We start from the raw sequence: 57,671 nt of genomic DNA, 5'->3' as shown, positions 1-57,671 counted from the left end.
CCCGGGGTGACACCCTTCCAGGCACCATCCTGCAGCTGGTACAGGGTAACGGTGCCGTTCTTCACATCGCCATTGTTTTCAAAGGCGATCGGGCCGGTAACGCCTTGCAGCGAGGTCTTGCCGATTTCCGGCAGAAACTTCTTCGGGTCGGCAGAGCCGGCGCGCTTCATTGCGTCGATCAGCACCTTGGTGGCGTCGTAGGTATACGGTGCGTATGCCTGGATTTCACCGCCGAACTTGGCCTTGTACTTGGTGTTGAAGTCGGCAAAGCCCGGCATCAGCTCCTTGGATGCGCCGGCGCTAGAAGCGTAGGCACCTTCGGCGGCCTTACCTGCCAGTTTGGCAAACTCGGCGGTGTTTACACCGTCTGCACCCATAAAGCGGGTTTCCATGCCCAGCTTGCGCATCTGTTTTACCAGCGGGCCGGCCTGTGCATCCATGCCGCCGTAGAACAGCAGTTCCGGCTTGCTGCCCTTGAGCGAGGTCAGGATGGCCATGAAGTCGGTGGCGGTATTGTTGGTGTATTCGCGCTTCACCACCTTGCCGCCGGCGGCTTCCACTGCCTTGGCAAAGTCGTCGGCCAGGCCCTGGCCGTAGGTGGTGCGGTCATCGATGATGGCGATGTTCTTCAGCTTCAACTCGCCCACGGCAAACTTGGCCAGCGCCTGACCCTGCTGCAGGTCGTTGGCGATGATGCGGAAGGTGTTGTTATAGCCTTGCTGGGTGAATTTCGGGCTGGTTACCGAGCCGGCCACCATCGGGATGCCGGCTTCGTTGTAGATGCGCGAAGCGGGGATGGCCGCGCCGGAAGTGAGGTGACCCACTACGGCAGCCACGCCGCCATCGACAAAGCGTTGGGCAACCTGGGTGGCGACTTTCGGGTCGGCCTGGTCATCTTCCGACACCACTTCAAAGCTGACTTTCTGACCATCCAGGGTCAGGCCTTCCGCGTTGGCTTCTTCCGCAGCCAGTTTCACGCCGTTGTCGGCGTCGCGCCCCCAGTGGGCGAACGGGCCGGTCAGCGGGTTGGCCGAGCCGATGCGCACTACCTTGCCTTCGGTGGTTGCAGTGCTGCCGGCACTGGCCTCCTGGCTGGCGGATTGTTCGGCGTTGCCGCAAGCGGCGAGGGCGGCAGCGGTTGCGGCTGCCAGCGCGATATTGGTGATTTTCATAGGTAAAGCCGGTCCCTGCTCCTCGATGGGAGCATTCATTTATAAGTTGTCGGTGATCTATATCAGTGGTCAGGCGCCCTGTTGGGGCGCTGCGCTACTACAGAAGCATGTGCCGGTCCATGGGTGTTGGGCGGCGCAGCTGGGGACGGTCGAAAGGATACAATCGACATCGCAGTGCAACATACTAACGATGGCAGCCTGGATGTGCAAGTCGATGGGGGAAAACAAAAAACGGCACCCGAAGGTGCCGTTTGCATGCAGCGGAAAAGACTTAGTTGGCAGCGGAGGCCGGAGCAGCGGCAGCAGCCGGGCCACCCACGGTGGAAACCACTTCCCACTTGCCACCCTTAACCTGGTACACGGTTACCGCGCCATCCTTGATGTCGCCCTTGTCGTCGAAGGCGATCTGGCCGGTTACGCCGGTGTAGTTGGTTTTGCCAACTTCAGCCAGGTAGGTTTTCGGGTCGGTGGAGCCGGCGCGCTTCATGGCGTCAACCAGTACGCGAACTGCATCGTACTCGTACGGAGCGTAGATCTGTACTTCGGTGTTGAACTTGGCCTTGAACTTGTCGTTGAAGGCAGCAAAGCCCGGCATCTTGTCGCGCGGTACGCCGCAGCTGGAAGCGTACTGGCCTTCGGAAGCTTCACCAGCCAGCTTCACGAATTCCGGAGTCTGCCAGCCGTCGCCACCCATCAGCTTAGCCTTGATGCCCAGACGCTGCATCTGCTTGGCCAGCGGGCCTGCCTGAGCGTCCATGCCGCCGTAGAAGATCACGTCCGGCTGGGAAGACTTGATGGAAGTCAGAATGGCGTTGAAGTCGGTGGCGGTGTTGGTGGTGAATTCACGCTTCACAACCGAAGAGCCCTTGGCTTTTACAGCCTTCTCGAACTCGTCAGCCAGACCCTGACCGTAGGCAGTGCGGTCATCGATGATGGCCACTTTCTTGGCTTTCAGGCCGTCAACAGCGAATTCGCCCAGAGCCTTGCCCTGCTGTACGTCGTTGGCGATAACGCGGAAGGTGGTCTTGTAACCCTGCTTGGTGTAGTCCGGGTTGGTTGCGGACGGGGAGATCTGCGGGATGCCGGCATCGGAGTAGATCTTGGAGGCCGGGATGGTGGTGCCGGAGTTCAGGTGGCCCACAACACCCACCACACCAGCGTCAACCAGACGCTGGGCAACCTGGGTGCCGATTTTCGGGTCGGCCTGGTCATCTTCGGAAACCAGTTCGAATTTGACTTTCTTGCCGCCGATCTCAACGCCTTCGGCGTTCAGGTCTTCGATGGCCAGCTTGGCACCAAATTCGTTGTCCTTGCCCAGGTGAGCGATCGGACCAGTCATCGGCGATACCTGACCGATTTTCACCACGGTTTCGGCGCCGGCGCTGGCCTCTGCAGCAGCGGATGCGTCGCCAGCCGGTTGTTCTTCTTTGTTACCGCAAGCGGTCAGTGCAATGGCGGCAGCTGCGAAAAGGCTCAGACGAGCAAATTTATTCATCTTATGTTTCCCCTGATCTTAAGTCTGTGACTTGATTAAAGCTGCTTGGCATCTTGTGGATGAGCAGTTGCGGCGATTATGCGGAGCGCTTTTTCCGGGTGTCAACGAACTTCGATATGCGCGGATTACAGCCCTTGCGACGACTTTTTAGTGCTGCATTGCCGCATGCACCAAGGAAAACCGGTATATACAGAAAATATGTTCACATACGAACAATGGCGCCCCGTTGTGGTGCGCCATTGCGAAAAAAACAGACACTTTTGTCACTGTTTTGCGCCATGCGAGCGAGCGCGCAACTGTCGCATATTTGCATCTGGAGGTGTTGTTATCCAGCCACCAAGATTGTTAAGGACCAAATCCGCCAGTGCCGCAATCCAGTCGTCGCGCTCATTCAGGCAAGAGATATAGCGATATTCCTTGCCGCCGGCAGCCAGGAACAGCGTCTTGCCCTCCATGGCGATTTCCTCCAGGGTTTCAAGGCAATCGCCGGCAAAGCCGGGACAAATGATGTCGAGCTTGCCAACACCTTGTTTCGCAAGCGAACTTAATGTGTCAAAGGTATAGGGCTTGAGCCATTCCGCCTTGCCGAAGCGACTCTGAAAGCAGACTGTGTAGTCGTTGCCGGACAAACCCAGGGCCTCCGCCAACAGGCGGCCGGTCTTCAGACATTCGCAGTGGTAGGGGTCGCCCTTGTCCAGGGTGTAGCGTGGCACGCCGTGAAAACTCATCACCAGCTTGTCGCCACGGCCGTTCTGTTGCCAGTGCTGGCGCACGCTGGCGGCCAGTGCGGCGATATAGCCCGGGTGATCATGGTAGTGGCGCACGGTGCGTACTTCCGGCATGTTGCGCAATTTCATCAACGTGCGGAACACCTCGTCCAGCGCGGTACCGCTGGAGGACGCCGCGTACTGCGGGTACAGCGGCACCACCAGCAGCCGCTCCACGCCCTGGGAGCGCATGTTCTGCAGCACGTCCGCCACCGCTGGCTGGCCATAGCGCATGGCGAATTCCACTACCAGCTGCTGCCCCTGGCTGCCGAGCAGGCCTTTCAGCAGGCTGGCCTGCTTGCGGGTGTGTACCAGTAGCGGCGAGCCATCCTTGCTCCAGATGCTGGCGTATTTCTCGGCGCTCTTTTTCGGGCGCAGATTGAGGATGACGCCGTTGAGGATCAGCCACCAGATGGCACGCGGTATCTCCACCACACGGCGGTCGGATAGGAACTGCTTGAGGTAAGGGCGCAGCGCCTTGGCGGTGGGCGCTTCCGGTGTGCCCAGGTTCAGCAGCAGCACGCCGGTTTTCGGGGTGTAGCCATGGTCGAAAGCGGGTTCGGTCAGGTAGTCGGGCATGGTGTTTCCGTAGCGATGCGGATACGGGCCGGGGTTGGCCGCAAACAGGGTAAACGGCAGCGCTCGGGGCGCGCTGCCGTGTGGGTCATTCTTCGCGTGCCGGCACCAGTACCGAGCGGTTGCCGTTGGTTTCCATCGCTGACACGATGCCGCTGGCTTCCATCTGTTCGATCAGGCGCGCGGCGCGGTTGTAGCCGATGCGCAGCTGGCGCTGCACCGAGGAAATCGATGCCTTGCGGGTCTTGAGCACGATGGCCACTGCCTCGTCGTACAGCGGGTCGGCCTCGCCATCCGCTGCGCCGCCAATGCTGGCTTCGCCGCCGGCATCGTCGCTGTCGGCAGCGCCACTGAGGATGCCCTCGATGTAATCCGGCTCGCCGGTGGTCTTGAGGAACTCCACCACCTGGTGCACTTCGTCATCGGCCACAAAGGCGCCGTGCACGCGTAGCGGGTAGCCGGTGCCGGGCGGCAGGTACAGCATGTCGCCCTGACCGAGCAGAGTCTCGGCGCCCATCTGGTCGAGAATGGTGCGGCTGTCGATCTTGCTGGATACCTGGAAGGCAATGCGGGTAGGGATGTTGGCCTTGATCAGGCCGGTGATCACGTCCACCGACGGTCGCTGCGTGGCCAGGATCAGGTGGATGCCGGCGGCGCGCGCCTTCTGCGCCAGGCGGGCAATCAGCTCCTCGATCTTCTTGCCTGCCACCATCATCAGGTCAGCCAGTTCGTCGATCACCACCACGATCAAGGGCATGGTTTCCAGCGGCTCCGGTGTTTCCGGGCTCAGGCTGAACGGGTTGGGGATCTTCTCGCCGCTCTTTTCGGCATCGCGGATCTTCTGGTTGAAGCCGGCCAGGTTGCGCACGCCCAGCTTGGACATCAAGCGGTAGCGACGCTCCATTTCGCCCACGCACCAGTTCAGCGCGTTGGCCGCCTGCTTCATGTCGGTAACCACTGGCGCCAGCAGGTGCGGAATGCCTTCGTATACCGACAGTTCCAGCATCTTCGGGTCCACCATGATCAGCCGCGCTTCCTTGGGCGTGGCCTTGTACAGCACCGACAGGATCATGGCGTTGATGGCCACCGATTTACCGGAGCCGGTGGTGCCGGCCACCAGCACGTGCGGCATCTTGGCCAGGTCAGCGGATACCGGCTGGCCGGCAATATCCTTGCCCAGTGCCATCGCCAGCCGCGAGCTCATGTTCTGGTAGCCTTCGGAGCCGACGATCTCGGACAGGCGCACGATCTGGCGCTTGGGGTTGGGTAGCTCCAGGCCCATATAGGTTTTGCCGGGGATGGTTTCCACCACCCGGATCGACACCAGGCTCAGCGCGCGCGCCAGATCCTTCATCAGGTTAACGATCTGCGCGCCCTTGACGCCGACCGCGGGCTCGATCTCGTAGCGGGTAATCACCGGGCCGGGGTAGGCGGCCACCACTTTCACGTCCACGCCGAAATCGGCCAGCTTGCGCTCGATCAGGCGCGAGGTGTACTCCACGGTTTCCGCCGATACCGGCTCGGCCTGTTCCTTGGCTGCGGCCAACAGTGCCAGCCCTGGCAGCGCCTCATCCTCCGGCGCGGCAAACAGCGATTGCTGCACCGGTTTCACCGCCTTGGGCGATACCGGTACTTCCAGCACCGGGGTCTCGATGCGCACCGGCGGCTTGTCTTCGATTTTCTTCTTCTCGGTGCTGACTTTTTCTTCGCGGCGCTGGGCGATTTCGCGGCCGATCTCGCGATCGCGGCGCGCCTGCCAGGCTTGCCAGGCGCGCATCACGCCATCTTCCAGCAGGCCGCCCACGCGCTCCATCAGGTTGAGCCAGGACAGACCGGTAAACAGCGAAATGCCGATGGCCGCCAGCACCAGCAGCAACAGGCTGGCGCCGCTGGCGCCGAAGGCGTGCGCACTGCTGCTGCCCAGCGCCTTGCCCAGCAGGCCGCCGGGGCCGGCCGGCAGGGCCAGTTGCTTGCCCAGCAGGATCAGGAATTCCAGGCTGCAAAAGCCGATCAGTGTCAGTTGGAAGCCGATCAGTGCCGGCCAGGTGAGCGGGCCGTCATCGAAATCGGTCTGGTCGATGCGCCGGTAGCCCCAGGCAATGGCGAATACGCAGAAGCCCACCAGCAGCCAGGCTGAGTAGCCGAACAGGTACAGCAGGATGTCCGCCATCCAGGCGCCGAACACGCCGCCATAGTTGCGGATGGTGGGGTCTGCGGAGCTGTGTGACCAGGACGGATCGTTGGGCGAATAACTGAACAGCGTCAGCACCAGGTAGATGGCGGATACGGCCAGCAGCAGCCACCAGGCTTCGCGCAGCAGGCCGGCGAGCTTGGGTGGCAGCGGTTGGGTATTGCGTACAACGGCTTTACGCTTGAACAGGCGCATTGAATTTGAATAAGAATGGTGTCAGCCGCGCATTATATCGACAAAAGTGCAGCTTTCTGTTGTCTGGCCGCGATTGCCCGTTATTCATTGCGCGGCCAACGCTGAAAAAGGCAAAAACCATGCCGGCGGGAACGGTTCAGCGCGGGTACAGCGCGCCCAGTACGCGCAGGCCACTGGCGCCGGTGACCTCCGGCAGGTTGCCCGCCTGACGCTGGCTGAAACGCCAGCCCAGCCAGGCAAAGGCAGCGGCTTCCACCTGCTGTGCCGGTAGCCCAAGTGCATCGGTGGCGGCGATGTGCACGCCAGGCAGCAGGCTGGCCAAGGACTGGCATAGCGCGCCATTGCGCACGCCACCACCACACAGGTACAGCTCGCGGGTGGCCGGCGCAAAGCGTGCAATGGCATTGGCGATGCTGTGGGCGCTGAGCTGCAGCAAGGTGGCCTGTACCCCGGCCGCATCGATGTCGCCATGCTGCAGCCGGTGGCGCTCCAGGCGTTCGGCCAGCCACTCCATGCCGAACAGGTCGCGGCCGGTGCTCTTGGGTAGATCGGCGGCAAAGTAGGGCTCGGCAAGCAGGATCTGCAGCAGGCTGTCGCAGCATTGTCCGCTGGCGGCCCAGGCGCCGTCGGCATCGTAGGCCACCCCGCGGTGGTGGCGAATCCAGGCATCCAGCAGCATATTGCCAGGGCCGGTATCGAAGCCGACCACCGGCAGGCCGGGTTGCAGGCGGGTGAGGTTGGCGATGCCGCCGATATTGAGAATGGCGCGCGGCGTGTCCGGGCTGGCGAACATGGCCTGGTGAAACGCCGGCACCAGTGGTGCGCCCTGGCCGCCGGCGGCCACATCGCGGCTGCGCAGGTCGCCGATGACGTCGATGCCGCAGCGCTCGGCCAGCAGTGCATGGTTGCCGATCTGCAGCGTGTAGCCCGCCTGTGGTGCGTGGCGGATGGTCTGGCCATGGCAGACCACGGCCTTGACCTGGTCGCTATGCAGCCCGCTGTTCTGCAGCACGGCCTGTACCGCGGCGGCGTACAGCTGCGCCAGCTCGTTGCCCAGCCGCGCACTGCGGTCCAGTTCGTTGTCGGCAATCAGTTGCAGTGCCAGCACCTGCTCGCGCACGCTGGCCGGGTAGGCGACAAAAGCCTCGCCCAGCAGCTGCATGCCAGCTTCGCCAATGCGCACGGCCACGGCATCGACACCGTCCAGGCTGGTGCCGGACATCAAACCAATAAAGACTTCAGACATGAAAAACCCTGGCAGGAAAGTGCTGCCAGGGTGGTTGGGCGATGGGCGGCGGGCTTAGTCCAGCTGCGCCACGCTGACCGGAATGTCCCTGAGCAGCTTGAGGTTGGCCGCAAGCTTAACGCTCTGCCTGGAGAAGGCCAAGCGCTCGCTGTCGCTCAGCACCCGGGTAGGCAGCGCAGTGGTGGCCGGGTCCACGGCCTGGCCATTGATGCGCACTTCCATGTGCAGGTGCGGGCCGGTGGAGCGACCGGTGCTGCCGACATAGCCGATCACCTGGCCGGCCTTTACCTTGCTGCCGGCCTTGAGGCCAGCCTCAAAGCGGCTCATGTGCGCATACAGCGTGGTGAGCTTGTCGTTGTGCCGCAGGATCACCACATTGCCGTAGCCGCTTTGCTGCGCCACGGTATCCACGGTAGCGTCGGATGGCGCCAGGATCGGGGTGCCGGTGCCGGCAGCGTAGTCGATGCCCTGGTGCATGCGCAGCGCGTGCAGTACCGGGTGGAAGCGCATGCCGAAGCCGGAGCTGATGCGGGCGCCGCTAACCGGCTGCAGGTTGAAGCCTTTTTTCAGCGGCTTGCCGTCAGCGCCGTAGTAGGCGCCGGACTCGCTATCGTGGGCAAAGTAATAGGCCTGGTAGTTGCTGCCGCTACGCTCTATCTCCACCGCCAGGATATTGCCGGTAGTCAGCGGCGTGCCGTTGTACAGCAGGGTCTCGTACACCAGGCTGATCTTGTCGCCACGCTTGAGGCTGGACAATTCGAACTGGTCGGAGAAGATCTCGCCCAACTGGGTGCGCACCTCCACCGGCACATCCGCCTGCGCCAGCGCGCCGCTGGCACTGGTGCGCACCTCTACCGAACGCACGGTCTGCATGGCTTCGGTCTGCGGCGCATCGGCGCTGGCCTGCCAGCTGTCGCCAACTTTCTCGATGGCTACCAGCACGCTTTCGCCGTTTTCGTCATCATTCAGGAAGCGCAGGCCGAACAGCTCGCCCTGGTCATTCAGCTCGACCGACAGTGTGGCGCCGGTTTTCAGCTTGAGCAGATTCTTGGACAGCGGGCTGGAATAAATGAAACCGGTGGCGTCGCTGTCGCGCACGCCCAGGCGGTTGAGCAGGCGGGCGATGGTGTCGCCGCGCTGTACTGCTTCATCGCGCCAGTAACGTACATTGTTGCCGGCGGTCTGCTGCAGCGGAGGCAGGCTCAGCGCCTCCACCACATGCTGCTGCACCGGAGGCTTGATGTCCGGGCTGTTGCCCTGGGTCACGGCCACGGCGGTAAGCACGCCCATGAAAGGCAGGCTGGCGGCAGCGCCCAGCCAGGCGGCGTGGCTGTTCACCACGCGGTGAGTCCATTTTTGCGGTAGATGCAGCAGTTTGCGATAATCCATAGTCTTCATTATCCGGTTGGCATGCATGTGCCGATTGGCACGTTCTGTCGCCGGTTTCTGTCATAAAGCGGTTGGCTTACAGGCAGAAAATTGCAAAGTGGGGGATGCTAACAAAACCCCATGCCTGCGTAAATAGAAATTGCTGACAAATCAATGGACTACCTGTCCACATGGGCAGCAGTGTTCACAGACCGCCATCGCCACGGCAGAGTTCTGCGGTGGTAGAAATATTTTGCGCAAAATTAAAATCGCATCGACGTTTAAACGGAAGCAATGAAACTGACACTGATCATTCCCGGCCTGTGCTGGCTGGATGCCGACGACGGCCGCGAAATCTGCAAGGGCCTGCAGTTGCCCGCGCTGGAGCAGCTGCTGGGACGCGGCCAGCTGCAAGCGCAGCCCGCCACTGCAAGCCAGTTGCTGCAACAGCTGTTCGGGCTGGAGAAGCTGGCGCTGGCTGCCGATCTGGCTGCCGCCAGCGGCCTGGACACTGCCGGCCGCCACTGGTTGCTGGCCGACCCGGTAAACCTGCGGGTGGATCGCGACCGCGCGCTGCTGGGCGACGTGGGCATCATGCAGCTGTCACAGCAGGAGGCAGACGCGCTGGTGGCCAGCCTGAACCAGCTATTCGCCGAGGATGGCTTCCTATTCCATGCCCCCACGCCGCAGCGCTGGTTCCTGTCGCTGCCGGCGGCAACCGGCGCCGAGTTTTCCGCGTTGCCGGACGTGATCGGCAACGATATCAACCACCATCTGCCGCGCGGCAGTAACGGCATGCTGTGGAGCCGCTACCTCAACGAGCTGCAGATGCTGCTATATACCCACCCGGTAAACGATGCGCGCGAGATGCGTGGCGAAGTGCCGGTGAACAGCCTGTGGCTGTGGGGCGAACAGGCCGGCGGCAGCGTGCGGCCAAGCTTGCCGCACGATCAGCTGCTGGCAGCCGACCCGCTGTGGCAGCACCTGGCCGCCGCCGCCGGCAAACCGGCAGAACTGGCGCCGTTCGCCTTCAGCGGCCTGGATGCCGCAGGCGATGTGCTGCTGCAGCTGGATACCGTGGAAGCCGCCGCGCAGTTCCGCGATGCCTGGGGCTGGCGCGAAGGCCTGCAGCAGCTGGAGCGCGACTGGTTCGCGCCGCTGCTGGCTGCCATGCAGCAACGTCGGGTGCAGCAGCTGACCATCCGCTGCCACGGCGATGCCGGCTTTACCCTCAACCTGCGCCCGGGCGACCTGTGGCGCTTCTGGAAGCGTCCACGCCAGCTGGCGGCGCTGTACCCGCAATGAGCCAGATCCAGATTCGACCCTGCCCGCAGCCGCTGCAGGCGCAACTGCACAGCCAGGGCGTGCCGCCGCTATTGGCGCGGCTGTATGCTTCCCGCGGCGTGGCTGACGCCGGAGAAGTGGACTACGCACTGAAAGGCCTGCTGCCGTTCCAGGGGCTGAAAAACGCCGAAGCCATGGCCCGCCGCCTGGCCGATGCCATTGCCGCCGGCCAGCGCCTGCTGGTGGTGGCCGACTACGACGCCGACGGCGCCACAGCCTGCGCGGTAGCCGTACGGGGTCTGTCGTTGCTGGGTGCGCGCATCGATTTCATCGTGCCCAACCGCTTCGAATACGGTTATGGCCTGACGCCGGAAATCGTCGAGTTGGCCGCACAGCAGCAGCCGGACATCATCATCACCGTCGACAATGGCATTGCCAGCGTGGCCGGGGTGGATGCGGCGCGCGCGCGCGGCATCGAGGTGCTGGTCACCGACCACCACCTGCCGGGCGATACGCTGCCGCAGGCGCTGATCGTCAACCCCAACCAGCCGGGCTGCGAGTTTGCTTCCAAAAACCTGGCCGGCGTGGGTGTGATGTTCTACGTGCTGCTGGCACTGCGAGCCGAAATGCGCCAGCGCGGCGTGTTCGCCAGCGGCAAGGAGCCGAACCTGGGCGAGCTGCTGGACATCGTGGCGCTGGGCACCGTGGCCGACGTAGTAAAGCTGGACCGCAACAACCGCATCCTGGTGGATGCCGGCCTGCGCCGCATGCGTGCCGGCAAGCTGTGCGCCGGCATTGCCGCGCTGTTTCGCGTGGCCGGCCGTGCCGCTTACAAGGCCACCGCCTTCGACCTCGGCTTCACCATCGGCCCGCGCCTGAATGCCGCCGGCCGGCTGGACGATATGAGCCTCGGCATCGCCTGCCTGCTCGCCAGCAGCGAGGAAGCCGCCACGCCGCTGGCGCAGCAGCTGGACGGTCTGAATCGCGAGCGACGGGCCATCGAGCACGGCATGCAGGACGAGGCGCTGGCAGTACTGTCCGGCATCGATGCGGCCAACCATTACACCCTCACGCTGTACCGCGACGATTGGCACCAGGGCGTGGTAGGGCTGGTGGCCTCGCGCTTGAAGGAGCGCTACCACCGGCCGTCCATCGTGTTCGCGCCGGGCGACGAAGGTGAGATCAAGGGCTCCGGGCGTTCGATTCCCGGCTTCCACCTGCGCGATGCGCTGGACATGGTGTCCAAACGCCACGACGGCCTGCTGCTGAAATTCGGCGGCCATGCCATGGCGGCCGGCCTGACCATTCGCGAGCAGGATTTCGACACCTTCCGCCAAGCATTCGAGCAAGTGGCGCGCCAGTTGCTGGACGAGGCGGCGCTGACCCGGGTGTGGGAAACCGACGGTAGCCTGAGCGGCCGCGAACTGTGTCTGGAAATGGCCGAGACATTGGCCGCAGAGGTGTGGGGGCAGGGCTTCCCGCCGCCCACCTTCAACGACCGCTTCTATATCGTCAGCCAACGCCTGGTGGGCGCCAAGCACCTCAAGCTGCGCCTGGCCCGCGATGGCGTGGAGTGCGACGGCATGCTGTTCAACCACGCTGACTGGTTGCCGGAGCAGGTGGACGCGGTGTACCAGCTGGCGGCCAACGAGTGGCAGGGCCGCAAGGAGCTGCAGATCTACATCCAGCACTGGCAGCAGGTGGAGCAGGCATGATCGAAACCCTGATTGCCACGTTGTTGGGCGCCGCTCTGGGCGGTGGCGCCATCTGGGGCGTGCTGCGCAGCCGCCAGCAAGTGGCCTACCAGCAAGGGCGTAATGAAGTGGCGCTGGAACTGGCCACTCTGCAGGCGCGCTGGCAGGCCGCCAGCCAGCAATGGCAGGAACTCACCGCCCGCGAGCAGGCGGCGCAGCAGCAGCTGGAAGACAGTCGCCAGCAGCTGGCCGCCACGCAGCAGAAACTGGCGGCCTACGCCAGCCAGGCGCAGCGCGTGCCGGAGCTGGAGCAGCAGTTGGCCGCACGCGAGCAGCGCCTATTCCAGCAGCAGGACGAAGCGCGCAATCTCGCCGCGCGGCTGGCCACCAGCGAGGAGCAGGGCCGCCAGCTGCAGGCACTGCAGGCCGAGCGCGCCAGCTGGCTGCAGCAGCAACAGCAATGGCAGGACGACATCACCCGGCTGAGCGTGCGCGAGCAGGAGCTGGCGACGCTGCTGCAGCAGGAGCGGCAGCAGGGCGCGGAGAAGCTGCGGCTGCTGGCCGAGGCACGCGAGGCACTGAGCAACCAGTTCAAGGCGCTTGCCAGCGAGATCCTGGAAGAAAAGAGTCAGCGCTTCACCGAGCAGAACCGGGTAAACCTGGAGCAGATGCTGGGCCCGATGGGCGAGCGGCTGCAGCACTTTGGCAAGCTGGTGCAGGACACCTACGACAAGGACTCCAAGGAGCGGCTGACGCTGGAGCAGGAGCTGCGCCGGCTGCAGGAGCTCAATACCAGGCTGAATGCCGATGCGGTGGCGCTGACCAATGCGCTGACCGGCAGCAACAACAAGGCGCAGGGTACCTGGGGCGAGATGGTGCTGGAGAAAGTGCTGGAAACCTCCGGGCTGAGCCGCGACCGCGAATACCGTGTACAGGTGTCGGACACGCTGGAGCAGGAAGACGGCAGCCAGCGCCGCTATCAGCCGGACGTGGTGATAGACCTGCCGGAAGGCAAGCAACTGGTGGTGGATTCCAAGGTGTCGCTGAATGCCTATGTGCGCTACACCGCCGCCAGCGACGAGGCGCAGCGCGAGCTGGAGCTGAAGGCGCACATCGCCGCGCTGCGCCAGCACATCCGCACGCTGTCGGAGAAGCGCTACCAGGATCTGTACAAGCTCAACACGCTGGATTTCGTGTTCATGTTCGTGCCGGTGGAGCCGGCCTACCTGCTGGCGGTGCAGCACGACATGAGCCTGTTCAACGAGGCCTTCGAGCGCCGCATCATGATCGTTGGCCCCAGCACGCTGCTGGCCACGCTGCGTACCGTGGCCAGCATCTGGCGCTACGAGTACCAGAACCAGAATGCACAGGAAATCGCCCGCCAGGGTGGGGCGATGTACGACAAGCTGGCCGGGCTGGTGGAGACGCTGGAAAAACTGGGGCGCCAGCTGGGTCAGGTGCAGGAAAGCCACGGCAATGCCATGAAGCAGCTGTCCAGCGGCAGCGGCAACCTGCTGGGCCGTGCCGAGCGCCTGCGCAAGCTGGGCGCACGCACCAGCAAGCAGCTGTCCGGCCACCTGCTGGCGGGCGGACAGGAGGAAAGTGACGACGGCGACGAATGATTTCTTGCCGTCGCGTTACCGGTCATCTATATCGAAATCAGGCAGCAGAAAGGAGGGGGGCAAAATGGTATCGCTGACATTGTTGTGTGTAATAGCCGTAATGTTCTTTGCAAAAGCGTCTCCCCTGAAGCGCACCCGTGTGAGCGTGCGGGTGCAACAGCAACCGGCATCGCGCCGGCAACGCTCCCGCCTTTATTGATGCCTGCTTTGCCAGTAGTGGGGTAGGTTGGCAGTGCGTTAGGTAGTAGTGGTAGTGGCAGTAATGTAGCAAGTAGAGCAGTAGTAGCAAGCTAACGCCTTGGCGCCAACCTGATTCATCGACGTGCAAGCACAAAGCCGACCCGCGGGTCGGCTTTGTTTTTGTGGTGTGGCATGCGGATGCCGGGCCTGGAGGTGGATCCGGCCGGCGTTTCAGTCGGCGTCGGCAGTCTGGTAGGGGCGGATGGCGGTCAGCAATTGCTGCAGGGCGTTGTCCAGCGCCGGTAGGGCGGCATGTGCCGCCGCAAGGTCGCCATTCTTGCTCGCGCGTTCCACTACCTGGCAGTGCTGCACCAGCGCCGGGGCGGCCAGGGATAGCGCCGAGCCGCGCAGGCTATGGGCTGCGATGCCGCAGCGCAGCAGGTCGTTGGTCTGCAGCGCGGTCTTGATCTCGCCCAGCAGCTTGGGCGCATCGTCGGCAAAGGCCTGCAGCAGGCTGGGTACAAATGCCTGGTCGCCATCACAGTTGCGCAGCATCTGCGTGTAATCGAATACCTGTTCGCCAGTGCCATGGTGCAGCGGGGCTGCCGGCATGGGCAGGCCACCCAGCACACGGCTAATCTCTTCCTGCACCTTGGCGGCGCTGATCGGCTTGCTGATGTAGCCATCCATGCCGGCTTCCAGGCAGCGTTCGCGGTCGCCGCTCATCACGTTGGCGGTCATGGCGATAATGGGCAGGTGGCCACCGGACAAGGCTTCCTGCTGGCGGATGCGGCGGGTGGCCTCCAGCCCGTCCATCACCGGCATCTGCATGTCCATCAGCACCAGGTCGAACTGCTGGGCGGCCAGCAGGTCCAGCGCCTCCTGGCCATTGACGGCCAGCATTACCTGATAGCCCTGGCGCTCCAGCAAGGTGATGCCCAGCTTCTGGTTGGTGGGGTTGTCTTCCACCAGCAGTACATTGTGTACCGGCAGCGGCAGCTGGACGGTGTCCTGGGTCAGCAGCGGCGGGGTAATGCCCTGCTGGCTGGCGCCGTGCAGCTGCAGCATCAGTTGCAGCAGTTGTTCCTGGCGTACCGGCTTGGTGAGGTAGCCGCCGATGCCCAGCGCCTGGCAGCGGCGGGTGTCGCCACGCTCGTGCGAAGAGGTGAGCATGATCACGGTGCTGGCATGTTGCCGGCTGTGCAGTTGCTCCACCAGTTCGAAGCCGGACATGCCAGGCATGTGCGCATCCAGCAGCAGCAGCGGGAAGGTGGTCTCCTGCAGTACCTGCAGCGCGGCAAAACCATCTTCCACCACGGTTGGCCGCATGCCCCAGCCTTGCAGCAGCGTCGCCAGCCAGCTGCGGTTGGTAGCATTGTCGTCGGCCACCAGCACTGGCATGCCCTGCAGGCTGCTGGCAGGTACGGCATTCGGTAGCTGGACTTCGCTGAAGCTTACCGGCAGGGTGAAGTGAAACATGCTGCCCTTTTCGGGCAGGCTCTGCAGCCACAGCTTGCCGCCCAGCAGCTCCACCAGCTGGCGGGTAATGGCCAGGCCAAGTCCGGTGCCGCCGTAGCGGCGGGTGGTGGAGTTGTCGGCCTGGGCAAAGGCGGCAAAGATCAGCTGCTGCTTGTCGGCGGGAATGCCAATACCGGTGTCGCGTACGGAAAACTGCAACACGGCACTGTCCGGGGTGCTGGCCAGAATGGCCACGCTGACCTCGATTTCACCGTGTTCGGTGAATTTCACCGCATTGCTCACCAGGTTGTTGAGAATCTGCCGCAGCCGCAGCGGGTCGGAAACCAGCTGGTCGGGGATCTCTGGCGGGATGCGGCTGATCAGCTCCAGCCCCTTGCGGCCGGCGCTGGGGGCGAACGGTTGCAGCGTCTGTGCCAGCAGGTTGTGCAGCGAGAACGGCAGGCTTTCCACTTCCAGCTTGCCGGCCTCGATCTTGGAGAAATCCAGGATGTCGTTGATGATCACCAGCAGCGATTCGGCGGACGACTTGACCATGCCCAGGTACTGGCGCTGCTCGTCATCCAGCCGGGTATCCAGGGTAAGGTCGGTCATGCCGATGATGCCGTTCATCGGCGTGCGGATCTCGTGGCTCATATTGGCCAGGAAGGTGCTCTTGGCCTCGTTTGCCGCCTCGGCTTCGCGCCGCGCGCGATCCAGGTTCTGGCTGAGCTGTTCCGCTTCCAGCCGCCGCCGTTCGCTGGCCGAGAGGTTGCGATAGGCCAGCACCGCGATGATGGCGGTAATCAGGATCAGCAGCATGGCCAGCGCGGCCACCAGGGTGTTGAGGCCGTCCAGCGCCCGGTTGTTTTCCTGCTGTACCTGGTTCAGGCGGGAATTGGCGCCCAGCGTCAGCTCACGCACGGCCTCGGCGACCTGCTCCAGCTCGCCGATGAAGGCGCGCGCCGAGGTCCGGTCGAACATACCGTCGTGTTGCTCCAGCAGCGCGTCGGTGTTGGCGATCATGCGCTGCAACGTGCCGATCTGCTTGCCGTGCCACTGTGAGTCATGGAAGTAGGGGGCAAAACGGTACTGCGACAGAATGTTGATGCGGGACACCAGAATTTCGTAACGCAGCATCAGCTCGTCCATGTCCTCTGGCGAGTTGGTGGCATCGGCTACGCGGGCCGCCCCCATGGCGCGGAAATAGTCGATGCCCAACTGGGTGTAGACCCAGACCACATTGTCTTCACCCAGTACCGACACGCGCTGCATCACCGTGCGCTGTTTGTAGTACAGACCGCCCACGGCCAGCAGCGCGATACTCATCAGCGCTGCCAGCCACCACAGCTGCCGTTTTCTGCTGTTCAGCATCGACGATCCATCATTCCACGCGGATGCGGTTTACCTGCCACACGCAACGCGAATAGATATCCTTGGTCTGCAGTTCCGGATTCTTGTTGAACGGGTACATCACGAACAGCGGGCCCTTGTCGCGCACGCTCAGCACCTTGCCGTTGATCTTGCGGGCCAGGATCACGTCGTACTTGCTCAGGTCGCTCAGCGGAATCTCGGCCGCGTAGTCGTTCAGTGCCACCACGTACAGCTTCTTGCCATTGGCGCCAGCCGCTTTCAACACGTCACGGAACAAGGGGCCTTCGAAGGTCTGCGCGGTCTTGTACCAGGGGGTCGGCACTGTCATCTTCACCTGCGGCAGCGCATCGATCATCTTGCTGTCGAACTGCACATCGTTGCCGGCATTCTTTTCGCTGACCAGCCCGGTAAGCGTAAGAATGGCGCGTCCTTGCGGCTTGTCTAGCGCGTGAGCGGCAAGCGGCATTGCCAGCAGGGTGGCGGCAAGCAGCGCGGTGTTGAGGAAAGTCTTCATGTTGTTCTCCCTTGGCTTGACCTGTTCAAACTGCAATTGTAAACGATGTTAATTCCATTGCACTGTTAGTGTTTTCCCTGTGCCGCGCCTGTTGCCAGGTGGTCCAGCAGCGCGCTCAGCTTGGGTGGCATGAAGCGGCTGCGCGGGAAGGCGGCCCAGATGCCATCCTGCAGTGTGTAGCTGCCGAGCACTGCCACCAGTCGCCCTGCGGCCAGGTGTGGGGCGACATAGTAATCCGGCAGCTGCACCAGCCCCAGCCCCAGCAGCGCCGCATCCAGCAGTGCTGCGCCGCTGTTGCAGCGCAGCCGGCCGCTTACCCGGACTTCGCGCAGTTTTTCCCCTTCGTTGAAACGCCAGAAATCGATGGTGCCCACCAAGCACTGGTGCTGTGCCAGCTCTGCCAGCGTGTGCGGGCTTCCGTGGCGAGCCAGGTAGTCCGGGCTGGCGCAGACATGATGCCGGCGGCTGCCCAGCTGGCGCAGCATCAGCGAGGATTCGTCCATGGGACCCAAGCGTATGCCCAGATCATAGCCTTGCGCCACCAGATCTACCTTGCGATTGTCCAGATTCAGCTCCGCACTCACTTGCGGGTACTGCTGCAAAAAGCGGCTCAGCAGCGGGGCAATAACGTTTTCACCGTAGTAGGTAGGGGCGGTGATGCGCAAATGTCCGGCGGGTAGCGCCTGGGTTTGCGATAGCGCCAGCTCGGCGCGCTGCAGGCCATCCAGCAGCGGGCGGCAGTGCTGGTAGTACAGCTGGCCGGCTTCGGTCACGCTGACGCGACGGGTGGTGCGATACAGCAGGCGGGTTGCCAGCCGCGCTTCCAGCGCGCTGACCTGGCGGCTGACCTGCGCCACCGATAGCCCCAGTCGCTGCGCCGCCTCGGTGAAGCTCTGCGCTTCCACCACGGTCACGAATTCCACAATGCCTTGCCACTGCATGATTATTACCAATACGCAAAAATATGTTTCCATTTAACCGGATTATTTCTGCATTGGCGATTCCTACAATGACGCATCAGCGGTCAGGCCTGGGGTTGGCCGCATGTCCTGAAGCCAGATTTGGAGAATCGTGATGCAGACAATCAAGACCCGCGCCGCCGTAGCCTGGGGCCCGAACCAGCCGCTGACCATCGAGGAAGTGGATCTGATGCCGCCGCAGAAGGGCGAGGTACTGGTACGCATCGTGGCCAGCGGCGTATGTCACACCGATGCCTACACGCTGTCCGGCAAGGATTCCGAGGGCGTGTTCCCGTGCATCCTGGGCCATGAAGGCGCCGGCATCGTGGAAGCGGTGGGCGAGGGCGTGAGCAGCGTGGCGGTGGGCGATCACGTGATTCCGCTGTACACCCCGGAATGTGGCGAGTGCAAGTTCTGCAAATCCGGCAAGACCAATCTGTGCCAGGCGATCCGCGCCACCCAGGGCAAGGGCCTGATGCCGGACGGCACCACCCGCTTCTCCAAGGACGGCAAGCCCATCTACCACTACATGGGCTGCTCCACCTTCTCCGAATACACCGTGTTGCCGGAAATCTCGCTGGCCAAAATCAGCAAGGAAGCGCCGCTGGAAGAAGTCTGCCTGCTGGGTTGCGGCGTCACCACCGGCATGGGCGCGGTGATGAACACCGCCAAGGTAAAGGCTGGCGATACCGTGGCCATCTTCGGCCTGGGCGGCATTGGTCTTTCGGCGGTGATCGGTGCACGCATGGCCGGTGCCAGCCGCATCATCGGCATCGACATCAACACCAGCAAGTTCGAGCTGGCACGCAAGCTGGGCGCTACCGACCTGGTGAACCCGGCTGATTTCGACAAGCCGATCCAGGACGTGATCGTGGAAATGACCGACGGCGGTGTGGATTTCTCCTTCGAGTGCATCGGCAATGTGAAGGTGATGCGTTCTGCGCTGGAGTGCTGCCACAAGGGCTGGGGTGAGTCGGTGATCATCGGCGTGGCCGGTGCCGGCGAGGAAATCAGCACTCGGCCGTTCCAGCTGGTGACCGGCCGCGTGTGGCGCGGTTCCGCGTTTGGCGGCGTGCGCGGCCGCTCCGAGCTGCCGGGCTACGTGGAGCGCTACATGAAGGGCGAATTCCGCCTCGACGACTTCATCACCCACACCATGCCGCTGGACGACATCAACACTGCCTTCGACCTGATGCACGAAGGCAAGTCGATCCGCAGCGTGGTGCACTTTGCCAAGTGAGGCCAGCATGAGCGTCTCTCTTGAGTTGCTGTCCAGCCAGCGTGCCTTCGGCGGCTGGCACAAACGCTACCGCCACCAGTCTGCCAGTACCGGCACCGCGATGACCTTTGCCATCTACCTGCCGCCGCAAACGGCACAGGGAGACAAGGTGCCGGTGCTGTACTGGCTGTCCGGGCTGACCTGCAACGACGAAAACTTCGCCACCAAGGCCGGCGCGCAGCGCGTGGCGGCCGAGCTGGGGCTGGCGCTGGTAATGCCGGATACCAGCCCGCGCGGTGAAGGTGTGGCTGATGCCGATCGTTACGACCTGGGCCAGGGCGCCGGCTTCTACGTCAACGCCACCCAGGCGCCGTGGGCTGCGCACTACCGCATGTACGACTACGTGGTGGACGAGCTGCCGGCGCTGGTGGAAGCCTGCTTTCCGGTAAGCGGGAAGCGCGCGATCAGCGGCCATTCCATGGGTGGCCACGGCGCGCTGATGGTGGCACTGCGCAACCCGGGGCGCTATGCCTCGGTATCGGCGTTCGCACCCATCGTCAACCCGGCCTCGGTGCCGTGGGGCCAGCTGGCGTTTTCGAGCTACCTGGGCGAAGACCGCGCCGCCTGGGCAGCCTACGACAGCTGCCAGCTGCTGGCCGAGGCGCAGCCGCTGCCCACGCTGCCCATACTGATTGACCAGGGCGAGCAGGACAGCTTCAAGCCGGAGCAGCTGCAGCCGGAGGCGCTACAGTTGGCCGCAAGCAAACGCGACTGGCCGCTGACGCTGCGGTTGCAGCCCGGTTACGACCACAGCTACTACTTTGTGGCCAGCTTCATCGAGGACCATCTGCGCTTCCATGCGGCCAACCTGGCGGCATAGCTGCGCGTACGCTGTGTGGGAATCCACAGGCCCGGTGATGCCGGGCCTGTTTTTTTTGGTGCCTACTCCAGGTGGCTCGGCAGCTGGCATTGCTTGGCCTGCATCCTGGCGCTGGAAACCGCCGGCAAGCTGACGGCAGTCGAGGTGCGCGGGCAGTTGGCCATCCACGAGGAACTGGCGCACATCACGGTGAAAATCAATCGCCAGCCTGGCTGAGCTGATAGCCACAGGCAACCGCGTACATAACCAGAAACGATTTGGGCACGACGCCACGGCGGGCTAGGCTGAACTATCCAGGGCGCCTTGGAAAACCCCGCCTGCGTCACGATACTGCGTTGCTCGCTGCATTATCCCGATTGAAAATCAGGGTTTTTCGAGACGCCCTCCAGCCTTGGAGTATCGGTCATGGACGTCATGCTTGAATGCCGGGTTTGCCTGCAGGAAATTCCGCCTGATCACAATAGTGAGAAGGACGAATACGTCAGCAACTTCTGCGGGCTGGAGTGCTTCCAGCAGTGGCTGCAGCAGTCGGCCACTCCCGCCGCCGCGACTCAGACGGAAGACTGACCGCCGGCGCTGCTGCTCGTGCTTACGCGGGAGCGACATCGCCGCTCAGGTGTCCCATCTGGCGGCTGTGCTCCAGGCTGCTGTTGGCCGCATGCCATTGCGCCGATTCCGCCAGAGCCGGCTGGCGATGCAGCAATTGCAGCACCAGCGCCAGGCAGCCCACCGCCAGCTGCGCATCACGCTGCTCTTCCGCGCTAAGCCGGTTTTGCCGATTCTGCCGCTGCTGGCGGCGCTCCTGCTGACCATGGGGCGGTAGCGGCAACAGACCTTGTCCGGCCTGCGGGCTGTACAGCCGGTACGGCAGCGGCCAGTCATCGCTGGCCGGCATTTCCCGCCCGGTAAGTTCGCCTACGATCTGCTCTACTTCTCGCGCCAGATTGGCGGCCTCTTCCAGCAGAACATGCCCGGCACTGCCGCCAAGCATCGCTTTTTCGCGCAGTATCAGGCAGCGGCGCAGGGCAAATCCCAGCTTACCATCCGCCAGCGCGCGTGCCGCCTGTTCCCCGCCGTTACCCGCGTTCTGATACAGCGTATCCAGCCAGCGTGCCCAGGCCAGATACTCCTCGGCCAGGTTTTGCGGGTTGGCGGGTGGCGGGCTGCTGCCCGCCGATATCTTGCGGGCGTGTTGCTGCAGCGGCGGGAACACCGTACTGAAACCGTCCAGCAACTTGCGACGAATCGGCAGCATGGCATCTCTCCAGACAGGGCTACAGTCGTAATATCGGCAATCTTGCAGGTTTACTGAGGGAAGATTTAACGAAAAGTTATCATGTCACGGCCACCGCCGCAGCTTGGCCGTGGAGAGGCAATGGCGCGGCGGGTAATAGACATGAGAGTGGTGGGGAAGCCGACAGTTGCACCCGCCGGGTTTGTTCCGTTGCCAAAGATGTGGCGCGGGCGCGAAGTGTGGCAGGGCGATGCTGAACAGCTCGTTTACGCACCACTTTCGCCGTGCCCTCAGTTTTGCCGCAGCCGGGTGACAAATGCAGCGCTGACCCGGCCCAACTCCTTCTGCAGCATGGCGTCAAAGCGCTTGTTGTCCACGGTGAGCTGGTAGTCGCGGCTTACCGTGCCGCCCGCATGGCCGTAACGCTTATGCCAGTGGCAGCCCGGCTTGCTAGAATGCCCGGCTTCGTACCTCGTCCGAGCCGCCATGCGCATCCTTCACACCTCCGACTGGCACCTGGGCCAGCATTTCATGGGCAAGAGCCGCCAGGCCGAGCACCAGGCCTTTATCGACTGGCTGCTGCTGCAGGTTGCCGAACAGCAGGTGGATGCGGTGCTCATCGCCGGCGACGTGTTCGATACTGGCGCGCCGCCCAGCTATGCGCGCGAGCTGTATAACCAGCTGGTGGTGGCGCTGCATGCGGCCAAGGTCAGCCTGCTGGTGTTGGGCGGTAATCATGATTCGGTGGCCACGCTGGGTGAAAGCAGCGCGCTGCTGCACTGCCTGGGCGCCACGGTGGTGCCGGCAGTGGCGGACGACCCGGCACAGCAGGTGCTGCTGCTCAATCGACGCGACGGCACGCCGGGCGCCATTGTCTGTGCGATACCGTTCATCCGGCCGCGTGACGTGCAGCAAAGCCAGGCCGGGCAGAGCGCCGAAGACAAGCAGCTGGGCCTGCAGCAGGCGATTCATGCCCACTACCAGACCATCTACCAGGCGGCCTGCGCTCGGCGCGAGGCGCTGCGCATGCCGCTGCCCATCATCGCCACCGGCCACCTCACCACGGTTGGTGCCAGCGCCAGCGAATCGGTGCGCGAAATCTACGTTGGCGCACTGGAGGCCTTTCCCACCAGCGCCTTTCCACCGGCCGACTACATCGCGCTGGGCCACATCCACCGCCCGCAGCTGGTGGGCGGTCTGGAACATATCCGCTACAGCGGCTCGCCAATTCCGCTGAGCTTTGACGAAGCCAGCCAGCAAAAGCAGGTGCTGCTGGTGGACGTGGACAGTCTGGGGCTGATGGCGGTAACGCCACTGCCGGTGCCGTGCTTCCAGCCGCTGTGCACCGTCAAGGGCGACCTGGACAAGTTGGCCGCAGCCATCAGCGCGGCAGCTGCGCAGGGCAGCGCGGATAAACCGGTGTGGCTGGACGTGCAGGTGCAGGGCGACGATTACCTGTCCGACCTGCAGCAGCGCATCCAGCAGCTGGTGGGCGCGCTGCCGGTAGAGGTGCTGCGCATCCGCCGCGAACGTGGCGCCGCTGCGGCCAACTTGCAGGCCAGCGCGCGGGAAACCCTTGCCGAGCTGACACCACTGGACGTGTTCGAACGCCGCCTGGCGCACGAGCAGCTGGAGCCGCCGCTGCGCGAGGCTTTGCAAGCGCGCTACCGCCAGCTGCTGGCCAGCCTGCAGGAGCAAGACGCATGAAGATCCTCAGCCTGCGACTGAAGAACCTCAATTCGCTGCAAGGCGAGTGGCAGATCGATTTCCGCCTGCCGCCGTTCCGCGACAACGGCCTGTTCGCCATTACCGGCCCTACCGGCGCCGGCAAGTCCACGCTGCTGGATGCCATTTGCCTGGCGCTGTACCACGAAACACCACGGCTGAAGACCATTTCCGCCAGCAGCAACGAGATCATGAGCCGCCACAGTGCCGACTGCCTGGCCGAGGTGGAGTTCGAAGTGAAGGGCCAGCTGTACCGTGCGTTCTGGAGCCAGCGCCGCGCCCGCGACAAGGCCGATGGCGCGCTGCAGCCGCCCCGGGTGGAGCTGGCGGATGGCGATGGCACCATCCTTACCAGCCACAGCAACGACAAGCTCAAGCGCATTGAGGCGATTACCGGGCTGGACTTTGCCCGCTTTACCAAATCCATGCTGCTGGCGCAGGGCGGTTTTGCGGCGTTCCTCAATGCCAGCGCCAACGAGCGCGCCGAACTACTGGAAGAGCTCACCGGCACCGATATCTATGGCCAGCTGTCGCAGCGGGCATTCGAGCAGGCCCGCGAAGCGCGTAGCGCGCTGGAGCAACTGCAAGCGCGCGCCGATGGCGTGGAGCTGCTGCCGGAAACGGAGCTTGCCGCCATGCAGCAGCAACTGGCAGCCGGTAATGGCGAATTGAGTGGCTTGCAGGCGGAGGTCACCCGCTTGCAGCAATGGCGGCAATGGCGCTATGAACTGGGCCAGGCCGAGCTGGCGGCAGGCAACGCCGAGCAGCAGTTGCAGGCCGCCAGCCAGGCGCAGCTGCTGGCGGCGCCGCAATTGCAGCAACTGCAGGCCGCCGAGCCGGCCGAGGCGCTGCGTCTGCCGCACCAGCAGTGGCAGGGTGCGCTAACGCGCAGCCTGCAGATCGCCGCTGCGCAGGCGCAGCTGGCACAACAACTGGCCGCCGGCCAGCAGCAGAGCATTGCGCTGCATTGGCAGGGTTGGCAGCTGGCGGCAGCAGATGCCGCCAGCGAGCGACAGGCTCAGCAACAGTTGGCACAGCAGCACGCCGCCGTGCAGCACTGGCTGAGCGAACATGCGCAGCTGGCAGTGCTAGGCGAGAAACTCAGCGGCTGGCGCCAGCAGCATGAGCAATGCGGCCAACTGCAGCTGCAACAGCAGCAGCTGGCGACGCAGCAGACCCGGCTGCAGCAGGAACAGCAAGGCGCGTCTGCCAGCCTGGCTGCCGGTCAACAGCAGCGGCAACAGCTGGCACAGCAGGCAGCTGCCAGCCGGCAACAAGCAGTGGAGGCCGAGGCGGTGCTGCAGCAGCAGCTGGCCGGCAGTGACTTGGCCGCATTGCGTACAGACTGGCAGCGCAGCCAGCAACAACAGCAGTCTTGGCAGACTCTGCAGGCACAGGCCGCGCAGCTGCGGGCACAACAGGTACAGCACCAGCAGGAGCAACAGGCGCTGGCCGCACGCGAGCGGCAGATTGTCGACGAGCAAGCGGCGCTGTTGCAGCTGCGTGCCGACTACAGCCGCGTCAAGGAACTGGTGACCGACAAGCGCCGTTTGCTGCAGCAGGAGCAGCGCATTCACAGCCTGGAAGCGCAGCGTCGCCAGCTGCAGCCGGGCGAGCCATGTCCGCTGTGCGGCAGCTGCGCACACCCGGCGGTGCACGCCTACCAGGCGCTGGATGTCAGCGCCAGCGAGCAGGCGCTGCAGCAGAAAGAAGCCGAGCTGCAGCAGCTGACCGAAAACGGCAGCGCCGCCGCCAGCCGGCTGAAGGCACTACAGGAGCGGCAGGCCGAGCAGATAGCCAGCCTGCAGGAGCAACAGGCGCAATGGCAGCAGGCGGTAGCCAGCTGGCAGCAACAGGCGGCAGACAGTGGCCTGCAAGTGGATTGGCTGCAGACGGAAGCGCTGCAGCAGGCGCTGGATGCGGTCGCGGCCAAGGTGGCGGCACTGGCGGCACAGCTTGTCGCCGTGGAAACTGCACAGCAAACGCTGCTGGCTGCGCAGGAGCAGGCAGCTAGCCATGAGCGGCAACTGCACGACGCCGATAGCCAGCAGGCACTGCAGCAACAGGCACTGCTATACGCCGAACAGCAGTTGGCCGAGCTGCAGCAGCAACAGAGCGCGCTGCAAACCCGGTTCAGCAGCTTGCAGTCAACCCTGCAGCAGGACATCACCGCCAGCGGCCTGCAGCCGGAGGCGGATATGGACGCCTGGCTATTGGCCTGCCAGGCAGACTGGCAACACTGGCAGCAGCAACAGCAAACCGCCAGCCAGCTACAGCTGCAACAGCAGGCGCAGCAACTGCGCAGCCAGCAGGCCGAGCAGCAGGCGCAGGACTGGCAGCAACGCTGGGATGCGCTGCAGCTTGCCGCACCGCAGGCGGCCGGCAACAGCGGGCTGACACTGGCAGCCTGCGGCCAACAGCTGGAGCAGCTGCTGCAGCAACTGGCCGTGCTGCAGGGGCAGGCCAGCCAGCTGGAGCTGGACGCACAGGCGGCAGCGCAACAGCTGGCCGATAGCGAGCAGGCATGGTTGGCCGCTCTGGCCGCCAGCCCGTTCGGCAACGAGCAGGACTTCCTGCGCGCACTGCTGCCGGCGGAACAGCGCCAGCAGCTACTCGCCCTGCAGCAACAGCTGAGCGAGGCGCTGCAACGCAGCCAGGCACTGCTTCAGGCGGCACAACAGCAGTGCAATGCCCTGCAGGGCCAGGCCATCACTACGTTGTCACTGGCCGAACTGGATGCGCAGCTGGCAGCGCAGGACGCCCAACGCCAGGCCTTGTCTGCCCAGCTGGGCGCGCTGCAGGCGCGGCTGGCAGACGATGCCGCGCGCCGTGAACGGCAGCACGGGCTGCTGCTGGATATCCAGCGCCAGAGCGCCGATTGCGATGTGTGGCAGCGGCTGAACAGCCTGATCGGCTCGAAGGAAGGCGACAAATTCCGCAAATTTGCCCAGGGGCTGACGCTGGACCACCTGGTGCACCTGGCCAACCGCCACCTGGCGCGGCTGCATGGCCGCTATCTGCTGCAGCGCAAGGCTGGTGGCGAGCTGGAGCTGGAGATTGTAGATAGCTGGCAGGGCGATGTGGCGCGCGACACCCGCACCTTGTCCGGTGGCGAGAGCTTCCTGGTAAGCCTGGCGCTGGCGCTGGCATTGTCGGACCTGGCCAGCCACAAGACGGCGATCGATTCGCTGTTCCTGGATGAAGGCTTCGGCACGCTGGATGCCGACACGCTGGAAGTGGCGCTGGACGCGCTGGATGCCATCAATGCCAGCGGCAAGTCGATAGGCGTGATCAGTCACGTGGCCGGCATGCAGGAACGCATCGCGGTGCAGATCGCCATTCGCAAGGGTAGCGGGCTGGGGGCGAGCAGCATCGAGATACGCGGCTGAGCACTGTTGCTGGTATTGGCGGCATCTTTCACTAAGATGCAGTCACACTTGCCGGGAATTTCGATAAATGGCAGGTGGTGATCAGCGGGAGTCATCAGCATGAATACTCAGCAGACAAGCGGCTGCGCACTACGTCTGGCCATCGCATGCAGCCTGCTGTTGGCCGCACCCTGGGCACAGGCGGCAGCCAGCAGCTACAGCGGCAAGGCAGTACGTCTCGGCAAGGGCACCGCCCATACCGTGGTGCGCACCGACGATGCGGGCCAGGTGGCAAGCATTGGCATCGTCTTGAGCAAGCGGGCGCTGCAGGGCCTGCCCAAGCCGGGCGCCGGTCCAACCGCCTACTGGCTGGAGATGCCGGCCAGGGGGCCGCGCACGGTGTTCAACCACGTGGTAGTCAACTGGGAGGCCGCCGGTCATCCGCCGCCCAAGGTGTATGACGTGCCGCACTTCGATTTCCACTTCTACCTTGGCAGCAAGGCCGAGCAGCGCCGGGTGCGGTTCCAGAGTGAGGCCGAATCCGCAGATCCGGCGCAGCAACCGCCAGCCGAACTGTTGCCGGCTGGCTATATCGTGCCACCCGGCACGGCGGTGCCACAGATGGGCGTGCATGCCATCAACCCGGCCGGACAAGAGTTCAACGGCCAGCCATTCACCGCCACTTTCATCTACGGCTACCACCGGCAGCGGCTGTTCTTTCTGGAGCCGATGGTGACGCTGTCCTTCCTGCAGTCGCGACCTAGCTTCGAGGCCGCTATCCCTCAGCCGGCGCGTTTCGACAAGCCCGGCAGTTACCCGCTTGCTTACCGCGTGCAGCACAACCCAGCGAATGACAGCGTGGAAATAGTGCTCATGCAAAAGTAATAAATATCGGAATTGAGTAGTTCTACTCTGGCGATATTTATTGAATTGCAGCGATCATCCGCGCTCGTGCCACCCAGCACCGGCGCGGTTTTTTGCGCTTGTCTAATTGGCAGGCGACTTCTAAGTTGTAGTTGTAACTGTCATGTTTCCTTGTGAATAGCACATGCCGCGTTAGCTGCCGGTTTTCTGCCTGATATCCATCGTTGCCGAAAGAGGACATCAACGTGAAACGCAACTTGCCCGTCACCGACGAAGAGTACCTGCTGGATCCGCACAAGCCGATTGTCACCAAGACGGATCTGAAGGGCGTCATCACCTATGCCAACCCGTCCTTTATCGAGATCAGTGGCTTCAGCCAGCAGGAATTGATAGGCAAATCGCACAATGTGGTACGTCACCCCGACATGCCGGAAGCAGCGTTTGCCGACCTGTGGCAGGCGCTGAAAGATGATCGCCCCTGGCGGGGGCTGGTGAAGAATCGGAGCAAGGATGGCGGCTTCTACTGGGTGGATGCCTACGTTACGCCGATTACCGAAAACGGCAGCAAGATAGGCTATATGTCGGTGCGCAACGCACCGTCCCGTGAAGCGGTGGCGCAGGCCGAAGCGCTGTACCGTGCCGTCAACGCTGGCAGTGCCGCCTTTCCGGCAAGCCGCCCGCAGTTTTCCTGCAGTATCAATCAGTCCATCCTGCTGTTTGTCGGCGCATTGTTCTGCCTTGGCCTGCTGCGCAATATCGTAGCCGGCCCGGCGCAGCTGGCCATTGCCATCTTGCAGATCGTGGGCACCCTGGCTGGCGGGTTATGGTTGTCGCGTCGCATTACTCGGCCCTTGCAGCAGGCCGAACGGCTGTTCCAGCGCATGGCGGAGGGAGATTTCAGCAGCGAGGTAGACACCCGCGCGCCACGCGAAATCGGCCAGTTGCTGACCCGGCTGCAAAGCATGCAGATCAATCTGCGCGCCATGATCAGCGATATCGTGCTGGCGGCGCACATTGTGGAAAACGAGGCAGCACAGATGCGCGATGAAAGCCGGCAGCTGGAAGCTCGCATTGCTGCCCAGGCCGGCAGCATCGCCGAAGTAGCCGCCACGCTGGAGCAATTCAGCACCGCCGTGGCGGAAATCAGCGAGTCCACCCGGCGCAGCAGCAGTTTCGCCGTCGAGGCGCGGCAGCTGGTCAGCAGCGGTCAGTCGGAGATGGACCAGTCGCGGCAGGCATCTGATGCGGTGATCCATACCGTCACCCAGGCCGGCGGCATGCTGGATACGCTGCAGACGGCGGTGGCGGAAATCGACAATGTCACCCGCACAATCCGCGATGTTGCCGACCAGACCAATCTGCTGGCGCTGAATGCCGCCATCGAGGCGGCCCGCGCCGGCGAGCAGGGGCGTGGTTTTGCCGTAGTAGCTGACGAGGTGCGCAAGCTAGCCGAGCGTACCGGCAACAGCACCGAGGAAATCTCCGCCACCATCATCCGGGTGCAGCAGGGTACGCGCCGGGTGTTCGAGGTGATGCAGGACACTGCCGGTGCAGTGGCCAACAGCGCACAGTTGCTCAGCAACATGCAGCATGCTTTTGACCAGATCCAGCAGGTTAGCCAGGGCGTGGCGCAAAGCTCGCATGAAATTTCCACCACACTCTCTCAGCAGAGCGAGGCCTCGCACAGCATTGCCGCCAGCATGGAGCGGGTGAATGTGCTGGCCAGCGAGAATCAGGCCACGGTGGCGCGCTTCATGCAATCGGCGCGCACCCTGCATCAGGCTGCGGACGAACAGCACATGCTGCTGGCCAGGTTCGAGCGCTGAATTCCTGCGGCAGAGCGCAAGTGCTATTGCAGTGGCAATGCCCAGCAAGCCGGCCATGGCATGGCCGGCTTGCTGGGCGTGTTTCTTTTTGTTTCAGTAACTTGATGGTTTATTGCATTACCGCCGCTTGTGCATTTTGATAGGCGGACTTGCTATTGCCGATGTCATTTGCAGGATGCTGAACCGAGTTTGACTCCGCATGATTTAAACACCCCGGCATATTGCCGTTGTCATTGAATATGCATGCTGGAAAGTTTTTACGCCGCTTCATGCAGCTTGCCATGAAAAACAGCAGCACATCGTCTAACTTGAATCATCTGTCCATAAGTACAACTACTCATGGTTACACATTTTCGCAATCATGCCGCTGCAATGGCATTTAACCCGGTTGCGCAATGTTCTGCCGGTTGCCTGGTTGGTTTTGGGGGAAAATTTCCCTTCGGTTTATAGATATTCAATTGCAAGCTATAAAATATTTGATCAAATTCATGGATTGCAATTGAAATTCCTGTTAGCTTGTCGCCAAGTAAGCGCTTGGTCTTTATCTGCCGGCGAAGAATGCCAGCAGTAAGCGGGTAGCGGTTTATATCGCTAGCGCGCAAATCGACTAAATAAAAACAATATGTATTGCCACACCGGTAACAAGAGGGGGAGTACGCCATTGCCCAGGCCAGGCACTCCGCAATATTCGCATTCCGCATTGCCGCTAGCGCGCAAACCATTTCAGGGTTGATTACTATGCATAATTCATTTTTTGCCCGTCATGGCGGCTGGCTTTTGTCACTGCTGAATATTGCACTGGCAGTCATGCTGGCTTCGGTCTGGTGGTATGGCCTGATTTATGCGGCCGTATTCGCGGTATTGCTGCTAGCCATGTGGCCGCGCCTGCAGCCGATGGTAGCTGTCGACCCGCAGGCTGCGCCGGCACAGGCCGAGCCGGACAAGGCCGGCTTCAGCCACTTCTTCTCCGAGGTGATTCCGTTCTGGAGCCGCAATCTGGGCCTGGTGCGCGACCAGACCCGCGAGGCGATTGAAAGCCTGGTGCTGCGCTTTGCCTCGCTGTCGGAAATGATCCGTGATGGCCGCCGCCACCACAGCGACGAAAACCTGGTGATCGACGCCATCGTCGATACCCGTGCCGGGCTGGAGCAGATCACCGCCACCCTCAATCGCACCCAGGAATTCCGCCAGGGCATTGTCGAGCAGATTGCCGGCATCTCGCGCTACTCCGGCGACCTGAAAAACATGGCCGAGCGGGTGGGCGCCATTGCCGCGCAGACCAATCTGCTGGCGCTGAATGCCGCCATCGAGGCGGCGCGGGCTGGCGAGGCCGGTCGCGGCTTTGCCGTGGTGGCCGACGAGGTGCGCAAGCTGTCCACCGAATCCGGCGCCACCGGCAAGCAGATCCAGGAAATGGTGGATGCGGTCAGCGGCACCATCGATGGCGCCATCGCCACCGCCAATGATTTCGCACGCCAGGAGGCAGAACTGGTGCAGGCCAGCCACGCTACCGCCGGGCAGATCATTGATCGCTTCCAGGGTACCGCCGACACGCTGTCGGCATCGTTGGCCGCATTGCGCGACGAGCAGGCCAGGGTGGAAGCGGACATCGCCGAGGTCCTGGTGGGGCTGCAGTTTCAGGACCGGGTGCAGCAGATTCTCGGCCATGTGATGGACGACATGGCCAGCGCCGAAGAAGCCGCCCGCCACGGGCAGCTGCCGGACAGCCAGCGCTGGCTATCCAAGCTGGCCGCTGCCTACACCACGCTGGAGCAGCAGGCGGTGCATTACGGCAGCGACGGACATGTGGTGAGCCAGCAATCCTCCGGCGTGACTTTTTTCTAATGCAAGGATGTAAACCATGAGCCGATCGATTCTTATCGTTGATGACTCCATGAGTATGCGCCAGACGCTGGCAATCGCGCTGCGCGCCGGCGGTTACGAAGTGACCGAGGCGGTAGATGGCAAGGATGCGCTTACCAAGCTGGATGGCCGCAAGTTCAACCTGATCATCTCCGATGTGAACATGCCCAATCTGGATGGCATCAGCTTTGTGAAACAGGCCAAGCTGCTGCCGGCCTACCGCTTTACCCCGGTGCTGATGCTGACTACCGAGGGCGACGAGAAGAAAAAGATGGAAGGCAAGGCCGCCGGGGTGAAGGCGTGGATCGTCAAGCCGTTCCAGCCGCCGATGCTGCTGGATGCCGTTGCCAAACTGATTGCCGCCTGAGGCTGCCATGACCCTGACCTGCACCCATCTGGATGACGGCTGCGAACTGGTGCCGGAAGGCGCCATGACCATCATGGAAGCTGCCGAGCTGCGCGACCAGCTGGCGCTGGCGCTGGTTACCGCCCATGGCCGGGTGCGGGTGGACCTGTCGCGCATTACCGAGCTGGACAGCTGCGGTCTGCAACTGCTGCTGGCACTGGTGCGGGAAGGCACGCAGGTGCAGCTGCACAGCCCCAGTGCGGCGGCGCGCGACCGTATTGTCCGCTTCGGGCTGGCGGCCACCTTGCGGCTGGAAGGAGCAAGCCATGGAGCTTGACGAGGCACTTGGCTCGCTGGTGCAGGAAGCACGCGAGCTGCTGACGCAGATGGAAGCCGCGCTGCTGGAAATCGAGGAATACGGCGTGGACGACGAGCGCATCAATGCCGTGTTCCGTGCCGCGCACACCATCAAGGGCTCGGCCGGGCTGTTCGCGCTGGATTTGATCGTGGATTTCACCCATGTGATGGAAAGCGTGCTGGTGCAGGTGCGCAATGGCGAGCTGGCGCTGGACGGCGAACTGTCGGCGCTGCTGCTGGGCTGTGGCGACTACCTGGCCGGCCTGATCGGGGCGCTGGAAGAAGGCGACAGCAGCCACGACCCGGCACCGGAAACGCGTGCCGAGCTGCTAGCGTCGCTAAGCCGCTATCTGCGCATCGCCACGCCGGATTGCGAGACGGAACCTGCAGCCGAAGCCGCGGCACTGTCGCCGGCAGCGGCCAGCGAGGGCTGGCAGATCCGGCTGCAGCCGTCGCCGGACCTGCTGCGCATGGGCATGGATCCGCTGTCCTTCATCCTCTACCTGGAGCGTTACGGCCAGTTGCAGCAGGTGCAGACGCATTACCATGAGCTGCCGCCGCTGGCGGACATGGAGCCGGAAACCTGCTATCTGAGCTTTGACATCACGCTGCGCACCGAGGCCGACAGCGACACGGTGCTAGGGGCGTTTGAGTTCATTGCCGACGATTGCCAGATCGACATCATGCCCTTGCTGGCGCCGGAGTCCATCGACGCTGCGGAACCGGCAGTGGCGCAGCCTCTTGCCGCAACAGATGCAGCCCCGCCGGCGGTGCTGGCGCCTACTGCTGGCAACCCGCCTGCGGCCAACCCTGCCGCGCCGCGCCTGCGCGCTACCGACCGCCCGGAGCAAGCGCTGATCAAGATCGAGGCACGCAAGCTGGACCAGCTGATCGACGCCGTGGGTGAGATGGTGATCGCCACCGCCGGCACCCGGGTGTTGGCCGCACGCGGCAGCGATGGCGAACTGCGTGAAGCACTGGCCGAGCTGGAACTGGTAGTGGAGCGCATCCGCGACCGCGCGCTGGAATTGCGCATGACGCCGATCGGCGACGTGTTCCAGCGTTTTCCGCGCGTGGTGCGTGACGTGTCCAAGGAGCTGGGCAAGAAGATCGAACTGGTGATCAGCGGCGCCGAGACCGAGCTGGACAAATCGATGGTGGAAAAGCTGTCCGACCCGCTGCTGCACATCGTGCGCAATGCGCTGGATCACGGCATCGAACCCACCAGCGAGCGGCTGGCGGCCGGCAAGCCGGAGCACGGCCGGCTGCAGCTGAACGCCTATCACGAGTCCGGCAGCATCGTGGTGGAAATCAGCGACGACGGTCGCGGCCTGAACAAGTCACGCATCTTCGCCAAGGCGGTGGAGAAGGGGCTGATTGCCGAGGACGCGCAGCTGAGCGACGAGGAAATCTTCAACCTGATCTTTGCCGCCGGGTTTTCCACTGCAGAGCAGGTTACCGATATTTCCGGCCGTGGCGTGGGCATGGATGTGGTGCGGCAGAACATCAGCCAGCTGCGCGGTAGCATCCAGATCAGCTCGCAAACCGGCGTGGGCTCTACCTTCCGCATTCAGCTGCCGCTGACGCTGGCAATCATCGACGGTTTCCAGGTGATGGTGGGTGACAGCAGTTTCATCCTGCCGCTGGAGCTGGTGGAAGAGTGCCTGGATGTCAGCGACCGGCGCCAGGACAGCCAGGTGGTGGCGCTACGCGGCGAGCCGCTGCCCTTGATCGAGTTGGCCGAAGCCTTCGGCTTGCAGACACAGCCCGGCGCGCGGCAGTCGGTGGTGGTGGTGCGCTATGGCAAGCGCCGCGCCGGGATTGTGGTGGACCGTTTCATCGGCGAGATGCAGGCGGTAATCAAGCCGCTGGGGCAGCTGCTGCGCAGTGTGCGCGGCCTGGGGGGCTCGACGATTCTGGGCGATGGCAGCGTGGCGCTGATCTTGGATGTGCCCAGCCTGCTGCAACGTTTCTCCCGCCACCCGGCGGTAACCGACACACCTAGCGGCGGCTGAGGTCGTCACCTATTACCCAAGCCGATAACATCAACTAGTCCGGAGCAGAGACCATGCTTTCCAACCTTTCCATAAAAGCCAAGATCGGCGCGCTGCTGGCGGTGGCCATTATCGCGCTGCTGGTGGTGGTGCTTATCTCCTTCAAGGGCCTGCAGTACAACCAGCAGATGATCCACGAGGTAGGCGTGGTTCGCATGCCTTCGGTGCAGGGCCTGCAGATCATCAACGAGGCGCAGACGGCAATCCGCTCTTACGACCGTGCCATTGACTCGCGTGCCGCCTACCCGGACGAAGTGCAGGATATCGATGGTTTCCTGAGCCAGAAGAAAGAAGCCTGGGCGCGGGTTGACAAGGGCTGGGGCATCTATGCGCCACTGCCGCAAACCGAAGAAGAAGCGCTGATCTGGAAACAGTTCGAACAGGACTGGGCTGCCTGGAAGGCTGCCAATGACAAGCTGAACGAGCAGGCGCTGGCTATCCAGCGCGCCGCGCCGGAGCTGCGTGCCGAATTGTTCGCCAGCTTTCACCGCAGCCTGCTGGCCAGCCGTCCGCTGTTCAGCGCCGCCGAACAGGGCCTGGGCAAGCTGATCGACCTTAACCTGAAAATCGGTGACGAAGCAGTGGCTGAGGCCAACCGTGGTGCCGAGACTGCCTTGCTGTCGATGTACATCGCCGGCGGGGTGGCATTGGTACTGCTGGTGCTGCTGGGTCTGGTGATTCTGCGCAGCGTGCTGGCGCAGCTGGGTGGCGAACCGGCACTGGTAAGTGAGATCGTGCGCAAGGTAGCAGCCGGCGACCTCACCGTGCAGGTGGAGGTGAAGAAAGGCGACGACAGCAGCATGCTGGCCGGTGTCAAGCAGATGATAGACAAGCTGTCCGGCATCATCGCCGAAGTACGCACCGCGGCGGAAGGTCTGGCCTCGGCCTCGGAAGAAGTGTCCGCCTCGGCCAACACCCTCAGCCAGAACGCCACCGAGCAGGCTTCCAGCGTGGAGCAGACCAGTTCGTCGATGGAGGAAATCTCCTCCACCGTGGCGCAGAACGCGGAGAACGCCAGCGTTACCGACGGCATTGCCTCCAAATCGGCGCGCGATGCGCGCTCCGGCGGCGATGCCGTGGGCAAGACCGTGGGCGCCATGCGCCAGATCGCGCAGAAGATCAGCATCATCGACGACATTGCCTACCAGACCAATCTGCTGGCACTGAACGCGGCTATCGAAGCGGCACGCGCCGGCGACCACGGCAAGGGCTTTGCGGTGGTGGCGGCCGAGGTGCGCAAGCTGGCCGAGCGCTCGCAGGTGGCGGCGCAGGAAATCAGCGGCCTCGCCAACAACAGCGTGGATCAGGCGGAAAACGCCGGCAAGCTGCTGGATGACATGGTGCCGTCCATCGGCAAGACCGCCGACCTGGTGAAGGAAATCGCTGCCGCATCGGCCGAGCAGCGTGGCGGGCTGGAGCAGATCAACAGCGCTATCGTGCAGCTGTCGCAGACCACCCAGGCCAATGCCTCGGCTTCCGAGGAGCTGTCGGCCACCGCGGAGGAGATGAGCGCGCAGGCGATCCAGCTGCAGGAATTGATGCAGTTCTTCAAGACCACGGACAGCGGCCGCGTGCTGTCGCTGCGTGGCGGCCATGGCAGCAAGGGGCGTAGCGCCCTGACCGGCCATCGTGCCGCGCCCAGTGGCGAGATCGACGACTCGGCGTTCGTGAATTTCTGAGGAGCAGCGAGATGTCGGTAACCAGTGCGCCCGAACAATATCTGACCTTTACCCTGGGCAAGGCGGTGTATGCGCTGCAGATCGCGCCGATACGCGAAATCATCGAGTACCCTGGCCTGACCGAAATACCGATGACGCCGGAGTTTCTGCGCGGGGTGATCAACCTGCGCGGGGCGGTGGTGCCGGTAATCGACCTGGCGGTGCGCTTTGGCCGCGGGCTCACCGAGGTTGGCCGCAGAACCTGCATCGTGATCAGCGAGATCGCCGGCGACAACGGCCCGCTGCCGCTGGGCATCCTGGTGGATGGCGTGAACGAAGTGCTGGAGGTGGAGCAGGAGCAGATCGAGGACAAGCCGGACTTTGGCCTCGGGCTGCGCCCGGACTTCGTCAGCGGCATGATCCGTCGCGACAGCGACTTCATCGTGATGCTGGATATCTCGCAGGTATTGTCGATGGCCGAGCTGGAACAGCTGGTGGATGCCGGCGGCGAATCGCTGGATAGCAGCCTGGCGGGCTGAGCATGCCAGCCACCGTCACCACCCAGGCCATCAGCCGCGCGGCGTTCGTGCATATCCAGCAGCTGTTTCACCGCGCGAGCGGCATCCTGCTCCCGGACAGCAAGATGCCGCTGGTGGCCAGTCGCCTGCGCAGCAGGCTGGTGGTGAATGCCTTGCCGGATTTCGATGCCTATTGTCGGCTGCTACAAAGCAAGCAGGGGGCGGAAGAGGCGCGCATCGTGGTGGATCTGCTCACCACCAATGAAACCTATTTCTTCCGCGAGCCGGTGCACTTCCAGCATCTGGCGCAACAGGTGCTGCCGGAGCTGGCGGGCAGGGAGGTGAAGGTGTGGTGCGCGGCATCCTCCAGCGGCGAGGAACCATACAGCATCGCCATGACCCTGGCGCGCGCGCTGGGGGACGACGGCCGCTGGAGTGTGCACGCCAGCGATCTGTCGCTGCGCATGCTGGAGCGCGCCAGGCGTGGCGTGTACCCGATGGCGCGGCTGGACAATATGCCCAAGGAGGTGCTGCGGCAGTATTGCCTGCGCGGCACCGGGCAGTATCAGGGCATGTTGCGCGTGGCGCCGGACTTGCGGCAGCGCGTGCAGTTTGCTGAACATAATTTGCTGCACCACCCCGAAGGGCTGGGGCCGTTTGATGTGATTTTCATGCGTAACGTACTGATTTATTTTGATGTAAAGACCAAGGAGCGCATCGTGCAACTGGCGCTGCAAGCGCTGCGCCCCGGTGGCTGGCTGTATGTTGGCCGCTCGGAAACCCTGTACGGCATGAACCTGCAGTTGGAAAACATCCAGCCCTCGATTTATCGCAAAAGCGGGGCGGCATGACACGTTGTTGGGTGGGTATCGGTGAAATACGACAGGCCGTGCGCGGCGATGTGCTGGCGGCGGTGCTGGGCTCCTGCGTCAGCATCATTCTGTGGCACGAACGTAGCGGCAGGGCCTGGATGAATCATGTGCTGCTGCCGCAGCGGCTGCTGGAACGGGCGGATGACGAGCCGGGGCGTTACGCCGATGAATCCTGGCGCATGATGCAGTACCAGTTGCTGAAGGAAGGTGTCGCCCTGGCCGACTGTTGTTGCTATGTGGTGGGGGGCGGCTATGGTTTCGGCCAGGGGCCGCAGGACGTGGGCGGACGCAACGTGGCACAGGTGCTGGCATTGCTGCAGCAGGCTGGCGTTGCGGTGGACAGCAGCGATGTAGGCGGCAACTGGTATCGCACCGTGCAGTTCGATCCGGATGATGGTCTGCTGCGGGTGCGCAAGTACCAGACCGTGCCGCCACGTCGGCGGTTGGCCGCAGCGCGTAGCCAGGGGGTGTAGCCATGATCAAGGTGATGATTGTCGATGACTCTGCCGTGGTACGGGCAGTAATCAGCGACATATTGCAGCGCGAGCCGGACATGCAGGTGATTGCCACTGCGCCGGACCCGGTATTCGCCATGAGCAAGATGAACCAGCAGTGGCCGGATGTACTGATCCTGGACATCGAAATGCCGCGCATGGACGGGCTGACCTTTCTGCGTCAGATCATGCAACAGCGCCCCACGCCCACGGTGATCTGCTCCACGCTCACCACCGAAGGCGCCGACATCACCCTGCAGGCGCTGCGCGCCGGCGCGGTGAGCATCGTCGCCAAGCCCACCGCCGGGCTGAGCGATTTTCTGCGCAGCCAGGACGAAGACCTGGTGTCGGTGGTGCGCGCCGCCGCCAGCGCCAATATCAAACGCCTGCGCAGCGGTACCGCCAGCACTGCGGCAGCGGCGGCGGCACCACCCAAGCTCACCGCCGACGCCATTCTGGAAGCGCCACGCAACACTCCACGTCTGTCGCAGACCACCGATCGCGTTGTTGCCATCGGCACCTCCACCGGCGGCACCCAGGCGCTGGAGTACCTGCTGCCGCGCCTGCCGGCCACGGTGCCTGGGCTGGTGATCGTGCAGCACATGCCGGCACAGTTCACCCAGAGCTTTGCCCGCCGGCTGAACGACCTGTCACGCATCGAAGTGAAGGAGGCGGTGAGCGGTGACCGCGTGGTGACCGGCCGTGCGCTGATCGCCCCCGGTGGCCGTCACATGCTGCTCAAGCGCAATGGCGCGCAGTACGTGGTGGACGTGGTGGACGGGCCGCCGGTATCGCGGCACCGGCCATCGGTGGATGTGCTGTTCCGCTCGGTAGCCAAGGCGGCCGGCGCCAATGCGCTGGGGGTGATCATGACCGGCATGGGTGACGATGGCGCGCGCGGCATGAAGGAAATGCGCGATGCCGGCGCGCCCACCGTGGCGCAGGACGAGGCCAGCTGTATCGTGTTCGGCATGCCGAAAGAAGCAATCAAACATGGTGGCGCGGCAGACATTGCCGCGCTGGAAGATATTCCGGCAATGATTGTGCGCTATGGAAACGCAAATTGAACTTTCGGCGTTGATTCGCCAGGCTGGCGTACTGGTGGTGGATGACAGCGCGGTGCAGCGCCGCAGCGCGGTGGAGCTGTTGCGCGGCATGGGCGTGCAGCAGCTGTACGAGGCGGCAGACGGCCACGATGCGCTCAAGCTGCTGCGCATGCTGCAGCCCACCCCGGCGGTGATCCTGCTGGATCTGGAAATGCCGGGCATGGATGGCATCGAAACCGCGCAGCAGCTGGTACGGGAGGAAAATTGCCCCGGCCTGCTGATTGCCAGCAGTGCCGAGCCGTCGATTCTCAACGCGGTGGCCGGCATGGCCGAGGCGCTGGGGCTGCCGCTGCTGGGCACGCTGCGCAAGCCGCTTACCCGACAATCGCTGTCGCTGGCACTGGCGCATTTCGAAGGCGCCCACGTCAAGGGCGTCAGCAATGCGCCGCCGCCGCAGGTGGCGGTGCCGGCGCTGGCCGAGGCGCTGCGGCTGCGGCAGATCATTCCCTACTACCAGCCCAAGATCCGGCTGACCGATGGCAGCGTGGCCGGGCTGGAGGCGCTGGCACGCTGGCGCATGCCGGATGGCCAGCTGGTGCCGCCGGTAAGCTTTATCGAGGTGGCAGAAAAAAACGGCCTGATCGACGAGCTGACGCTGATCATTCTGGACCAGGTGTTGCAGGACCTGGTGCGCTGGCATGCGCTGGGCTTCAACCCCACGGTGGCCATCAACGTGTCGGCGCCATCGCTGTCCGACCGTGGCTTTGGCAATGCCATTATCGAACGGGTAGCCGCGGCCAACATTCCGCCGCCTTCCATCGTGCTGGAAATCACCGAAAGCGCGCTGGTGGGCGATCTGGCCGCCGCGCTGGGCACGCTGGGGCGGCTGCGGCTGAAAGGCTTCGGCCTGTCCATCGACGATTACGGCACCGGTTTTTCCTCCATGCAGCAGCTGTCACGGCTGCCATTCAGCGAGCTGAAGCTGGATGGCTCCTTTGTGCGGCACTCGCCGGATAAATGGCAGCTGCGCACCATTCTGGAGGCGGCGCTGGGCATGGGCCAGCGTCTGGGGCTGGCTACCGTGGCGGAAGGAGTGGAAACGCAGAAGGAACTGGCACTGATCTACCAGATGGGCTGCCAGTATGCGCAGGGCTACCTGATCGCCCCGCCGATGCCCGGCAGCGAGCTGCTGGGCTGGGCCACCGACAACAGCGCCAGGCTGCAGGGCATCTGCCAGCAGTGCCGCTAGCGCTGGTTGTCAGCTACCAGCCGCCGTCTTGCCGGCGCGGCGCAGCAGCCGGCTGTGGTCGATGATGTCGGCGGCGCGGGCGCGTAGTTGGCCGCAGCCGCCGTCCACGTCCTGGCCGGCGGAATCGCGAATCTTGGTCAGCACGCCGTTGTCGTGCAGGTAGCGCTTCATGTACTGGATGCGCTCGGCGGACGGGCGCTGGTAGCTGTCACCTTCCACACTGTTGTAGGGGATGATGTTCAGCACCCCGTACTTGCCCTTGAGCAGCCGCACCGCGGCGTCCATTTCCTGTTGCGTATCGTTGATGCCGGCCAGCAGTGTCCACTGGTACTGGATCGGGTAGCCCACGCGCTGGCCGTATTCCTCGCCCAGCGCCACCAGCTCCGCCGGGCTGTAGCGCGGCGCACGCGGCAGCAGCTGCGCCCGCAGCTCGGCATTGGTGGTGTGCAGCGACAGCGCTAGCGCCGGCTTTACCTGCTGCTGCGGCAGGCGCTCGAACACCCGTGGGTCGCCCACGGTGGAAAACACCAGGTTCTTGTGCCCGATATTGCCGTCGGTTCCCAGCAGTTGAATCGCATCCAGCACGTTGTCGATGTTGTGCGCCGGCTCTCCCATGCCCATGAACACCACCTTCTTTACCGGGCGGATGCGCCGCGCCAGCGCCACTTGCGCGGCGATTTCGGCGCTGCCCAGCTGGCGCAGTAGGCCGCTCTTGCCGGTCATGCAGAAAGTACAGCCCACCGCGCAGCCCACCTGGCTGGAGATGCACAGGCCGTCACGCGGCAACAGCACGCTTTCCACCATCTGTCCATCGGCCAGCGCCACCAGCAGGCGCAGTGAGCCGTCGTCGGCAGTGTGTTGCGAGTGGATGCGCGCCAGGCCATCGATTTGCGCCGCAATCGGCGGCAGGCCGTTGCGCACCGACAGCGGAAAGTAGTTTTCGCCCTTCTGGTGGCGGGTGCCGGTATCCAGCGCCAGGCCTTTCAGCCAGGCGCGGTTGATGCGGCCAACGTGGCAGGGGCGGGCGCCGATGGCGATCAGCGACTGGTGGAATTCCTGGATACGCATGAGGGCTTCGTAGGGTGGTTACTGGCTGGCCTGGCTGCCGTCATCGCTGCGACAGCGCAGCCCCTTGCCGGCGCTGCCGCCGTACAGCATCAGCTCGCCAGGCACCTTGCGTGACAGCGCGTAGCTGTCCGGCAGTGCGGGATTGTTCGCCTGCTGTGGCCACAGCAGCTGGCGCTTTTCATCCATGAAGCCATGAAACAGCCTGCCGTCCCGCTGCCATTCCACCGCCTGTGCCTGGCGGTTGTAGTGGAACTGGCTGTGGTCGGCACAGCGGAAACTGCCGCGCAGCGGCTCATCCGGCTGACAGGCAGCCAGCAGCAGCGGCAACAGCAATACGGGCAGGCGGAGCAGGGTGGACATCGGGCGGGGCGGCTGCGGCTGGCAGTGGCAAAACGGGCCGACACTATAGCACAGCCGGCCGCTGCCCATGCGGCCACGGGGCGCGCTGCGCCAGACACTACGCCATACTTGCATTACAGTTACGCCCGATATTCGTGTCATGAAGGAGGCAGGTGTGGATCCTGTGCTGTACCAACTCTCTTATTCACTCAATACCGCCAAGACAGTGGATCAGCTGATCCGCCCGCTACTGGAAATGCTGGGCACGATCACCGGCATGGAATCCACCTATCTCACCAGTATCGAACTGGGCCGGGGCGTGCAGCATGTGCGTTACGCGCGTAACACCGGCCAGATGCAGATAGCCGAGGGACTATCGGTGCCGTGGGAAGACACACTGTGCAAGCGGTCGCTGGACATGGGCCTGCTGGCCACCGATCAGGTGGGCAGCCTGTGGGGCGACTCCACCGCCGCGCGCCAGCTTGGCATACGCAGCTATCTCAGCGCACCTGTGCGCAATGGCGAAGGCGGGCTGATGGGTACCCTGTGCGCTGCCAGTGCCAGCCCGATAAGCGTGCCGGAGGAAACCCAGACCCTGTTGCAGCTGTTCGCCAATATCGTCGCCAATTTCATCGAGCGGGAGAGCCTGCTGAACAGCCTGCAGGCCGCCAATTCCCGCCTCACCGCAATTGCACTGACCGACCCACTGACCGACCTGCCCAATCGTCGCGCACTGTTCGACGAGCTGGAACGCCTGCTGGCGCAGGCAGTACGCAATGGCAGCAGTGTGTTGGTTGGCGTTGTCGACCTGGATGGCTTCAAGCAGATCAACGATCGCTACGGACACCAGGGCGGCGACGAATTCCTGCAGCAGGTTGCCAGTCGCATGCAATCCGCGCTGCGGGCCACCGACATGCTGGGGCGCATGGGCGGGGATGAATTCCTGGTGATTGGCCCAGGGCCGCAGTGGAACAATGTCGACGTGCCTGGCGCCCTGATCTGCGATGGCGAGCCAGGGCAGGCGGCCCGCTCGCTGCAGCAGCGGCTGTTCGAGGCCACAGTAGGCAGCTACCAGTTGGGCCAGCAGACGCTGGACTACCACGGCGCCAGTGCCGGCGTGGTGGCGCTGGCGCCGTTCGGGCTGCAAGGCACCGCTGCGGTACAGCTGGCGGACAGTGAAATGTACGCGGTGAAGCAGGCCAGAAAACTGCGTAGCTGATGCCGGGCCGGGTAAGCCACCAGCAGCCATGCGGCCAACCCTGGGCGCTGGCGGCAGCTACCGCAGCGTGTGCCGCCGCCGGTGATGCGGCATACGCACAAGGAAACAACGCCCGCCGGCCCACGGTTCGCTGGCATTGCTACAGGGCGCTTTGGAAACCCGGATTTCTAAGCGAGACAAGGCGCGAGTGAAAAATTTCGACGCAGCATATATTTGATATGTAAGGAGAAATTTTTCTTGAGCAACGCAGTGTCGCAACGAAAGCGGGAGTTTTTCGAGGTGCCCTACAGATAGACCTGGACGGCTGCATGGCAGGCGTGTGGGCGCTATAACGAAACATGAACGGCCGGCGAGAAAGCCGACGACAAGGGGCTGATCCGGATACCGGCGCGTGTGCCGCGGCACACGCGCCATACGCAAAGGAAATCGTCATGTCGAATCACGCAAATCCGGCCCGGGCGACGCTGCTGCTGGGCGCAGTGCTGGCAGCGCTGTCGGGGCCGGCGCTGGCTACGCACAGCTGGGGAGGCTACCACTGGGCGTTCACGAGCACGCCATTCACGTTGCAGGTAGTGGACAATATGTCGCCCGCCTGGAGTGCTTACCTGCTCAGTACCATCGGCAGCTGGAACAGCACTGTGGGTGGCTACCCACTACGCATCAGCCCGGTGAAGGTAAGTGGTAGCCCGGGCAAGCGCACCTGCAGCATGGTGGCCGGCACCACCCAGGTGTGCAATGCCAAGTATGGCTACAACGGCTGGCTGGGTCTGGCCTCCATCAATATCAAGGGCCTGCACATCACCCAGGGCTCGGCCAAGATGAACGACTCCTACTTCAACCTGGCCAGCTACAACTACCCGAGCGAACGGCTGCACGTGGTGTGCCAGGAGGTGGCGCACACCTTCGGCCTTGGTCACCAGTCCGAAACCGGCCAATCGCTGAACACCTGCATGGATTACTTCTCCAATACCGGTTCGGTTTACGGTAACTCCGCAATCAGCACCACCCCGAACGCACACGACTTCGAGCAGCTGAACATCATCTACGGCACTGGCCATACCACCAGCGATGGCTACAACAGCGCCCTGCAAAGCGGTGCGCCAGCGTTGGCCAGCGCCGGCGTGGACATCAGCGACGACCCGCGCAGCTGGGGCACGCTGATTCACCAGTCGGCCAACGGCCGCAGCAGCATTTATGAGCGCCGCAACAGCAATGGCAGCAAGACGCTGACCCATGTGTACTGGGCAGAAGAAACCGCCGCCGGTTGCCGAGGCTGCGACCACCGCTTCGAAACGCACCAGCAGCACTAGCAGCGGACAGCACCTTGCGGCCAACTTGCACAGTTGGCCGCAAGGCAGCAGTGCCTACAGCTGAATACCCCCAGCACCTGGTCGCCGGCGGCGAGATGGCCGCGGGCAATGTCCCGCTGTTGAGCCCGCAATCCGCACCGGCAGCGTGGGTATATATGACGAAATATGTGCTATTTTAGCGACCACACCGGTTCCCGCGGGAGCCAGACCTTATTTGCATGGCTTATTTGTCCCTGATTAGCCAGTGGTTATTTCGTGTCTGGAGGCTTCGTTAATGCAGAAGATTATTGAAGGTTTTGTAAAGTTTCAAAAAGAGGTTTATCCGGGTAGAACGGATTTATTCAAGAAACTGGCCGGGCAACAAAACCCGAAGGCACTGTTTGTTACCTGCTCCGACAGCCGGGTAGTGCCGGAACTGCTCACCCAGCAAGAACCGGGCGACCTGTTTGTTATTCGCAATGCCGGCAATATCGTACCGCCCTACGGCCCGGAGCCGGGCGGGGTATCTGCCACGGTGGAATATGCGGTATCGGTACTCAAGGTTCACGATATCGTGATCTGCGGTCATTCCAATTGCGGTGCCATGGCTGCCATTTCCAGCTGCCAGTGCCTGGATCACCTGCCGGCAGTATCCCACTGGCTGCGCTATGCCGATGCCGCCAAGGTAATTGTTTCCTCCCGCGAATATGCCGACCAGCAAGAAAAAGCCGATGCGCTGGTGCGCGAAAACGTGGTAGCCCAGCTGGCCAATATCCGCACCCACCCCGCGGTGGCGCTGGCCATTTCGCAGGGCAGGCTGAATCTGCATGGCTGGGTATACAACATCGAAAATGGCGCCATCGAGGCACTGGATGGCAATACCATGCAGTTTGTGCAGCTGGAGGATAATCCACAGGTGAATGCGACCTGATTGGTTTTTGCTATTTTTTTATATAAAAAGGCCCTGCAATGCAGGGCCTTTGTTATTTCAGCTTTGCTCAGGATACTTACTGGCTAGACTTCTATTAGTAGACCTTTCCAAAACGCAGGGTTGATCGAAAAAACTGTCGAATCCCCGCCCTTGGATACTAAAGCCTTTAGTAGCTTCATATTGTAATGAACATTATATATATAAGATATTTTCTCATCGCTGTGACGCACCCCTAGAAATCCGTACCACAATAGTAAGTCAATAATTTCTTCAGAATGTAAGCCAATGTCGCTGTATGGGGTTAGTAATTTATTTAACTCCAATGAGCTAAGGTGTGGATTTGCTCCAATGAAATTATATAACAAATCTTCCGTCTTGTTGTTAACGTCTCGAATTTCATAACCAATGTCGGTAACTAGGTCTGTTGAGAATGCCTCTAGACCTTTCTCTAGGTCGGATTCGGTGATTGCCCTATGCCCGAGGTTTATTGCAAACCCCTTGCATTGGTCAATCAAATTAATCAAGAACCGAGGCCGCATAAGCGATCTGTCAATAAGGTATTGTGAACTCTCTTCGCCCCTTATATGGCTGACGCATATTTTTCCCCATATTTCTTGGAAAGTATCTTTTTGATTGGAGTCGGTTGCAAGTAGTCGTAATCTAATAATTTCCCGAAGCAAGTCGGGGTCGGTCCAGTCCAGTCCGACAGCGGCCTCTTTCCCTCTATCCGATGTTTCTCGCACCAAAAGCTCATATACATCGTTTCTAAGAAAAATTACCGTTTTTGCGGAAATTCCAAGGCGAACCATCTGCCTTTCTATTTTTCTAGTGGCATCAACGAGTGCGCGGACTATTACTAAGTCCTCTTTTTGTAAGCCAGATGTCGGCCACCCTTTGTCAATATTGTCAAACAACAACCACAGAGCTTCTTTGTGCTTTAGATAATTGTGAAGATCCTCTGTCAACTCCCTAATGTCATGCGTATAAACAAGGTTGGTCACTTCAGGATTAGACATTCGGACGTTTTCTTCGTTGGAAAATTGCGCCGTGTAATCGTTGGTGATTCTATCAATTAAGGTTGACATTCGTTCAGAAAAGTCACCCTCAGAGGCTAGGTGTCCTGATTTGTAAGTCTCTGCAAGCTTTCGATAAGGCTCATAAAGATTATGGTTTCTTGTGTGTAGATCTTTATCTTGCTGCAATATCTTATGGCATATCTCCAATAGAAGAATGTACTCCCAAAATGCCATAATGGTGTGCTGCATTGTCCCTTCCTCAAGAAATCGCAATATTGACTCCTTGAATTTTATTAATTTATACCCGTCTGGCTGGAGGTCCAATACAATTACACCCTTTTTATTTTCCTCTTCATCTCGCAGTGTAATAAATATCGCCGATTTTCCGGATCCTTTTCTGCCCACCACAAGGTGCGCCTCACCCCGCTTTGTTTGCATGTAGGCGTCAGTTTTTAGATAATACTCGTCAAGACCCCGTATTTCATTTTCTGCAGAACTTGCCCCGAGATTGATCTTCTGTAGCAAAGTTTCTTCGACAGTTTTACTGTTAATGTTTGTGCTCTGAATGGCAGAATTCACCTCTGACGCAAAATCGGCAATGGCCTCATTGATGTCGTTTGGATGAATGCAAATCCTGACCATATCCCTGTAATCAAGCGGAATTGGGTCTTCTTCAGATGGTTGGAGCATTAATGTTACCCGCCCCATTCCTTTTGCAAGACCGGCCACAAAGGCACAGCGCATATTGTGTACTTCGTGACCTTCAGTATTGGAGGATACAAAGGGAATCACAACACCATAAGACTGGCTAACAGCATCAATTGCAATCGGTGCCGGTAGACGGGGGCTTTCATTTGGGTCAAAAGTTCTAAAATTATATCCGGTTTTTTTGATCCTGGATGTAAGTCTAATTTGCCAGTCAGTCCGATGCTTCGCTTCTATTACATAGAGTGGTTGTCTTATATTTTGGGATTTGTACAGCGGGATAGGGGATTTGTTGCCAATTTCAAGCATGCAAGACTTTAGTTCGCTGGAGTTCTGGTACTCTTGATATCCGATGGTATCAAATATACCAAGTTCCTTTACCGTCACACCCTTCTCGGCAATTGACTTGTTTTTGAAGATTAAAACTCGCTTATTCTGACCGATTGCATAGCCTATCTCAAATACTACATTGAAATTTATATTTGATATATCTGCAAGCAAGTAATCCGCTTCGTCAATCTTCTGCAATACTTGGCTGGCAATAAAATAGCCAGGAATATCTAGAGCCCTCCAGGATTCAACTCCATTCATGCCTTGTTGCTTTAAGCTTTGAATTGCACTTTCAATTGTCGCGCCAATTACTGTGGGGCTGGCTGGGTATGCAAAAAATCCAAGATCCATAATATTTACCAGAAATTTTGTAATGACAAATGATATGCAAATTTATTTTGTGACAAAAAAAATGGGGGGCAGCCCCCCGTCGTCGAGCGACACATAAGCTCGTACTATAGTCCTATGAAAAACAGTAGCTTATGAGTTAAGGCGACACATGCAATATAAGGCACGCGACACATAACTTTGCTTTTTTTCTAGTACGTCAGATAGGCTTGTACCCTTTAGCGGGCAGGCTAATATGCTAGCGGTAAACGACTCTTGCTCCATTCAATACTTAATTTTTTGAAAAAATAGCCGTCACTCGGTCAGTATGAATGTTTCTATTCCTAAGTTGGCATTAATGGCGAAGACTGAGAGGTAAATTTCAACGATATCTCCACAGAGACGAGTTATATCGCTGTAGTCATGCGAGAACAACGGCTGGCCAGACAAAAGGGTAAGGTCGACCCCTTTGGTCGGGTGACGAAAATCTTTGGTGGATGCACTTTTACCAAGGTTGTGAATGCTGTTTCTTACGTTAGCGTAGAATTGAATGGTTCCACGATCCTTAGTGATATCCCTTGTATAAAATTCGGAAAGTTTCGACATGACGAAATCTATTTTTTCAGCCCCGGAAACAAAATCGCCCCCTGCTTTTATAATGCACCTTAGGGCTTCTTGTTTTTCTTCTGCTTCTGTGTTGTTATATTTTTCAATCAATTTTTCGATGCGCTTCTCCTGCTTTCCTGAGCGTGGATACATGGGGCGAAGTTGTTGATAAATTCGTCCCATGAACATTTCAAAGGCAGAATATGTGCCAACGACGAAATCAAGAAAACTGCTTCCAATTATGAAATTCGTACGATTACTAAACAGATCGGGTAAATCATCAATGGCAAGCTTAGGGAGTTCGACTTCTTTTTTCCGCGCAGCATTCTTGATCGATTCGATTAATGCACGAGTTGGCCCTCTTTCGTTCATGCATGCAGCAACTTCATCGTTCATTAAGGCCAATAGCAGATTGTCGGTGGCAAGTGAAATCGCTCCGAAAAAGGTCATCGCAGGCTCAGTATTGTTGAAGTGAATACGCAAAGCATCATCAAGCCGCAAGCACCGTGCCTTCAAAACCAATAGATGTAGTATCCGGTCTACTTGATTCTTATCGAATTCAAACCCCTGAGAATATGATCCGCCATGAGTGCCAACACATTTTCCCACATCCATTTTAATGCTCCTTTACCGTGACATTGAACAGCACTCTAGTTCGATTTGTTAGATGCTCTGCTACCTTGCATGATTGCCTTGAAATAAGCGGTCCAGATGCCAAGACGCTTCATCTCTGTGATTGATTCGTCACGTGACTTCATGCGAACCCTACATTTTGTAAGAAATGCATTCACGATAGCCTCGGGGCGCTTACGAGGCTTCCCCCCTAATTCCTCATTTAGACGGACAGCGTGATACGCTATTGATTTGAGAACTCCAGGCAGACCAAGTGTGGCCACAAGGTTATCGTTTACATCGATGGCTATGAGTCGGAGAACATGGGAGCACATGATTGCGAGTGTAGGGGGAAAATGAATATTTTCGTTGACTTTAAAAGTCATGATTCCACGTTCGGGTCCCTCTTGGAGGGCGGCCAAAGCCATGGAGATCTCCTTATCTGTTGACTGAGCGGCCAATGCCTTGGAAGCTCTCGCGTTCCGATGTGCAATACAATTTCTACATAGCCTAAAATACCGGAGTAGAGGTTGAAGCTTAACGACTCTGTCTGCACTCCAGTTCATTGCTGCATAGAGACGGAATACTCGATCAATTTTGTCTTCGTCATCATCAGATGAACAATAACCATCTAGTTGATCGCTTCTAAGCTTTTGGCTACCACTACCTCTACTGATTTCTGCTTCCGTTCCGATTAAAAAGTCATCGAAGGCGGAAAAAATGGCCATGACAGCGAATGCAGATACCGAAGAGTCTTGGTTGCGTTGGACTTCGATTGTTAAGTCTCGAACCGGAGGGGTACTCCAGGAGGGATGACTTGCTGCTATTAGGTCAGCTAGTTGATCTTGGTTTTGTGGTGCTCCCGCATGTCGAACCAAGAGTAGTGCCGCAGCGTTTGCCACCTTGATATAAATATTGATTTTTTCATGAAACTCGTGAAATGCTTGAAAAGGTTGAAGGCGTGCACAAGAAATATCAATCATGGTTTTTTTAAAATATAAATGGCAAGTAATACTTGAATGGCCCGGGTTTTTTTAGATGTGCCAAGGTCTTAAACTTAAGTCTCTATACGGTACACTGGACGGTCTATAGTGTGCCTAGATTAAGGCTGATGGCATTATTGGGGGTCTAGAAGCCCGATGCCGATGGCATGAGGTGCTGTATCCTCAATGAATCGTACCACTCGCGGTAAAGAGCACTGGTTCTTGTGGTTATCGCTCGAATCAGGTTCTTCCTACATTCGCCAAATGGGCTCTTCGACTCAGCCAAATAACGAGGCAGGAAATTGCTCTCCGGCGTAGAGTCAAGCCAATATGCCCACTGGTCATCTGAAATGAAACTCAATGCACGCTTTTCTTTGGCCGAATGCATCTTATACGATGATTTTTCCTCATCCGACACACTGCCCAGCTTGAGGCGAGGAGATGCTTCGCCATCGCTACGGTTCACATCCAGTGGCCATGCCCGAAGGTTTCCAATGCTGCCGTGCCAGTCACGGATGATCCTCGGGATGTTGTGTCGTCCCTCGATGAAGTAGCGTGGGTGAATGTGGTCGATATCCCAGGGCCGATTCGCTTCTTCCATTGCATTCGGGTCGGTTGGGTCAAAGTCAGGGAACCACGCCTGCAACGCGTCACGTTGTGCATAAAGGACCAAGCGACGCTCCCCCCAAAGTCGGTCGGCGAAAAATGTCCAGTCAGACTGCGATCTGGACGAGATATCAGCCTCTTCTTCATTCCCTGTGCTCAGGGCTTCTGGGAGACTCAGCGCATACCATCGCGAGAGTTCTCCTACCATTGGTATCGCGAAGCGCTCATACCATTCCCATCCTTGCCAAAAACTGGACTCAGGCTTGGAAAAGGAGCCTTTATTGCCGCTGGGTTGCGTGATTTGTGCCCTTATCTGCGAGTCCAGGAGCTCAGGGGTTGGCAAACAGGGCATTGGCGCTTCGCCCCGCACAGGTATGAAGCATTTCGCCATCGTTTTGCGATTGAAGAACCCTGCCAGACGCTCGCCAGAGCAACTTTCTAGTTCTGGCCAGAGTGCGGCAACACATCGATCTGCCCGACGAGAGAACCAGCTGATCGCCGTCAGGGCACCGATGGTCTGATTCCTTTGCGGGTTGTTTAGTTTTTCTATACCCAGGCCATATTCTTTCAGGCGCTCGATCCAGCGCAAGAGCAGAAACATGACCTCGCGCCCGCTTTCACCTCTGGCCAGATCCGCAGCCAGCACCGTTGGAAGACCATTACTCGACTCCGTCAGCAATAGCCTGGCTTGTTCGAACAAAGGAACCGCTTGCGTCTTTAAGTAATTTTCCAAACGGTTTCGGAACTGTGGATGTTCATTATCCATATGGATAAGGCGACGAAAGCGAGTGACATCTGGAGCCGCGGGAATCGATTTTTCATTACCTTCACTATCTGCCTTCACCAAGGCCAACCTTGCAATCAGCATGGCCGTCCTGGCCTCAGTCATGAACCGATAAGGAATCTTGTCAATCATCTGCGCTGCATCCGGCCAAATGGCTTTGATGATCGAGTAAATAAGGTCTTCGCCTTGTAGTGGCGTACCTCCGGCATTTAGGCGGATAAACAGAGTCTCGGTCGGGTCGGGACGAAACGGGTCACCATGGACCGATGTAGCAGGCCGGGTTTCCTCGATGTCAACAACCTGTGCTGGAAGACGGTAACGTTCGATCGCGTTTTGGAAACGCAGGAGCTTCCCACGCGTGGCTTCGGCGGACAAACTTACGTGGAGACTATCCTTCAGAAGTCCAAAGCGCGTCTGGATCTTCGCCCAGTGCGGCAGTACAAGATCTAGCGCCTCTTCCAGGTTGTCAATGATGTGGCCTTCTTGGCAGGCGGTAATCAGTGCGGCGACAGGCACAGGGGCGATCGCGTCCCATGGCCAAGCAATCGCAACGGGGGGGCAGCGAGATGGCCAATCAATGTGAGGCAATGCATCTCGAAACGCCTGCATCGCTTTTCTAATTTCTGCCGTTTCGAGACGCTGACGATCACCACGCATCGGATAGCCCCAGGGGTGAGATCGCGTGATCAAGCGGAAGTCGAAGTCGCATTCTTTGTTGCCAGAGGCACCTATATCAAGCCATAAGGATGCAGGAGCTTCTCCGATGCCTGATAGCCAAGGCTGAAAGAATCCCAGAGCGATTGAGGTCGCACGCTGCTGTCCATCAAACAGCATATGTGTCGGCATCTGGCGAGGAGCGGACTTGAGCAGCATAGCTTGCCCACCAAGCTTGTGTTGGTACGGTGTCAGCAATAGCGATCCAATTGGGAAGCCACGGGCGATGGAGTCCCAAAGTGACTCGACCTGTGGAGCCTTCCAGACGGAACTGCGCTGCAGTGCGGGCAGGGATACAACTAGGTCGCTAGAGTCCTGATGGGTCAAAGCGCTTTCAACCTGCCATGCGGCCACCTCGCGTAAGGACAACACGGCTATATTCAAGTCGTTATCGAACCGATTCATCGTATTTATCTAGTCATGTGGGTTTTAGTTCCGGGAGAAGTTTTACTAGCGTCGACTTTCTTGTGCGCACCGGATGCTCGGGCTTCATCGGACTTCAGCCAAAGCAAGTTTAACAAAATACTCCATTGTCATCCAGTTATAATCGTGATGCCTGGCAGTATTGGATCGGTCCTCGGAATTAGGCCATTTGCCACGAACACTGCATTCAGCAATTCATTAGGTGACTGCCGCCAAATTAAATAGGCTTGTTGTATGCGCTCTCCTGGAAATTTAACGTCTGGTGAAAATCCCTGTAGTTTTTTAAAAATCGCCAAAACAGAGTCGCTTATGTAATAGAAATTGTCATTTATATTTCCTCGTATGGATGCATCCTCACTCAATATTCCATAAAGGGCGCAAATCTCCTCAATTTTCTCTCCGCCCTGCGCGTCCATGGGGAGCAACATATCTGGAACGCCATTAAATCCTTCGTGGAATATGTGGTGGCATTTCCTGCACAGGGTTATGCCATTTCCTGTTTGAAATTGTGCCACCTTTAGGAAACTTTTCCTGCAAATATGATGCGCCGTCAAATTTTTGGTGGCATTGCATCTCAGGCACCGACCATCTCGAAGCCTTACAAACTTGCTCCAAAGTCTTAAGCAATAAAGGCCACTTCTCTGCTCATCTACTGCGCGCCTTAGCTTCCTCTCTGCATTGTGCAGGGCAGTTAATGCTTTATCCATGTTTATGCATCTTTGAGTTAGAAGAATTTAAGAGACTTTCTTTCTGCAGCTCATCCATTTCATCCAGCCTGCACGATGAGCCTGAGCATCGTGAAGTGCATGATGCCAAGGCCTATCTGTAGAATGATATTGACATACTGCCTTGTCGAACACCCCGGTGTCAATGAGGGGGCGTAAGTCAAACCAACCCACGACGTTTTCTGGCCATCTTGATTCAAAGACCTTGTCAAGCAATTGCCTATCTATCGGTGAGTCACACGCAATGACAACGCTGCGAGGCAGCGTTGCAAACCAATTCCTTAACATTTCGGGCAAATATTTTTTCTTGATTTGAGTGTGATCGGGCGACCTTAGGTTTGGCAAAACCATTGATCTGACAAAATTGTTACAGTGCGTGCAATCAAAATCTTCTACTTCCAGGTAGAGAATATGCTTGCCATCCTCGCTGACTAGGCCAAGGCTTATTAATTCATTGTCACCGTATCCGGTGTATTCTGTGTCTAGAAAAAAGAGCATCTGAATGCCTTTGCATCAATGGCTTAATAAAATCTCTTGCAAGTTATTTTGGCGGCATAACCGATGGATTGTAAAATCAGAGTGAATTTTTAAAAGTGAGGTTTCATGGGGTTTAGCTTGCCCCACATGAAATGCTGAGATATGATCTGCAAAATGCTTCCTGCGTATATTAGATGGGCAATCCCATCTGTAATCTCAAATTTATCTGCGCCGTTAAGGTCCAAGAGATTCAGCTCCCTTATTCTCTCGATGTCGCCCCTTATTCTTTTATATTTCTCCCCAAGGATTTCCATATCTAATATATTGAATTGCTCAAGAGAGTTCTCTTTGAGGCCGTCGTCAAGTTTTTCTATCAATAAATCCAGCCTCCCGAACTGTGAGCTATGAAGCTGAATGAACTCCTTTATTTTTGGGAAAGCATCTCTGAAAATTATGGATTCTTTTTCTGAGGAGATTCTGTTTTGTATATCAGCGATATTTTCCCAACAGGCAACTGATGAGTCTATAAATTTTTCTGGATTTATCGGTAAATCCTTCTTTCGTCTAAAAAAAGATGCCCAGCTATTTCTTTTCACTTCTACAGCGGGTGCGGGTCTTTCAATTTGAATTTTTAAGTATCTTAGTCGAGATGCTAAGTTAATCCCGGTTTGATAGGTTAGCTCTCTGTCGTACGCAGTTCTAACGATTTCTATAACGGTATGAAATGCATGACGAAGATATGGTGCCTTGTAGTTACTATCATGGCAGTCAAAGAGTCTACTGATTTCACGGTTGATTTCTAGGGCAGGGTAGCTGATAGAATTTATGATATTCTCAAATTCGCATGAAACTTCATGCAAGAGCTTAACGTACTTTTGACTCGATTTATTTAGCTCCATTTTTGCAAATAGAAATATATGCCGGTCAGCAATTTTCTGAATTTGTTCGCCATTTTCTTTTGAAGATGCCTTGGCATGTTTGTAAGCCAGGGTGGCCACTACCAAACTTAGGATTGAAGTAGCTTCGGAAATGTTGATGTCCATGATTTTCCAATTAATTGATAGGTTTAATTAAACGGCTCTTGATTTTCTTTTGTCGCACACTTGAGAGTGCTTTAAGTTTTCCACATCGGACCGCAAGTAAAGATGCATTGTTCTGCGCCCCTTTAGTACAATCGGCTCGACGATGCCCCTGCGTTGTAGGTTGCGCATGTGTGTCGAATGAATTCCCAGATATATACCGGCCTCTTTCCCTGTCATATAGTTTGCTTTTAGTTCGAGAATTTTGTCTACTGACTCCTTTGGGACAAACTTCCAAACCGATAGGTTAGTGACTTTGATGGCATCGACCATGACCCACGTTGAGAAAAAAGTTCTTGTTGTCTCCCCTAGCTGACTTGCAGCGGCTTCTAGGGTTATAAAGCGTGGGTCTTGCAGCATTGCTAGTATGTTTTCAATAGATGTAACCTCTATCATTGTTTTTCCATGCGCCGTATCTACCTTTTGAATAATATTTTTCCTTGCCAACATTAAGACCATTTGTCGTGAAATCCCAAGGGCTTTAGCCGCATCGTTCAGGGTAAGTCCAGCTGCTGCCGCCACATTCTCTTTTACTGCCTTTCCTTTTCGACCTGTGACCGTTTCGTACGTCTGCAATGAGCTTGCTAGCAGCAGGTCGTCTTGGCTAATTTCCCTTTTATCAAAGACGTAAACCAACCCACCATCAATTTTGGGGCCAGTGACTGGCCGTTTGCCTATATGCATTAGCTTTTCTGAAAAATTTGTAGCGTTTACTCCTGCTAGTTTTGCAAGATTGCCGGTGGTGGAATAATTCATTTCGAAGTAAGCAAGATCATCGATCTTTACGCATGTTTTTTTGAATCTGCCTATTTTAATATGACTGGCTGGAAGGATTTTTTTCTTAATCAGGCTCCTGACGATTTCCTGGTGAACCCCTAGCCGGGATGCAGACTGGTTAACATCAAGCCAACTTGATGGCGCCATTACGTGTGCACCACCACCTAAAAACTGTAAGGAACTTAACCCTTTTGCTAGAGCATACCCTGCTGTGAGAGCCCGACCAAGTTGAATGTTGTGAATTATATTAACGGTGGATATTTTGTTTGGTAGTCCATCTGGTACATACGCTGTATTTGTATCAACTGATAAAGTACGTAAAAGCTTCTCGACTTCGCTCACGGGAATCTTAATTTTTTTAGCAGGATTGCAATTTTTCTTAAGCAAACTAAGCTCGACTAGGTGTTTAACTTGACCACGCTCTAATCCTAGTGCTGCCGCGGTTGCACTAATGGATAAATCTCCTTGTGTAATCTGTGAAATATTGGCTGGTACAGGAGTGCTGTATGCGCCCAAAATTCGCTTGCCGTAGTCTGCTAGCACACCTTTTCTGGTTAGAAATGGCAGGAGCTGAAGGCGAGGGTGGATGGCTGTTGCTCGATTTTCAATATGCAGGATAATGCTTTTATCGATATGAAAATGGCCCTGGTGCCAATTTTTTACAATTTGCATGCGCCAATAGTCTGTTATGGGGTCATTATCTAAACCATCAAAATCACCAAGCGCTTCAAGAAACTGTAATAGTTCGTCTCGAATTGGTCGGGTAGAGCTGACCATAGTTGCCCACCACCATTTGACTATGCTGGTATCAACCTCATCAGAAGAGATAGTCCTCAAGTCCTGGCCACACGGGCAATATCCAAGACGGGGACGCTCAAGCTGGAGCTTTTGGCCACACGCTGTACATCGACACACGAGATATTTATGGTGAGCGAGACAGACTGGATATAGCCGCAGTATCCAATTTCGGCGCCAATACATGCGCTCTTTGAGGCAGTCAGGACAAAAGTAAGTGCTTTCCTTATGAAAAAACTTCTCAGGTATGCCGATCCCTAGCACCTCCCTCGGAGCCCTAGATGTCGGGCCGGTTCGATTGAATGCGAGCTCTCTGGCTTGAGTGCTTATTCCCATTGGCCTCAATATTTCTGAGAATCGCAACTTATCCGTAAACGAAGCGATAACCCACTCATAGCTTCGTGACGGAAAGTTATATGCGGCGAGAAGCTGCAATATACTAATATACCCGTTATTTTCCGCCGCACGATGCAAAATGCTTGACGGTGACTCGTCGTGTATGGGAATGGGTCGGACTGGAAGAATATTTCTAGTCATTTTATTTTCGAAAAATCCTGGCAAGTTGGCTTTCGCTGAGCCTGAACGGATTCTCGCGGCTCAAGCTGACAGACAACGTGATCCCTGTATCGTATGCATAGCCAAAGTCGTCGATTTCGACATGGTTTCTCCCTTCGGATATCGCAATTAGAATCGCTTCTTTTGTTAGAGCCATGATGAATGACGGGTTGCCTTGAGTTGCCACGTACATTCTTATGGAATTCAACTGCGAATTTAGTTGTGGCATTGCAGCTAGTACCACTCGGCTGAGAGCTTGCTTACATAGTTGATCCAGAAAGGGTGGCAAGTAACCGAATAATTCGCCATGGCTAGGTTTCAAACCGTCAAGCCTGAACTTCCATTTAAACCGTCGAGCTAGTTGAGTGTCAGCATCGATAATTGAAGCACAAGATGGCGTGCCTACTAAACATATGGTTACGCCAGTTTCATTCACGAGCCCCCGAATCCAGCTGCAAACTATTTCATTAACATGTGTTGAGCGCTTTTCTATTTTTAGCAGGTTATGAAATTCGTCGAGAAATATAATTTTCGTGCCACACGATTTTAGCAATGTACACAAGCGCTGGGTCATATTTGCCACGTTGCCAAGTAGCGGCTTCGGATCATTTAGTTTTGCAAGCATATTTGCAGCCAATGCTTTAACTGTAGCCGGAGCAGGAACCTCGGTATAAAAAGTAGGGACACGTGTTACTTCGACATCCACATCGATTTCGACGGTGACTGGATAATTAACCATGATTGTTTTACATACTGTTGTTTTTCCCATTCCTCCTTCTGCCAGAAGCATGCATCCGACTGGTTCTCGAAAATGGGATGATTCCTGTATGGCGTGTTGGATTCCCAATATGGCAGCATCCAGTGCTGGGTGACGAATTATTACTTTGTCGAGGCGTGCAACACGTGCAATTGCTTCCTCAGAATACTTTCTTTCAAAATTTGGCATGATGCCCTCACTCTAAATCAAGATAATCGAATGTTTCAGTGGGCATTTTTGTGCTTGCATAGTTTTTTTGATACGGATCACCGGCAATTTCGATCAACGCATTTTCTGCCTGTGTCACAAGCTCCCGCTGACCTGTTGACGTAGCTGACGATTTGCTCCGCATGCTCTTACGCCCTTTTCCATTGGTTATTTTGGCGATTTGGCGTTTTGCGAGCGTGGAGTCTGTCTGGATTTCATTAAGTAACCTCCACCATGCCAATAGATACGCATACTGCCCAAGACGCTGAAGGTCTGATTTTTTCATGTCCTTCATGATTTTTTTGACTTCTTGGTGGGCATACCAGGTTAGATCCTGGGTGTACTCTGGATTGGTGGATTCAGCCATGATCAGTACACCACGCTCTGTCGGATGCTCTACGTACACCGTATGGAGATTCAGCTCGTCAACAAGCACGGTTACACGTTTCTCGCCCAGTTCTTCGAGTGTCGCCAGCGCATGTGAAAAATACTCAACGCCATCAACTAGAACGCGTCCCTTATGAATGCTTCGTTGTTCAGGCCAGCGCGCAATGGCATTTACCTCCTCGGTAGAGAATGTCGGAGCCATCCAACCCTTGGTTGCATCTTCCCATGCGAGAATTGGGGCTCTACCGCTTCTTGAGTGTATGGTTTTGTGGTAGACCTCGTTGACCCACTCGAG

General features: G+C 59.2%; 47 protein-coding genes and 1 pseudogene (2 of these 48 cut by a window edge). 25 read left to right on the top strand and 23 right to left on the bottom strand.

Translation table 11 applies throughout. The features are described from left to right. The 6 genes from ACFOKJ_RS03590 to ACFOKJ_RS03565 all read right to left on the bottom strand — a co-directional run. Positions 1–1,172 carry the 5' portion of a branched-chain amino acid ABC transporter substrate-binding protein gene (locus ACFOKJ_RS03590; protein ID WP_390276714.1) on the bottom strand. It extends 31 nt beyond the left edge of the window, so only the first 1,172 of its 1,203 coding nucleotides appear in the window; its start codon is at positions 1,170–1,172; the stop codon falls past the left edge of the window. Between the two features lie 271 nt (positions 1,173–1,443). Further along, positions 1,444–2,667: a branched-chain amino acid ABC transporter substrate-binding protein gene (locus ACFOKJ_RS03585; protein WP_390276713.1), complete on the bottom strand. Its 1,224-nt coding sequence runs from the start codon at positions 2,665–2,667 to the stop codon at positions 1,444–1,446. A gap of 263 nt (positions 2,668–2,930) precedes the next feature. Further along, positions 2,931–4,013, bottom strand: a complete 1,083-nt coding sequence (gene hemH, locus ACFOKJ_RS03580) for a ferrochelatase (RefSeq protein ID WP_390276711.1) — start codon at positions 4,011–4,013, stop codon at positions 2,931–2,933. A gap of 85 nt (positions 4,014–4,098) precedes the next feature. Further along, on the bottom strand, positions 4,099–6,396 hold the full coding sequence (locus tag ACFOKJ_RS03575; protein ID WP_390276710.1) for a DNA translocase FtsK: 2,298 nt from the start codon (positions 6,394–6,396) through the stop codon (positions 4,099–4,101). 136 nt (positions 6,397–6,532) lie between these two features. Next, entirely contained in the window at positions 6,533–7,642 is a 1,110-nt protein-coding gene (locus ACFOKJ_RS03570) for an anhydro-N-acetylmuramic acid kinase (protein ID WP_390276709.1), read from the bottom strand. 54 nt (positions 7,643–7,696) lie between these two features. Then, positions 7,697–9,031, bottom strand: coding sequence for a M23 family metallopeptidase (locus ACFOKJ_RS03565; RefSeq protein WP_390276708.1), 1,335 nt, complete (start codon positions 9,029–9,031; stop codon positions 7,697–7,699). 273 nt (positions 9,032–9,304) lie between these two features. Between ACFOKJ_RS03565 and ACFOKJ_RS03560 the strand changes: the two genes are divergently transcribed. Genes ACFOKJ_RS03560 through rmuC form a run of 3 tightly spaced genes read left to right on the top strand, consistent with a single transcriptional unit; the run spans position 9,305 to position 13,610 of the window. Beyond that, positions 9,305–10,315, top strand: a complete 1,011-nt coding sequence (locus ACFOKJ_RS03560) for a hypothetical protein (protein ID WP_390276707.1) — start codon at positions 9,305–9,307, stop codon at positions 10,313–10,315. Beyond that, positions 10,312–12,009, top strand: a complete 1,698-nt coding sequence (gene recJ, locus ACFOKJ_RS03555) for a single-stranded-DNA-specific exonuclease RecJ (protein WP_390276706.1) — start codon at positions 10,312–10,314, stop codon at positions 12,007–12,009. Before ACFOKJ_RS03560 ends, recJ begins: the two co-directional genes overlap by 4 nt. Next, positions 12,006–13,610: a DNA recombination protein RmuC gene (rmuC, locus tag ACFOKJ_RS03550; protein WP_390276705.1), complete on the top strand. Its 1,605-nt coding sequence runs from the start codon at positions 12,006–12,008 to the stop codon at positions 13,608–13,610. The genes recJ and rmuC overlap by 4 nt, the downstream gene beginning before the upstream one ends. 411 nt (positions 13,611–14,021) lie before the next feature. Here rmuC and ACFOKJ_RS03545 read toward each other — a convergent pair whose 3' ends face one another. The 3 genes from ACFOKJ_RS03545 to ACFOKJ_RS03535 all read right to left on the bottom strand — a co-directional run bounded on the left by ACFOKJ_RS03545 (position 14,022) and on the right by ACFOKJ_RS03535 (position 18,074). After that, a complete protein-coding gene (locus ACFOKJ_RS03545) occupies positions 14,022–16,619 on the bottom strand; it encodes a response regulator (protein WP_390276704.1) in 2,598 nt (865 codons plus the stop codon). 10 nt (positions 16,620–16,629) lie between these two features. Beyond that, positions 16,630–17,133 carry a molybdopterin-dependent oxidoreductase gene (locus tag ACFOKJ_RS03540; RefSeq protein WP_390276703.1) on the bottom strand — a complete coding sequence of 168 codons (504 nt, stop codon included), beginning with the start codon at positions 17,131–17,133 and terminating at the stop codon, positions 16,630–16,632. A 65-nt stretch (positions 17,134–17,198) separates the two neighbouring features. After that, a complete protein-coding gene (locus tag ACFOKJ_RS03535; RefSeq protein WP_390276702.1) occupies positions 17,199–18,074 on the bottom strand; it encodes a LysR family transcriptional regulator in 876 nt (291 codons plus the stop codon). Positions 18,075–18,207: 133 nt separating this feature from the next. Between ACFOKJ_RS03535 and ACFOKJ_RS03530 the strand changes: the two genes are divergently transcribed. From ACFOKJ_RS03530 to ACFOKJ_RS03515, 4 genes are all read left to right on the top strand, one after another. Next, positions 18,208–19,332, top strand: coding sequence for an S-(hydroxymethyl)glutathione dehydrogenase/class III alcohol dehydrogenase (locus tag ACFOKJ_RS03530; RefSeq protein ID WP_390276701.1), 1,125 nt, complete (start codon positions 18,208–18,210; stop codon positions 19,330–19,332). Positions 19,333–19,339: 7 nt separating this feature from the next. Next, positions 19,340–20,191 (top strand): S-formylglutathione hydrolase, encoded by an 852-nt coding sequence (gene fghA, locus ACFOKJ_RS03525; protein ID WP_390276700.1) that lies wholly within the window; start codon positions 19,340–19,342, stop codon positions 20,189–20,191. Between the two features lie 93 nt (positions 20,192–20,284). Then, a complete protein-coding gene (locus tag ACFOKJ_RS03520; protein WP_390276699.1) occupies positions 20,285–20,407 on the top strand; it encodes a hypothetical protein in 123 nt (40 codons plus the stop codon). A gap of 189 nt (positions 20,408–20,596) precedes the next feature. After that, positions 20,597–20,758, top strand: a complete 162-nt coding sequence (locus ACFOKJ_RS03515; RefSeq protein ID WP_390276698.1) for a DUF3330 domain-containing protein — start codon at positions 20,597–20,599, stop codon at positions 20,756–20,758. A gap of 22 nt (positions 20,759–20,780) precedes the next feature. On the opposite strand, the gene ACFOKJ_RS03510 is transcribed toward ACFOKJ_RS03515, so the two are convergent. Together ACFOKJ_RS03510 and ACFOKJ_RS03505 are read right to left on the bottom strand one after the other, a co-directional pair. Continuing rightward, on the bottom strand, positions 20,781–21,446 hold the full coding sequence (locus ACFOKJ_RS03510) for a hypothetical protein (protein WP_390276697.1): 666 nt from the start codon (positions 21,444–21,446) through the stop codon (positions 20,781–20,783). 269 nt (positions 21,447–21,715) lie between these two features. Further along, on the bottom strand, positions 21,716–21,913 hold the full coding sequence (locus tag ACFOKJ_RS03505) for a hypothetical protein (protein WP_390276696.1): 198 nt from the start codon (positions 21,911–21,913) through the stop codon (positions 21,716–21,718). Between ACFOKJ_RS03505 and sbcD the strand changes: the two genes are divergently transcribed. From sbcD to ACFOKJ_RS03430, 15 genes are all read left to right on the top strand, one after another. After that, positions 21,912–23,132 carry an exonuclease subunit SbcD gene (gene sbcD / locus ACFOKJ_RS03500; RefSeq protein ID WP_390276695.1) on the top strand — a complete coding sequence of 407 codons (1,221 nt, stop codon included), beginning with the start codon at positions 21,912–21,914 and terminating at the stop codon, positions 23,130–23,132. The genes ACFOKJ_RS03505 and sbcD overlap by 2 nt on opposite strands. Continuing rightward, positions 23,129–26,539 (top strand): AAA family ATPase, encoded by a 3,411-nt coding sequence (locus ACFOKJ_RS03495; protein ID WP_390276694.1) that lies wholly within the window; start codon positions 23,129–23,131, stop codon positions 26,537–26,539. The genes sbcD and ACFOKJ_RS03495 overlap by 4 nt, the downstream gene beginning before the upstream one ends. A 99-nt stretch (positions 26,540–26,638) precedes the next feature. Further along, positions 26,639–27,403: a DUF5602 domain-containing protein gene (locus tag ACFOKJ_RS03490; RefSeq protein ID WP_390276693.1), complete on the top strand. Its 765-nt coding sequence runs from the start codon at positions 26,639–26,641 to the stop codon at positions 27,401–27,403. Positions 27,404–27,627: 224 nt separating this feature from the next. Beyond that, positions 27,628–29,208, top strand: coding sequence for a methyl-accepting chemotaxis protein (locus ACFOKJ_RS03485; RefSeq protein ID WP_390276692.1), 1,581 nt, complete (start codon positions 27,628–27,630; stop codon positions 29,206–29,208). A gap of 361 nt (positions 29,209–29,569) precedes the next feature. Next, the gene (locus tag ACFOKJ_RS03480; protein ID WP_390276691.1) at positions 29,570–29,779 is read left to right on the top strand and encodes a hypothetical protein; all 210 of its coding nucleotides are present in this window, start codon (positions 29,570–29,572) and stop codon (positions 29,777–29,779) included. A 167-nt stretch (positions 29,780–29,946) separates the two neighbouring features. Next, positions 29,947–31,053 carry a methyl-accepting chemotaxis protein gene (locus ACFOKJ_RS03475; protein ID WP_390276689.1) on the top strand — a complete coding sequence of 369 codons (1,107 nt, stop codon included), beginning with the start codon at positions 29,947–29,949 and terminating at the stop codon, positions 31,051–31,053. A gap of 16 nt (positions 31,054–31,069) precedes the next feature. Beyond that, the gene (locus ACFOKJ_RS03470; RefSeq protein ID WP_390276688.1) at positions 31,070–31,438 is read left to right on the top strand and encodes a response regulator; all 369 of its coding nucleotides are present in this window, start codon (positions 31,070–31,072) and stop codon (positions 31,436–31,438) included. A 7-nt stretch (positions 31,439–31,445) separates the two neighbouring features. Continuing rightward, the gene (locus ACFOKJ_RS03465) at positions 31,446–31,754 is read left to right on the top strand and encodes an STAS domain-containing protein (protein WP_390276687.1); all 309 of its coding nucleotides are present in this window, start codon (positions 31,446–31,448) and stop codon (positions 31,752–31,754) included. Further along, positions 31,744–33,789, top strand: a complete 2,046-nt coding sequence (locus tag ACFOKJ_RS03460) for a chemotaxis protein CheA (RefSeq protein ID WP_390276686.1) — start codon at positions 31,744–31,746, stop codon at positions 33,787–33,789. Before ACFOKJ_RS03465 ends, ACFOKJ_RS03460 begins: the two co-directional genes overlap by 11 nt. Positions 33,790–33,842: 53 nt before the next feature. Continuing rightward, the gene (locus tag ACFOKJ_RS03455; RefSeq protein WP_390276684.1) at positions 33,843–35,507 is read left to right on the top strand and encodes a methyl-accepting chemotaxis protein; all 1,665 of its coding nucleotides are present in this window, start codon (positions 33,843–33,845) and stop codon (positions 35,505–35,507) included. A gap of 11 nt (positions 35,508–35,518) precedes the next feature. Further along, positions 35,519–36,025 (top strand): chemotaxis protein CheW, encoded by a 507-nt coding sequence (locus ACFOKJ_RS03450; protein WP_390276683.1) that lies wholly within the window; start codon positions 35,519–35,521, stop codon positions 36,023–36,025. A gap of 2 nt (positions 36,026–36,027) precedes the next feature. Then, on the top strand, positions 36,028–36,855 hold the full coding sequence (locus ACFOKJ_RS03445) for a CheR family methyltransferase (RefSeq protein ID WP_390276682.1): 828 nt from the start codon (positions 36,028–36,030) through the stop codon (positions 36,853–36,855). Further along, the gene (locus tag ACFOKJ_RS03440; protein ID WP_390276680.1) at positions 36,852–37,349 is read left to right on the top strand and encodes a chemotaxis protein CheD; all 498 of its coding nucleotides are present in this window, start codon (positions 36,852–36,854) and stop codon (positions 37,347–37,349) included. Before ACFOKJ_RS03445 ends, ACFOKJ_RS03440 begins: the two co-directional genes overlap by 4 nt. 2 nt (positions 37,350–37,351) lie before the next feature. Continuing rightward, positions 37,352–38,437, top strand: a complete 1,086-nt coding sequence (locus ACFOKJ_RS03435; RefSeq protein WP_390276678.1) for a protein-glutamate methylesterase/protein-glutamine glutaminase — start codon at positions 37,352–37,354, stop codon at positions 38,435–38,437. Continuing rightward, on the top strand, positions 38,421–39,665 hold the full coding sequence (locus ACFOKJ_RS03430) for an EAL domain-containing response regulator (protein ID WP_390276677.1): 1,245 nt from the start codon (positions 38,421–38,423) through the stop codon (positions 39,663–39,665). Before ACFOKJ_RS03435 ends, ACFOKJ_RS03430 begins: the two co-directional genes overlap by 17 nt. Positions 39,666–39,674: 9 nt before the next feature. Here ACFOKJ_RS03430 and ACFOKJ_RS03425 read toward each other — a convergent pair whose 3' ends face one another. Both ACFOKJ_RS03425 and ACFOKJ_RS03420 read right to left on the bottom strand, forming a co-directional pair. Next, positions 39,675–40,733: an RNA methyltransferase gene (locus ACFOKJ_RS03425; protein ID WP_390276676.1), complete on the bottom strand. Its 1,059-nt coding sequence runs from the start codon at positions 40,731–40,733 to the stop codon at positions 39,675–39,677. Between the two features lie 18 nt (positions 40,734–40,751). Next, on the bottom strand, positions 40,752–41,093 hold the full coding sequence (locus tag ACFOKJ_RS03420; RefSeq protein WP_390276674.1) for a hypothetical protein: 342 nt from the start codon (positions 41,091–41,093) through the stop codon (positions 40,752–40,754). A 154-nt stretch (positions 41,094–41,247) separates the two neighbouring features. Between ACFOKJ_RS03420 and ACFOKJ_RS03415 the strand changes: the two genes are divergently transcribed. The 3 genes from ACFOKJ_RS03415 (at position 41,248) to ACFOKJ_RS03405 (ending at position 44,511) form a co-directional block, all read left to right on the top strand. Continuing rightward, entirely contained in the window at positions 41,248–42,291 is a 1,044-nt protein-coding gene (locus tag ACFOKJ_RS03415; RefSeq protein WP_390276672.1) for a sensor domain-containing diguanylate cyclase, read from the top strand. A gap of 431 nt (positions 42,292–42,722) precedes the next feature. Continuing rightward, positions 42,723–43,601, top strand: a complete 879-nt coding sequence (locus tag ACFOKJ_RS03410; RefSeq protein ID WP_390276670.1) for a hypothetical protein — start codon at positions 42,723–42,725, stop codon at positions 43,599–43,601. 274 nt (positions 43,602–43,875) lie between these two features. Next, entirely contained in the window at positions 43,876–44,511 is a 636-nt protein-coding gene (locus tag ACFOKJ_RS03405) for a carbonic anhydrase (protein WP_390276668.1), read from the top strand. Between the two features lie 83 nt (positions 44,512–44,594). On the opposite strand, the gene ACFOKJ_RS03400 is transcribed toward ACFOKJ_RS03405, so the two are convergent. The 10 genes and pseudogenes from ACFOKJ_RS03400 to ACFOKJ_RS03355 all read right to left on the bottom strand — a co-directional run. Then, the gene (locus ACFOKJ_RS03400) at positions 44,595–46,913 is read right to left on the bottom strand and encodes a P-loop ATPase, Sll1717 family (RefSeq protein ID WP_390276666.1); all 2,319 of its coding nucleotides are present in this window, start codon (positions 46,911–46,913) and stop codon (positions 44,595–44,597) included. Between the two features lie 291 nt (positions 46,914–47,204). Continuing rightward, positions 47,205–48,110, bottom strand: coding sequence for a hypothetical protein (locus tag ACFOKJ_RS03395; RefSeq protein ID WP_390276664.1), 906 nt, complete (start codon positions 48,108–48,110; stop codon positions 47,205–47,207). A 35-nt stretch (positions 48,111–48,145) separates the two neighbouring features. Beyond that, a complete protein-coding gene (locus ACFOKJ_RS03390; RefSeq protein WP_390276662.1) occupies positions 48,146–49,090 on the bottom strand; it encodes a hypothetical protein in 945 nt (314 codons plus the stop codon). A gap of 145 nt (positions 49,091–49,235) precedes the next feature. Continuing rightward, the gene (locus ACFOKJ_RS03385; RefSeq protein WP_390276660.1) at positions 49,236–51,599 is read right to left on the bottom strand and encodes a DUF262 domain-containing protein; all 2,364 of its coding nucleotides are present in this window, start codon (positions 51,597–51,599) and stop codon (positions 49,236–49,238) included. Positions 51,600–51,727: 128 nt separating this feature from the next. Continuing rightward, a complete protein-coding gene (locus tag ACFOKJ_RS03380; RefSeq protein ID WP_390276658.1) occupies positions 51,728–52,324 on the bottom strand; it encodes an HNH endonuclease signature motif containing protein in 597 nt (198 codons plus the stop codon). Between the two features lie 605 nt (positions 52,325–52,929). Next, positions 52,930–53,862 carry a hypothetical protein gene (locus ACFOKJ_RS03375; RefSeq protein ID WP_390276656.1) on the bottom strand — a complete coding sequence of 311 codons (933 nt, stop codon included), beginning with the start codon at positions 53,860–53,862 and terminating at the stop codon, positions 52,930–52,932. Between the two features lie 27 nt (positions 53,863–53,889). Further along, positions 53,890–55,452 carry a hypothetical protein gene (locus ACFOKJ_RS03370; RefSeq protein WP_390276717.1) on the bottom strand — a complete coding sequence of 521 codons (1,563 nt, stop codon included), beginning with the start codon at positions 55,450–55,452 and terminating at the stop codon, positions 53,890–53,892. A 156-nt stretch (positions 55,453–55,608) separates the two neighbouring features. Beyond that, positions 55,609–56,007 (bottom strand): annotated as a pseudogene (locus tag ACFOKJ_RS03365) (TniQ family protein); the annotation flags it as partial. Between the two features lies 1 nt (position 56,008). Next, on the bottom strand, positions 56,009–56,971 hold the full coding sequence (locus tag ACFOKJ_RS03360) for a TniB family NTP-binding protein (protein ID WP_390276654.1): 963 nt from the start codon (positions 56,969–56,971) through the stop codon (positions 56,009–56,011). A gap of 7 nt (positions 56,972–56,978) precedes the next feature. Further along, on the bottom strand, positions 56,979–57,671 hold the final stretch of the coding sequence (locus ACFOKJ_RS03355) for a Mu transposase C-terminal domain-containing protein (protein WP_390276652.1). The gene runs 1,260 nt beyond the window's last position; 693 of the gene's 1,953 nt are visible here — the last part of the coding sequence; its start codon lies off the right edge, out of view; its stop codon occupies positions 56,979–56,981.

The organism is Vogesella amnigena, assembly GCF_042648905.1.
Lineage (GTDB): Bacteria > Pseudomonadota > Gammaproteobacteria > Burkholderiales > Chromobacteriaceae > Vogesella > Vogesella amnigena.
Note: the sequence above shows the minus strand (reverse complement) of the source record. Positions and strands in the feature narration are given on the sequence as shown.

Excerpts from the sequence above, each read along its gene's own strand:
- ACFOKJ_RS03570 (WP_390276709.1), bottom strand. The coding sequence starts at position 7,642 with ATGTCTGAAGTCTTTATTGGTTTGATGTCCGGCACCAGCCTGGACGGT.
- ACFOKJ_RS03375 (WP_390276656.1), bottom strand. The coding sequence starts at position 53,862 with ATGGACATCAACATTTCCGAAGCTACTTCAATCCTAAGTTTGGTAGTG.
- ACFOKJ_RS03455 (WP_390276684.1), top strand. The coding sequence starts at position 33,843 with ATGCTTTCCAACCTTTCCATAAAAGCCAAGATCGGCGCGCTGCTGGCG.
- ACFOKJ_RS03495 (WP_390276694.1), top strand. The coding sequence starts at position 23,129 with ATGAAGATCCTCAGCCTGCGACTGAAGAACCTCAATTCGCTGCAAGGC.
- ACFOKJ_RS03425 (WP_390276676.1), bottom strand. The coding sequence starts at position 40,733 with ATGCGTATCCAGGAATTCCACCAGTCGCTGATCGCCATCGGCGCCCGC.
- ACFOKJ_RS03585 (WP_390276713.1), bottom strand. The coding sequence starts at position 2,667 with ATGAATAAATTTGCTCGTCTGAGCCTTTTCGCAGCTGCCGCCATTGCA.
- recJ (WP_390276706.1), top strand. The coding sequence starts at position 10,312 with ATGAGCCAGATCCAGATTCGACCCTGCCCGCAGCCGCTGCAGGCGCAA.
- ACFOKJ_RS03465 (WP_390276687.1), top strand. The coding sequence starts at position 31,446 with ATGACCCTGACCTGCACCCATCTGGATGACGGCTGCGAACTGGTGCCG.
- ACFOKJ_RS03565 (WP_390276708.1), bottom strand. The coding sequence starts at position 9,031 with ATGGATTATCGCAAACTGCTGCATCTACCGCAAAAATGGACTCACCGC.
- fghA (WP_390276700.1), top strand. The coding sequence starts at position 19,340 with ATGAGCGTCTCTCTTGAGTTGCTGTCCAGCCAGCGTGCCTTCGGCGGC.
- ACFOKJ_RS03410 (WP_390276670.1), top strand. The coding sequence starts at position 42,723 with ATGTCGAATCACGCAAATCCGGCCCGGGCGACGCTGCTGCTGGGCGCA.
- ACFOKJ_RS03490 (WP_390276693.1), top strand. The coding sequence starts at position 26,639 with ATGAATACTCAGCAGACAAGCGGCTGCGCACTACGTCTGGCCATCGCA.
- ACFOKJ_RS03460 (WP_390276686.1), top strand. The coding sequence starts at position 31,744 with ATGGAGCTTGACGAGGCACTTGGCTCGCTGGTGCAGGAAGCACGCGAG.
- ACFOKJ_RS03430 (WP_390276677.1), top strand. The coding sequence starts at position 38,421 with ATGGAAACGCAAATTGAACTTTCGGCGTTGATTCGCCAGGCTGGCGTA.
- ACFOKJ_RS03385 (WP_390276660.1), bottom strand. The coding sequence starts at position 51,599 with ATGAATCGGTTCGATAACGACTTGAATATAGCCGTGTTGTCCTTACGC.
- ACFOKJ_RS03560 (WP_390276707.1), top strand. The coding sequence starts at position 9,305 with ATGAAACTGACACTGATCATTCCCGGCCTGTGCTGGCTGGATGCCGAC.
- ACFOKJ_RS03515 (WP_390276698.1), top strand. The coding sequence starts at position 20,597 with ATGGACGTCATGCTTGAATGCCGGGTTTGCCTGCAGGAAATTCCGCCT.
- ACFOKJ_RS03420 (WP_390276674.1), bottom strand. The coding sequence starts at position 41,093 with ATGTCCACCCTGCTCCGCCTGCCCGTATTGCTGTTGCCGCTGCTGCTG.
- ACFOKJ_RS03400 (WP_390276666.1), bottom strand. The coding sequence starts at position 46,913 with ATGGATCTTGGATTTTTTGCATACCCAGCCAGCCCCACAGTAATTGGC.
- ACFOKJ_RS03445 (WP_390276682.1), top strand. The coding sequence starts at position 36,028 with ATGCCAGCCACCGTCACCACCCAGGCCATCAGCCGCGCGGCGTTCGTG.
- ACFOKJ_RS03380 (WP_390276658.1), bottom strand. The coding sequence starts at position 52,324 with ATGGATAAAGCATTAACTGCCCTGCACAATGCAGAGAGGAAGCTAAGG.
- ACFOKJ_RS03370 (WP_390276717.1), bottom strand. The coding sequence starts at position 55,452 with ATGGTCAGCTCTACCCGACCAATTCGAGACGAACTATTACAGTTTCTT.
- rmuC (WP_390276705.1), top strand. The coding sequence starts at position 12,006 with ATGATCGAAACCCTGATTGCCACGTTGTTGGGCGCCGCTCTGGGCGGT.
- ACFOKJ_RS03575 (WP_390276710.1), bottom strand. The coding sequence starts at position 6,396 with ATGCGCCTGTTCAAGCGTAAAGCCGTTGTACGCAATACCCAACCGCTG.
- ACFOKJ_RS03395 (WP_390276664.1), bottom strand. The coding sequence starts at position 48,110 with ATGGATGTGGGAAAATGTGTTGGCACTCATGGCGGATCATATTCTCAG.
- ACFOKJ_RS03435 (WP_390276678.1), top strand. The coding sequence starts at position 37,352 with ATGATCAAGGTGATGATTGTCGATGACTCTGCCGTGGTACGGGCAGTA.
- ACFOKJ_RS03450 (WP_390276683.1), top strand. The coding sequence starts at position 35,519 with ATGTCGGTAACCAGTGCGCCCGAACAATATCTGACCTTTACCCTGGGC.
- ACFOKJ_RS03470 (WP_390276688.1), top strand. The coding sequence starts at position 31,070 with ATGAGCCGATCGATTCTTATCGTTGATGACTCCATGAGTATGCGCCAG.
- ACFOKJ_RS03390 (WP_390276662.1), bottom strand. The coding sequence starts at position 49,090 with ATGATTGATATTTCTTGTGCACGCCTTCAACCTTTTCAAGCATTTCAC.
- ACFOKJ_RS03480 (WP_390276691.1), top strand. The coding sequence starts at position 29,570 with ATGCCGCTGCAATGGCATTTAACCCGGTTGCGCAATGTTCTGCCGGTT.
- ACFOKJ_RS03545 (WP_390276704.1), bottom strand. The coding sequence starts at position 16,619 with ATGCTGAACAGCAGAAAACGGCAGCTGTGGTGGCTGGCAGCGCTGATG.
- ACFOKJ_RS03360 (WP_390276654.1), bottom strand. The coding sequence starts at position 56,971 with ATGCCAAATTTTGAAAGAAAGTATTCTGAGGAAGCAATTGCACGTGTT.
- sbcD (WP_390276695.1), top strand. The coding sequence starts at position 21,912 with ATGCGCATCCTTCACACCTCCGACTGGCACCTGGGCCAGCATTTCATG.
- ACFOKJ_RS03440 (WP_390276680.1), top strand. The coding sequence starts at position 36,852 with ATGACACGTTGTTGGGTGGGTATCGGTGAAATACGACAGGCCGTGCGC.
- ACFOKJ_RS03530 (WP_390276701.1), top strand. The coding sequence starts at position 18,208 with ATGCAGACAATCAAGACCCGCGCCGCCGTAGCCTGGGGCCCGAACCAG.
- ACFOKJ_RS03510 (WP_390276697.1), bottom strand. The coding sequence starts at position 21,446 with ATGCTGCCGATTCGTCGCAAGTTGCTGGACGGTTTCAGTACGGTGTTC.
- hemH (WP_390276711.1), bottom strand. The coding sequence starts at position 4,013 with ATGCCCGACTACCTGACCGAACCCGCTTTCGACCATGGCTACACCCCG.
- ACFOKJ_RS03540 (WP_390276703.1), bottom strand. The coding sequence starts at position 17,133 with ATGAAGACTTTCCTCAACACCGCGCTGCTTGCCGCCACCCTGCTGGCA.
- ACFOKJ_RS03405 (WP_390276668.1), top strand. The coding sequence starts at position 43,876 with ATGCAGAAGATTATTGAAGGTTTTGTAAAGTTTCAAAAAGAGGTTTAT.
- ACFOKJ_RS03505 (WP_390276696.1), bottom strand. The coding sequence starts at position 21,913 with ATGGCGGCTCGGACGAGGTACGAAGCCGGGCATTCTAGCAAGCCGGGC.
- ACFOKJ_RS03475 (WP_390276689.1), top strand. The coding sequence starts at position 29,947 with ATGCATAATTCATTTTTTGCCCGTCATGGCGGCTGGCTTTTGTCACTG.
- ACFOKJ_RS03535 (WP_390276702.1), bottom strand. The coding sequence starts at position 18,074 with ATGCAGTGGCAAGGCATTGTGGAATTCGTGACCGTGGTGGAAGCGCAG.